This is a genomic window from Enterococcus sp. DA9, assembly GCF_008000875.1.
Taxonomy (GTDB): Bacteria; Bacillota; Bacilli; order Lactobacillales; family Enterococcaceae; genus Enterococcus_B; species Enterococcus_B lactis.
In genome coordinates this window covers 1-57,671 of sequence record NZ_CP042840.1, presented here as the reverse complement: position 1 = coordinate 57,671, position 57,671 = coordinate 1, and the positions used below count along the sequence as shown (strand labels likewise).

57 protein-coding genes and 6 pseudogenes (1 of these 63 running past the window's edge) are annotated in these 57,671 nt (G+C 35.2%); 50 read left to right on the top strand and 13 right to left on the bottom strand.

Features of this window, described 5'->3' with window-relative positions; all coding sequences use genetic code 11:
• The 4 genes from FTX43_RS14210 to FTX43_RS14195 all read right to left on the bottom strand — a co-directional run.
• Positions 1–2,098 carry the 5' portion of a type III restriction-modification system endonuclease gene (locus FTX43_RS14210; protein ID WP_147607146.1) on the bottom strand. The gene continues 806 nt to the left of window position 1, outside the view, so 2,098 of the gene's 2,904 nt are visible here — the first part of the coding sequence; it begins with the start codon at positions 2,096–2,098; its stop codon lies beyond the left edge, outside the window.
• A gap of 12 nt (positions 2,099–2,110) precedes the next feature.
• Positions 2,111–4,072 (bottom strand): site-specific DNA-methyltransferase, encoded by a 1,962-nt coding sequence (locus FTX43_RS14205; RefSeq protein ID WP_187160012.1) that lies wholly within the window; start codon positions 4,070–4,072, stop codon positions 2,111–2,113.
• A gap of 368 nt (positions 4,073–4,440) precedes the next feature.
• Positions 4,441–5,223, bottom strand: coding sequence for a hypothetical protein (locus FTX43_RS14200; RefSeq protein ID WP_142432547.1), 783 nt, complete (start codon positions 5,221–5,223; stop codon positions 4,441–4,443).
• Positions 5,224–5,306: 83 nt separating this feature from the next.
• Positions 5,307–6,212: an AbiJ-NTD4 domain-containing protein gene (locus tag FTX43_RS14195; RefSeq protein ID WP_142432546.1), complete on the bottom strand. Its 906-nt coding sequence runs from the start codon at positions 6,210–6,212 to the stop codon at positions 5,307–5,309.
• Between the two features lie 242 nt (positions 6,213–6,454).
• Here FTX43_RS14195 and FTX43_RS14190 point away from each other — a divergent pair, with 242 nt between their 5' ends.
• Positions 6,455–6,622 (top strand): hypothetical protein, encoded by a 168-nt coding sequence (locus FTX43_RS14190; protein ID WP_021108832.1) that lies wholly within the window; start codon positions 6,455–6,457, stop codon positions 6,620–6,622.
• Between the two features lie 103 nt (positions 6,623–6,725).
• Here FTX43_RS14190 and FTX43_RS14185 read toward each other — a convergent pair whose 3' ends face one another.
• From FTX43_RS14185 to FTX43_RS14175, 3 genes are all read right to left on the bottom strand, one after another.
• Entirely contained in the window at positions 6,726–7,340 is a 615-nt protein-coding gene (locus FTX43_RS14185) for a DUF5710 domain-containing protein (protein WP_147607145.1), read from the bottom strand.
• A 148-nt stretch (positions 7,341–7,488) separates the two neighbouring features.
• Positions 7,489–8,520 carry a hypothetical protein gene (locus FTX43_RS14180; protein WP_147607144.1) on the bottom strand — a complete coding sequence of 344 codons (1,032 nt, stop codon included), beginning with the start codon at positions 8,518–8,520 and terminating at the stop codon, positions 7,489–7,491.
• A 640-nt stretch (positions 8,521–9,160) separates the two neighbouring features.
• A complete protein-coding gene (locus FTX43_RS14175; protein WP_001015311.1) occupies positions 9,161–9,841 on the bottom strand; it encodes an IS6-like element IS1216 family transposase in 681 nt (226 codons plus the stop codon).
• A gap of 273 nt (positions 9,842–10,114) precedes the next feature.
• Between FTX43_RS14175 and FTX43_RS15010 the strand changes: the two genes are divergently transcribed.
• From FTX43_RS15010 to FTX43_RS14170, 3 genes and pseudogenes are all read left to right on the top strand, one after another.
• Positions 10,115–10,273, top strand: a complete 159-nt coding sequence (locus FTX43_RS15010) for a hypothetical protein (RefSeq protein ID WP_002319093.1) — start codon at positions 10,115–10,117, stop codon at positions 10,271–10,273.
• A 15-nt stretch (positions 10,274–10,288) separates the two neighbouring features.
• Entirely contained in the window at positions 10,289–10,432 is a 144-nt protein-coding gene (locus FTX43_RS15005; RefSeq protein ID WP_002319092.1) for a hypothetical protein, read from the top strand.
• Between the two features lie 213 nt (positions 10,433–10,645).
• Positions 10,646–10,795, top strand: a pseudogene (locus FTX43_RS14170) (cysteine peptidase family C39 domain-containing protein); the annotation flags it as partial.
• An 8-nt stretch (positions 10,796–10,803) separates the two neighbouring features.
• On the opposite strand, the gene FTX43_RS14165 reads toward FTX43_RS14170, so the two are convergent.
• Positions 10,804–11,763 (bottom strand): IS30 family transposase, encoded by a 960-nt coding sequence (locus FTX43_RS14165; RefSeq protein ID WP_000222573.1) that lies wholly within the window; start codon positions 11,761–11,763, stop codon positions 10,804–10,806.
• Positions 11,764–12,205: 442 nt separating this feature from the next.
• On the opposite strand from FTX43_RS14165, the gene FTX43_RS14155 reads away from it, so the two are divergent.
• From FTX43_RS14155 to FTX43_RS15545, 3 genes and pseudogenes are all read left to right on the top strand, one after another.
• Positions 12,206–12,421: a leucocin A/sakacin P family class II bacteriocin gene (locus FTX43_RS14155; RefSeq protein ID WP_002313088.1), complete on the top strand. Its 216-nt coding sequence runs from the start codon at positions 12,206–12,208 to the stop codon at positions 12,419–12,421.
• On the top strand, positions 12,422–12,763 hold the full coding sequence (locus FTX43_RS14150) for a bacteriocin immunity protein (RefSeq protein ID WP_002318791.1): 342 nt from the start codon (positions 12,422–12,424) through the stop codon (positions 12,761–12,763).
• Positions 12,764–12,826: 63 nt separating this feature from the next.
• Positions 12,827–12,886: pseudogene (locus FTX43_RS15545) on the top strand (LsbB family leaderless bacteriocin); the annotation flags it as partial.
• A 396-nt stretch (positions 12,887–13,282) separates the two neighbouring features.
• Here FTX43_RS15545 and FTX43_RS14140 read toward each other — a convergent pair.
• From FTX43_RS14140 to FTX43_RS14115, 5 genes and pseudogenes are all read right to left on the bottom strand, one after another.
• A complete protein-coding gene (locus FTX43_RS14140; protein WP_073461083.1) occupies positions 13,283–13,963 on the bottom strand; it encodes an IS6-like element IS1216 family transposase in 681 nt (226 codons plus the stop codon).
• 469 nt (positions 13,964–14,432) lie between these two features.
• Positions 14,433–14,750, bottom strand: coding sequence for a type II toxin-antitoxin system RelE/ParE family toxin (locus tag FTX43_RS14135; RefSeq protein WP_002318298.1), 318 nt, complete (start codon positions 14,748–14,750; stop codon positions 14,433–14,435).
• Complete coding sequence (locus tag FTX43_RS14130) at positions 14,751–15,005, bottom strand: AbrB family transcriptional regulator (RefSeq protein ID WP_002318299.1); 255 nt, start codon at positions 15,003–15,005, stop codon at positions 14,751–14,753. It lies immediately after the preceding gene.
• A gap of 259 nt (positions 15,006–15,264) precedes the next feature.
• Positions 15,265–15,489: pseudogene (locus tag FTX43_RS15540) on the bottom strand (type II toxin-antitoxin system RelE/ParE family toxin).
• Between the two features lie 553 nt (positions 15,490–16,042).
• Positions 16,043–16,129 (bottom strand): annotated as a pseudogene (locus FTX43_RS14115) (single-stranded DNA-binding protein); the annotation flags it as partial.
• Positions 16,130–17,294: 1,165 nt separating this feature from the next.
• Here FTX43_RS14115 and FTX43_RS14110 point away from each other — a divergent pair.
• From FTX43_RS14110 to FTX43_RS13905, 43 genes and pseudogenes are all read left to right on the top strand, one after another.
• Positions 17,295–18,335, top strand: coding sequence for a replication initiator protein A (locus FTX43_RS14110; protein ID WP_010731498.1), 1,041 nt, complete (start codon positions 17,295–17,297; stop codon positions 18,333–18,335).
• 823 nt (positions 18,336–19,158) lie between these two features.
• Positions 19,159–19,491 (top strand): type IV conjugative transfer system protein TraE, encoded by a 333-nt coding sequence (traE, locus tag FTX43_RS14105; protein WP_002322486.1) that lies wholly within the window; start codon positions 19,159–19,161, stop codon positions 19,489–19,491.
• Positions 19,492–20,109: 618 nt separating this feature from the next.
• Positions 20,110–20,451: a DUF5406 family protein gene (locus tag FTX43_RS14100; RefSeq protein WP_002311521.1), complete on the top strand. Its 342-nt coding sequence runs from the start codon at positions 20,110–20,112 to the stop codon at positions 20,449–20,451.
• A gap of 18 nt (positions 20,452–20,469) precedes the next feature.
• Complete coding sequence (locus FTX43_RS14095; protein WP_002311523.1) at positions 20,470–20,760, top strand: hypothetical protein; 291 nt, start codon at positions 20,470–20,472, stop codon at positions 20,758–20,760.
• Between the two features lie 191 nt (positions 20,761–20,951).
• Positions 20,952–21,185: a hypothetical protein gene (locus FTX43_RS14090; RefSeq protein ID WP_002311524.1), complete on the top strand. Its 234-nt coding sequence runs from the start codon at positions 20,952–20,954 to the stop codon at positions 21,183–21,185.
• Positions 21,186–21,251: 66 nt separating this feature from the next.
• Positions 21,252–21,505 (top strand): annotated as a pseudogene (locus FTX43_RS15340) (hypothetical protein).
• An 85-nt stretch (positions 21,506–21,590) separates the two neighbouring features.
• Positions 21,591–22,262, top strand: coding sequence for a class A sortase (locus tag FTX43_RS14085; RefSeq protein WP_002338747.1), 672 nt, complete (start codon positions 21,591–21,593; stop codon positions 22,260–22,262).
• A gap of 52 nt (positions 22,263–22,314) precedes the next feature.
• Positions 22,315–24,290 (top strand): annotated as a pseudogene (locus FTX43_RS14080) (pilin N-terminal domain-containing protein).
• Positions 24,291–24,304: 14 nt separating this feature from the next.
• Positions 24,305–25,057 carry a class C sortase gene (locus tag FTX43_RS14075; protein WP_002293487.1) on the top strand — a complete coding sequence of 251 codons (753 nt, stop codon included), beginning with the start codon at positions 24,305–24,307 and terminating at the stop codon, positions 25,055–25,057.
• A 15-nt stretch (positions 25,058–25,072) separates the two neighbouring features.
• The gene (locus FTX43_RS14070) at positions 25,073–25,834 is read left to right on the top strand and encodes a pilin N-terminal domain-containing protein (protein ID WP_002293488.1); all 762 of its coding nucleotides are present in this window, start codon (positions 25,073–25,075) and stop codon (positions 25,832–25,834) included.
• Between the two features lie 12 nt (positions 25,835–25,846).
• Entirely contained in the window at positions 25,847–26,107 is a 261-nt protein-coding gene (locus FTX43_RS14065) for a hypothetical protein (RefSeq protein WP_002293489.1), read from the top strand.
• Positions 26,104–28,194, top strand: coding sequence for an isopeptide-forming domain-containing fimbrial protein (locus FTX43_RS14060; protein WP_002345834.1), 2,091 nt, complete (start codon positions 26,104–26,106; stop codon positions 28,192–28,194). Before FTX43_RS14065 ends, FTX43_RS14060 begins: the two co-directional genes overlap by 4 nt.
• Positions 28,195–28,220: 26 nt before the next feature.
• A complete protein-coding gene (locus FTX43_RS14055) occupies positions 28,221–28,685 on the top strand; it encodes a hypothetical protein (RefSeq protein ID WP_142966042.1) in 465 nt (154 codons plus the stop codon).
• A complete protein-coding gene (locus FTX43_RS14050) occupies positions 28,682–28,924 on the top strand; it encodes a DUF5415 family protein (protein WP_002305229.1) in 243 nt (80 codons plus the stop codon). The genes FTX43_RS14055 and FTX43_RS14050 overlap by 4 nt, the downstream gene beginning before the upstream one ends.
• 17 nt (positions 28,925–28,941) lie before the next feature.
• Entirely contained in the window at positions 28,942–29,244 is a 303-nt protein-coding gene (locus FTX43_RS14045) for a hypothetical protein (RefSeq protein WP_002295662.1), read from the top strand.
• A gap of 69 nt (positions 29,245–29,313) precedes the next feature.
• Positions 29,314–31,368: a hypothetical protein gene (locus tag FTX43_RS14040; RefSeq protein WP_047929777.1), complete on the top strand. Its 2,055-nt coding sequence runs from the start codon at positions 29,314–29,316 to the stop codon at positions 31,366–31,368.
• Positions 31,368–33,977 carry a VirD4-like conjugal transfer protein, CD1115 family gene (locus tag FTX43_RS14035; RefSeq protein WP_002305162.1) on the top strand — a complete coding sequence of 870 codons (2,610 nt, stop codon included), beginning with the start codon at positions 31,368–31,370 and terminating at the stop codon, positions 33,975–33,977. The genes FTX43_RS14040 and FTX43_RS14035 overlap by 1 nt, the downstream gene beginning before the upstream one ends.
• Positions 33,974–36,346: a pLS20_p028 family conjugation system transmembrane protein gene (locus FTX43_RS14030; RefSeq protein ID WP_147607143.1), complete on the top strand. Its 2,373-nt coding sequence runs from the start codon at positions 33,974–33,976 to the stop codon at positions 36,344–36,346. The genes FTX43_RS14035 and FTX43_RS14030 overlap by 4 nt, the downstream gene beginning before the upstream one ends.
• Before the next feature lie 51 nt (positions 36,347–36,397).
• On the top strand, positions 36,398–36,730 hold the full coding sequence (locus tag FTX43_RS14025) for a hypothetical protein (protein ID WP_002295656.1): 333 nt from the start codon (positions 36,398–36,400) through the stop codon (positions 36,728–36,730).
• Complete coding sequence (locus FTX43_RS14020; RefSeq protein WP_002307538.1) at positions 36,731–37,324, top strand: hypothetical protein; 594 nt, start codon at positions 36,731–36,733, stop codon at positions 37,322–37,324.
• Between the two features lie 162 nt (positions 37,325–37,486).
• Entirely contained in the window at positions 37,487–39,511 is a 2,025-nt protein-coding gene (locus FTX43_RS14015) for a VirB4 family type IV secretion system protein (protein WP_113813401.1), read from the top strand.
• Positions 39,511–40,716, top strand: a complete 1,206-nt coding sequence (locus tag FTX43_RS14010; RefSeq protein WP_002375735.1) for a glucosaminidase domain-containing protein — start codon at positions 39,511–39,513, stop codon at positions 40,714–40,716. Before FTX43_RS14015 ends, FTX43_RS14010 begins: the two co-directional genes overlap by 1 nt.
• 15 nt (positions 40,717–40,731) lie before the next feature.
• Positions 40,732–41,376, top strand: a complete 645-nt coding sequence (locus tag FTX43_RS14005) for a hypothetical protein (protein WP_002339834.1) — start codon at positions 40,732–40,734, stop codon at positions 41,374–41,376.
• 10 nt (positions 41,377–41,386) lie between these two features.
• Positions 41,387–42,193 (top strand): hypothetical protein, encoded by an 807-nt coding sequence (locus FTX43_RS14000; RefSeq protein WP_002293510.1) that lies wholly within the window; start codon positions 41,387–41,389, stop codon positions 42,191–42,193.
• A 22-nt stretch (positions 42,194–42,215) separates the two neighbouring features.
• Positions 42,216–42,446 carry a hypothetical protein gene (locus FTX43_RS13995; protein WP_113813399.1) on the top strand — a complete coding sequence of 77 codons (231 nt, stop codon included), beginning with the start codon at positions 42,216–42,218 and terminating at the stop codon, positions 42,444–42,446.
• 20 nt (positions 42,447–42,466) lie between these two features.
• Entirely contained in the window at positions 42,467–42,718 is a 252-nt protein-coding gene (locus FTX43_RS13990; protein WP_002310985.1) for a hypothetical protein, read from the top strand.
• Positions 42,719–43,187: 469 nt separating this feature from the next.
• Positions 43,188–43,391, top strand: coding sequence for a Blp family class II bacteriocin (locus FTX43_RS13980; RefSeq protein ID WP_002342432.1), 204 nt, complete (start codon positions 43,188–43,190; stop codon positions 43,389–43,391).
• Between the two features lie 906 nt (positions 43,392–44,297).
• On the top strand, positions 44,298–44,594 hold the full coding sequence (locus FTX43_RS13975) for a hypothetical protein (protein ID WP_002318314.1): 297 nt from the start codon (positions 44,298–44,300) through the stop codon (positions 44,592–44,594).
• A gap of 1 nt (position 44,595) precedes the next feature.
• A complete protein-coding gene (locus tag FTX43_RS13970; RefSeq protein ID WP_002318315.1) occupies positions 44,596–45,018 on the top strand; it encodes a hypothetical protein in 423 nt (140 codons plus the stop codon).
• A gap of 18 nt (positions 45,019–45,036) precedes the next feature.
• The gene (gene mobP2 / locus FTX43_RS13965) at positions 45,037–46,629 is read left to right on the top strand and encodes a MobP2 family relaxase (RefSeq protein WP_033607413.1); all 1,593 of its coding nucleotides are present in this window, start codon (positions 45,037–45,039) and stop codon (positions 46,627–46,629) included.
• Positions 46,630–46,640: 11 nt separating this feature from the next.
• Positions 46,641–46,976: a hypothetical protein gene (locus FTX43_RS13960; protein WP_002293516.1), complete on the top strand. Its 336-nt coding sequence runs from the start codon at positions 46,641–46,643 to the stop codon at positions 46,974–46,976.
• Between the two features lie 145 nt (positions 46,977–47,121).
• Positions 47,122–47,316, top strand: a complete 195-nt coding sequence (locus tag FTX43_RS13955; protein ID WP_002293517.1) for a hypothetical protein — start codon at positions 47,122–47,124, stop codon at positions 47,314–47,316.
• Between the two features lie 12 nt (positions 47,317–47,328).
• Positions 47,329–49,701, top strand: a complete 2,373-nt coding sequence (locus FTX43_RS13950; RefSeq protein WP_047929783.1) for an ArdC-like ssDNA-binding domain-containing protein — start codon at positions 47,329–47,331, stop codon at positions 49,699–49,701.
• Positions 49,702–49,761: 60 nt separating this feature from the next.
• A complete protein-coding gene (locus FTX43_RS13945; RefSeq protein ID WP_002318318.1) occupies positions 49,762–51,222 on the top strand; it encodes a toprim domain-containing protein in 1,461 nt (486 codons plus the stop codon).
• Positions 51,223–51,232: 10 nt separating this feature from the next.
• Complete coding sequence (gene topB, locus FTX43_RS13940; RefSeq protein ID WP_025477734.1) at positions 51,233–53,437, top strand: type IA DNA topoisomerase; 2,205 nt, start codon at positions 51,233–51,235, stop codon at positions 53,435–53,437.
• A 15-nt stretch (positions 53,438–53,452) separates the two neighbouring features.
• A complete protein-coding gene (locus FTX43_RS15000) occupies positions 53,453–53,602 on the top strand; it encodes a hypothetical protein (protein ID WP_002293529.1) in 150 nt (49 codons plus the stop codon).
• Between the two features lie 80 nt (positions 53,603–53,682).
• Positions 53,683–54,279, top strand: a complete 597-nt coding sequence (locus FTX43_RS13935) for a type IV toxin-antitoxin system AbiEi family antitoxin domain-containing protein (protein WP_002293530.1) — start codon at positions 53,683–53,685, stop codon at positions 54,277–54,279.
• A 12-nt stretch (positions 54,280–54,291) separates the two neighbouring features.
• The gene (locus FTX43_RS13930; protein WP_002318320.1) at positions 54,292–55,191 is read left to right on the top strand and encodes a nucleotidyl transferase AbiEii/AbiGii toxin family protein; all 900 of its coding nucleotides are present in this window, start codon (positions 54,292–54,294) and stop codon (positions 55,189–55,191) included.
• Positions 55,192–55,193: 2 nt separating this feature from the next.
• A complete protein-coding gene (gene ssb / locus FTX43_RS13925) occupies positions 55,194–55,679 on the top strand; it encodes a single-stranded DNA-binding protein (protein ID WP_002318321.1) in 486 nt (161 codons plus the stop codon).
• 365 nt (positions 55,680–56,044) lie between these two features.
• On the top strand, positions 56,045–56,305 hold the full coding sequence (locus FTX43_RS13920; protein ID WP_002293538.1) for a hypothetical protein: 261 nt from the start codon (positions 56,045–56,047) through the stop codon (positions 56,303–56,305).
• A 447-nt stretch (positions 56,306–56,752) separates the two neighbouring features.
• A complete protein-coding gene (locus tag FTX43_RS13915) occupies positions 56,753–56,959 on the top strand; it encodes a DNA helicase UvrA (protein WP_113813397.1) in 207 nt (68 codons plus the stop codon).
• Positions 56,959–57,210: a hypothetical protein gene (locus FTX43_RS13910; RefSeq protein ID WP_002318324.1), complete on the top strand. Its 252-nt coding sequence runs from the start codon at positions 56,959–56,961 to the stop codon at positions 57,208–57,210. Before FTX43_RS13915 ends, FTX43_RS13910 begins: the two co-directional genes overlap by 1 nt.
• Before the next feature lie 14 nt (positions 57,211–57,224).
• A complete protein-coding gene (locus tag FTX43_RS13905) occupies positions 57,225–57,662 on the top strand; it encodes a hypothetical protein (protein ID WP_002375956.1) in 438 nt (145 codons plus the stop codon).
• The last annotated feature ends 9 nt before the right edge of the window (positions 57,663–57,671 follow it).

The following is a 57,671-nucleotide window of genomic DNA, read 5'->3' as shown; positions in this document are numbered from 1 at the left end:
GAAGTGTAAAGTTATCCTTATCTTGAATCATTTCATCAATGAGCAGCTGCAAAGCCTCGTCATTGACACGGTCAAATTCTAACATATAACGGTTTGAGAATTGCTCCCATAGATGGCGCATTTTATTCCAATTTTCTTTATTGAGCTTGATGCGCTGCTTATTTTTAGGGCCACCTGTGGTAATTTTTCCTTTTTTAACTTGTGTCGCTTCCGTTAAAACAGGATACAATTCAATTAGTTTCTCAAAACCATTCTCTTTAAAATCATTATTGCGCTTAATAATATTGGCAGCATCGAGTTGTTCTAATAAAGTTTCTTCATCTAAATTATCTGTTTTTTCGATAATTAGTTGCATCATAGCGGAGGTTAGTTTACTTTCATTTAACTTAACTACAGCATCATCATTGACTTCTGCAACTAATTTATTGGCAAAGTCTTTCTCATCATAACCAATGAGGAAACGTAATCTGCTCGGAAGCTCATCTTGTAAAAGCCGATGGCCATTCTCATCAACTGGTAATCGTAAACCACGACCGACTTCTTGAATCTTAGAATTCTCACTCCCTGATGTCCGTAGTTTCGCAATCATAAAAACATTGGGATTATCCCAACCTTCGCGGAGAGTCCATTTAGAAAATAAGAAACGACGAGTTTGCCAATTCCCCTTACCATCCTTAAACGACAGTAGTTTTTCTTTGTTTTTTAAGATGTCATCCACCTCTGCTTGAATAGCTTCGTCCCCTGAACCACGGTCTTCGCCAAAGTAGCCTGCGTGAACATTCTCAGTTAAATCAGCCAAGGTCACTTGTAAGAAAGATAAGTATTCTTGCTCTCGAGGTAACTTTTTCAAGCGGAACTCACGAATCAGTGCTTCTAGTTTGCGTCTAAGATGCTTCTCAAATAGTTCTTTCAACCATCCTTTTTCATCACGATATGACTTGATCGAATCAATAAAGAAGAGTGACAAAGTTTTGACCTTCGGTTGATACTCATTTTCACGCATAAAATTTGGTATTTCTGCCTCAAAATGCTTCTCAATCGCATCACGAATAATGAGTTCTTGGTAGGAGCTTGTCATCGTAGCAGGTAAGAAAGCCATCCCCTTCTCCAATTCAAGTCCATTTGATAGTCTCTTGGCACCCTCATAATAAATATCCCCATCAAAACCAATGTCATCACCTTTACCATAAGTATAGAGAGTTGAATTGTGCCTAAGAACGAGTTGTTGGTTAGTTACTGATTCGACCACATACCGCTCTTTAGACTCCGTTTCAGTTACATTGGGATAATAAACATCAATCCCTTTAACTAGACCATTATTAAATGAAGAGACCGCATTCAGGTTGAACTGAGGTTGTTTGCGGTAATAGTCTTTCACGATGGTTGCTTGACGTCCTTTCCCAGCCTTTACGTCAGGAAAGGTGGCCCCCAAACGGATAATCATTTGCGGTTCGACTGCCGTAATCGATTTATAGTTCGCCTTATCTCTTGGAAAACGATGAGGCTCATCAATCATCACAATCGGTCGAGTGGCTTTAAGCCCTTCTAAGGGTGATGTCCAACCAGATAAGAGCGTTTGAGCGTAATCTTTCTTCATTGATGCAGAATTAAGCATCCCGGCATTAATCAATAAGACCTGAATAGTTGAAGAATTCAACCGATCGCCTTCAATAAACTCTACCAAGTGTGCTGGCAACAAGCCTTTTTTACTATTAAAGTCGCCGGCATTGATCACGTTGAGGTTGATTTGTGTATTTTCATAATATTGCGAAAAGTGCTGCTTGGCATAATCCGCAACAATAAAGTTTTTCCAACCTTCTTTAATCGCCGGACTTGGCACCACGACAATAAATTTGAATAAGCCGTATTTTTGATGCAACTCATACATGGCACGCACGCCGACATAGGTCTTGCCTGTTCCTGTCTCCATCTTGATATCGATATTGGTATTCTCATTGCCACGGCCTTTAACAATCGGATTGGCGTATACATAATCTTTATCTGGGTCTTTCGTGCGTTCATCTAGACCATAAAATGCTTCATCTAATGCTTGGAGAGCTTCCAGCTGATGGGGTAATTCTTCTAATAGAATCTTCATGCTTTCTGCCTCCTAATATCTCACTTGTAGATTGACTTTATTTTCAAGTTGATTCAGTGCAATTTCAAGTTCCCGTAAGCTTTCCATCTCTATGGTATAGCCATACACCACAATCGTCTGTACGACCCGTTCATTTTTACCAATTGCATTCACTAAGGCCTTGGTATTTTCTGCTTTCCAATCCTTCGTGATGATATAAATGCGTTGATTGTTTACATAAGGGAGTGAAATACCCGCAACATCGATTCGTTCGATGGAAACATCAAACGGATAATTATCTTTAGCAAGGTAAGTCTGTAAAATTGTATCCATTCCAGCCGCGTTCCCTGCCACACCTAATTTTTCACTAGAGAAGGCATCAATCATATCATCAAGTAGGTCGAGTTGTAGTTGGTTATCATAATCGATTTTCTCCAATGTATCTTGGGTTGGTGGTATCACACGATAATGCTTAAAGCCAAAATCTTGTGCTTCTGTCAATAACGGATTTTCTTCTTTGATTTTATTGGCTGCTCGGATGATACGCTCACGAGAGATTTCATCAATGGACTTATAGCCGGCTTTATAGGCTGTCTCACCACCTTTAGTAGGAACCTCTTTACCATCAGAGTTCACCGTAAAGGTTGGCTCAGGTAAGGTACACATAATATATTGGCGATTACCTCCATCTTCAGCGTTTAATTGCATGACTGCATCAGCAGTTGTTGAGGATCCGGCAAAGAAATCCAATATAACCGAGCTTTTATTTGCCCCAATAAGAAGCAGTTCCCGAATCAATTCAGTGGGTTTAGGAGTTGAGAAAATTTTAAGACCTGAAAATAATGCCATAACTTCCCTAGTAGCATTTGTCGCTGTGCCTAGATGAGTCCAAATAGTAAATGGGTTTACTCCTTTACTATTTGCTTCAGATAAAAAACGTTTCATTTGTGGTCGACCTTTTCCATTCTTTCCAAAAACAATCCGATTGTCTTCCAAGGCACTGGCGAACTTTTCTTGAGTAGTTCGCCAGTGCCTCCCCCTAGGAGGGAGGTGCTGCTCCCCTGTAGTTGGGTTAGTAATAACATATGTCAAATTTGGACGAACATTCGGGGCATCAAACGGATCTGCCACCCAAGGCCCCCTCAAATCATTATCTGGATTAGTAAATTTAGATACATCGATTGGTAAAGTATTTAATTTATAGTTCAATCTATTTTTAGCAAAAGCCAGCGTATAATTATGAGATAAAGATACATCCGTATCATTTTGGCTGGACTTCCTATGCTGCCAAATAAAATCAGCAATAAAGCTACTTTGTCCAAACACTTCATCCATCAACAACTTCAAGTTCGCCTGCTCATTATCATCAATGGATACAAAAATCACGCCGGAATCTTTCAGGACTTTCTTAGCCAAGTATAGCCTTGGATACATAAACGTTAGCCATGCACTATGCGTGGCTTTGCCTTGAATCGACTTTAAACGTTTGAGTTCATCCTCATTTAAAGCAAACATATCTTTGAGTTGATCATCTGAATACTCAAAGTTATCTGGGTAGACAAAGCCATCCGAACCGGTATTATAAGGTGGGTCAATATAGATAAAATCTACACTGTTCGCATAATTTTGTTGCAGGTGGCGTAATACTTCTAAGTTATCCCCAGTAAAGAACAGATTTTTACTATTTTTGTTTTCCTCTTTTTGGTTGTGATCATTATCTGGCACAATAACGGTCGTTGGCCGTTCACCGGCTTGCTTCTTGGCATAGTTTTTGCCAATAAAATCTAAACGGTAGCCACTAGAAAGTTCATCGATATTATGCTCTTTTAAAGCTTGTTGAAATTTTTCATTATCAAAGGTTGAGGTTTCAACAACATTGCCTTCTTCATCATATTTGGTAGCAGTAAAAAATTCTGGCATCTTTTGACGTAGTTCGTCCAAAAACGCAGAATTTGATTTGATTGATTCATTAAACTGTTGATTATCTCGTAACATCTTGACACTTCCTCTTAATACATATTTTGTCTTTTACTTTAAATTACTGAATACTGTTAAATAGTAAAATGACTATTAGTGCTATTATACCATAAAACCGCTGCTTTCAACGGTTTTATGGATAGGCCATACTCAGGTATTCTTTAGTATTTATATACATCTCGTATTGCAGTCAAGCTTCAAACCATGTAAACTTTTTACCAATTTAATCAACTCAATGTCGTATTGTATTTAGAGACAACTACCTAACTAGGATACCAAAATATATTCTTGGTTATAGGAATACATCAGTTCTTTTTTGAGTTCACATAAATACTTTTGATAATTTTTGATTCTGTTTTATACAGAAATATTCAACTGTACTGTTTTTATTGCAACAGAGAATGTATCACCTTAATAATAGTCAATCCAAAATCAACAAAAAAACTTTTTTGTTCTTCCGAATAGTTTTTTCTTTCCGCAATCGCTTCATCAGTCGCATGTCTAAAACAATGCATTTTCTTTCTATAGCTTGTTACTACATCATTAGAAATATAATTGAAACAAATCGTAGAATAATCAGGAATAAGAAATCTACCATTCTTTTTTAATAGACTTTCTATTAAGTTTGCTATCTCTGCAAGTTTTTCATCTATACTCATATTATTGAACGATGCTTGTCGATTTGATATTTCGACAAACTTTTGATTGATTGAGGCATCTACATCAACATAGGTTGATTTCTGCTCAAATGTCAACCCTGCGACAAATGTTCTTCTAACGGCATATCTAACAGTACCGTTATCGTCATTTCCCTCTGCAATAATTTTGTTCCTGATTTCCCCATAAGTAAAATCACTAGGTTCAACAGGTGGTCGTACCAACAATCTAGGAAATTCTTTTATCTCATATCCTACTTTAAACAAGTAATACGATATAAGATAAAACCAACATTTATTCTCATTACCAGAAAAATTTCCCTCTGGTTGGCATAATTCTCTAAATTTTGTTATTGCTTCTTCTACATCATACACTTCGAATTCATAATCTTCCGTTTCCTCATAACCGTCAAATATATTGTATACTTTATTAACATTTTTAATCGAATTAAAAAATCGATAATGATATTCATTTTTTTGTATATTCTGAAAATAAAAATCTTTTAAATCCATACTGTTACTCCAATTCTTTTAAGGAAATCTATAAATTATCTTTGGATAGTCATCGCCACCAATCTCAATCTAATACGTTATTTTTATTCTAGATACTGTATTGCTAAAGCAATCAGCGATAAACATCGATTAAAAAGGTAATCATAATAACGTGTATCCGTGATATCAATTTTATCAGTTTCATGATGACGTATGCGATATTCATTACCGATATTTGTTAATGCTTTAAATTCATCATCAAATAAATCTCCAAATTTTTTATTCCCATTTGACATATCATTTATAATTTTTCCTGATGAATGTTTCTTGTCCAGTGCTGTATAATATGTTTTTAAGCGTTCTAATGCATCCCATATCTTTTCGACTGAATCTTGCCGTGCTGCCGGGTTTGGTGTTTTATACAATGCAACTGCATCTTTCAACAACTCTCTTGTACCTTGCTCCTGTACTGATAAAAAAGAGTTTTCTATTTCCGCTGTAATTGGACTATTCTCAACAATTCTTTCAATAATCTTTTTGTCCGTAAGTTCATATAACAGCCCAGACTCAGAGAATATTTCATTTATTTCCTCTTGGAAATTTGCAAATACATTTGAAGAGTTAAAACAGTCTATTGTTTGGTAGTTTCGGTATTTGTTATTGTTCCACCGCTCTGAGATATCTCTAATATTTTGCGCAAAGAATTCAATAAGGTCTAAAAGCGAATATTGATTATATTCGTCTTCAGATTGTGGCGTGCTAATTCTGTCATGCTCATCCCGAAAGAGAGACGGTATTTTTATCTTAATTCTCGTCGTAAATCCATTTTCATCAAATGCTATATAATCACTATCTGTAAAATCGTGATGACAATTTAATATAAAAATATATGTTAAATTCTTTTGATATCTTTTACAACAATTTAAAAGTAATGAATACATATCTCTGTTAATTAAATATGTCTTCTCCTGCGGTGCTCTTATACCGTGCCTTTCAGAATATAATTTCATAAAACATCTCCTTAAAGTTGTCTTTTAATAACTGTATCTTCTATATAAACGATACTTATTTCATCAACTTCCTTGATATAAAATCACATCGTAAATATAAGCTGAATTCATACTTGTAATTATATCACGAAGAAGATTATCTCCTAGTGATTTTAATAAGTCTATCTAAGAAACATTGGATTTTCTACTATCTCTATTACCATATATAAGTACCAAACTAATAAATATATGGAGGCATTCAAATGGAACAAAGTAGTATGAATAGTAAGTTTAAGAAATTGGAGAGATTAGATAGCGTTAAGATAGGCTATGCTCGCACATCCACTATCGAACAAAATCTAGGATTAAAGGTCCAAACAGAAGCATTGGTGGATTGTTCAATCATCTTCTCGGAGCACTTCAACATCTGACATTTTTTTAATGCCATTAAGTTATTCTAGTTTTGAAAAGAACAGCTTTTTTATACTCATTTACAAAGCAAACTCAAAAAATAATTTGACATTAACCGAAAAATCATGTCACATTAGCAGATTTACACCGTCTTAAATAAAAATAATCTGGTGAAATGCTCCTGTCCAGCACCAACCAAGAGCCCACATCTTCCTTCAAGTCATACTTATATAATGTCAATTCGCTGTCATTCATATATCCAAACGGACTATCTGGTTCATTATACAAAAAGAAATTTCCCTGTAAGCTGTCACAATGAGAACAAACATTAGCAAAATAGCTTCTCTTTTCTATGTAGGAGTATTTAAATTTACATCCAAACTTTGTCGAAAGTTCTTCTTTTATTTTTTTAGGAATTTCATCATTTAATGCCCATAACTGGAGATCATAACCAGTATCTTTTTGAACTGAGACTGTTGGTCTGTCTAAATCAATAATATTATGTGATAAAGCTCCTACAGCATAAACCTTCGTATTTTTATGACACTTCCAACACGACTGCTGACCTTCAACAATTAAAAAGTTGTCTTTGACTATAATACATCCATCAACCCACTCTTTGAACTTTACATAGTCATTTTGATTTTCAACATACCACTTTTTTTCTTTTGGATCCCACTTCGCACCTAATTGTTTAGCCAACTCTTTTTGTTCAAATGGAACAGTTAAATAAAGCATAATACAACCTCCTTAGTGAGCGTTTTCACTTATAGTATCATATTTATACAAGCATATAAATCTTTGGAACAAAATGAACTAAAAATACTGCTAAAAAAGCTTATACCATTCTTTTTTGAAGGATAAAAGCTTTTTTACTTATATTGAATTATTGATACACAACCCGAAAGTTTTTCAAATTTCGCAACACTTCACCAGTACGTTGATTATTTTTGAGAACAGCTTCGTCTAAATAGCCAATGTTTTGCTCAAGTTCTGTTAATTGTTGACTAAGAGACAAATAACAATTAGTCATCATGTTTAAATTTTCTTGATGCCGTTCCTCTTCTCTTAAAATTTGGAAAGCTTTTTCCCAATTACTTGCTCGTTGATCCTCAAGAATTTGATAGATATAAGTTAATCTTTTTAGCGTGTCATAATCATCGTTCTGCATAGACGGCGGAAGTATCGGACTTAGTTGATTGTACCAATCGATAGACTGCTCGATTGGTTGATTTGTTATAACTTCTAAATCAGTTAATAATGTGTCTCTTTGATTGCATATCACTTGATGCTTCTCTTCTTTATGAAATTCCTTGGAGAAATCTCTAATAGCATTTTTTTCTTGATCAGCAGTCAGCGCTTCTTTTTCTAGTGTCTCAATGGTTTGATTCAGTTTATTTTTTTTGGCTTCTTCTCTCAATTTGATAAACAAATAAACGCCAATCACCAATAAGAAAAAGAGAAATACATTGTAGTCTCTCCACATGCCTACAACGGTATACACGACATCCATTCTAAATCGAGCGCCTGCTGTTTCGGAACTTCGATCAAATAATGGCACTTTTGCTGCGAATTGCTTTGATTCATACCGCTCCCAAATCTGCATAAGATGATTGATTCCTATGAAAATAATTCCTGTAACAAGACTTGAGATAAGTACTATTTTTTTTGATGAAATCGGTTTGATGTTTTTCTTTTCTTCTCGCAAAGATTCCAGTTCAGGCTGGATTTTAAGTTGATCCTGATTGGCTTCTATATACTCGAACCTCTTGTATTCTTCGTTTACAATGTTAATCCTTTGATTAGCATCATCTTGAATTTGTTTTTGTTTAGCATCTTTTGTTGAGAATATTTTTTTGTAATTGAATTCAATGTTTAAATAGACTGACAAAAAAGCTAACAGCTCTTTTCGATTCATATCACTAACTTCTTTCGAAGGAATCGAGACTAGATATTCACCCATCTTGTCAAACCTCCTCTCACTGGGTACTTTTTTTTACGAAGCTTCTATTTGCAATCATTGAGATGATAAAGAATATACTGAAAAGCACTGGCGAAAAATAAAATATAACCAAGCGGACTGGGAACAAAATCACAGTTAAACCAGAGAATTTAGCAAGCTTAATTAAACTTTGGTAATTGTCTTTTTCATAGTACGTTTCATTTGCGACTCGATGATTTTCAACCGGAATATCGAATTGTATATCATGGTACGTATCCCCGATTCTCACATTTTTTCTTATAGATTTTGTTTCTTGATACCTTTTTAACACTTGCTTTTGATTTCTTGTATAAGAGAAAATCTCTTTTTCATTTGACTCTCTGTATTCGCTAAAAGATTGACCAATTAGAGATAAACTAGTGATACACAATAAGTGAAAAAAAGATGCTATTCGACTACATAACCCCAAAACGTATGGATAAAATAAAAGAGATAAAAATGTAACAAATAGTAAATTCGTTCCTGTAAAAAAAACCTGTGCATCATTGCCTATGATAAATCCGGTTCTGTTGCAAAGTTTTAAATAAAGAATAAAATCCCTTACGGTATCTATGATTTAAGCTGGGATTCCCAATAATACCTTGATTTCAGTACAGACCGAAAACCCGAAGAGAGTGCCTTCTTTTCGGGTTTTCTTATATAATCCTCGAATGGCTTCCATACCTTTAATCGTGGTAGAGGCAGTGCGTAAACTTCGATAGAATTTATTGCGTCTCTTTACTGGACGATGGTCTTGTTCAATCAAATTATTCAGGTATTTAATGGTACGATGTTCTGTCCCTTGATAAAAGCCGTATTCTTTTAGTTTCTTAAAGGCACTTGTAATAGAGGGGGCTTTATCTGTGACTACAACCTTCGGTTCATCAAACTGCTTCACTAACCGCTTAAGAAAAGCATAGGCTGCTTGTGTGTCCCGTTTTTTACGTAACCAAATATCCAAGGTTAAACCATCTGCATCGATGGCTCGATACAAATAATGCCATTTTCCTTTAATTTTGATGTACGTTTCATCCATTTTCCATGAATAAAAGGATTTTTTATTTTTCTTTTTCCAAATTTGATAGAGTAGTTTGCCATATTCTTGCACCCAACGATAAATCGTCGTATGAGAAACGTTAATGCCACGATCATATAAGATTTCTTGAACTTCACGATAGCTAAGGTTATAACGAAGATAGTAGCCCACGGCTACAATAATCACATCCTGCTGAAATTGCTTTCCTTTAAAATGATTCATCGTCATTCCTTCTGCTATCTTTTTCTATTATTCTACCTTATTTGATAGTAGATTTAAAACTTTGCAACAGAACCCTGTACATTATGTCAACAAGAATTTAATATAACATATTTTCCTAATTAATTCTAACTATACCACATTATCAAAAATATAAATTATCTTTACTAAATAAAATATTGACAAGCCTATACCTTTTGTTTTTTTATAAAGAATACGCTTTCTTTATTATTATCTAATCTATTTGTATTTCTTTGCTCAAGGAGGAGAGCTATTATGAAAAAAACATATAACGAACTATCTGTTAGTGACACACAAAAAATTACGGGTGGTGGAACTTTTTTAAATAACTTTTCTGCTATCAAAACAACTTATGATTTTGGTAAATGGTGTGCTGATAGAGTATTTGGAGCCATGGGTTTTAAGAAAAGATAATAGGAGGTAGCTCTAATGAATTTATCAAATAAATACAAAGAATTATCCACTACGGATTCTAGAAAAGTAACTGGGGGAGTTATCCCACTCGGTGTTTGGCTAGTAGGTAGTTTCATGGCAGGTTATACAGTCCAATCTTGTTATTGGAAACGTAAATAAACAAGAAAAAATAGCCAAAAGAGTATATATATCTTTTGGCTATTTTCTTATCTATGCTGTAAAAATAAAGAAAATATCACTTTAGCAACAAAAAATCCTACAATAAAAAAAATTACTACTAAAATAGATTTTCCTAGTTTTAACCAAATGTTATTTTTTTTCATATTATTTCCCCTTCTGCTTTTTCAATAATTATATATTAAAGGAGAATTTATGAAAAATATTATTTTACAACAAGATGAAAAAGATTGTGGAGTTGCTTGTCTTGCAATGATATTAAAGCACTACAAGACAGAAATTCCCTTACATAAGTTAAGAGAATTATCAGGTACTGATTTAGACGGTACTTCAGTTTTTGGACTTCTTAATTGTCAAATTAAGTTAGACAAATCATCAATACTTACGTAACTCAAAAATACTTCCAAAGGTGTTCGATAATTCAGTGATTTTCTAGGAATATTATTTCGTTTCGATGCGACAGATTGAATAAAAGATTCATCTACTGAATTGAAATCCATAGATTTCAATAAACCATCTCTACGTAACAATCCGTTAGAATTCTCGTTTAGGCCTCTTTGAGACGGCGTTCCTGGATCAGCGAAATAAATGGCAATATCATTGGCATTACTGATCTGTTTCCAATTTGAAAATTCCTTTCCACAATCAAAAGTGATGGATTTGAATAGATTTTTCGGTACAGATTCAAACCAATGATTTAATTTGTTTTCAATATCAATCGCTTGTCTACCACACGGTTTCAATGTGATGATAACTTTTGATAATCGTTCAACTAAGGTAATTACAGCACTTTTATGTTTCAAACCTACGATAGTGTCACCTTCAAGGTGACCAAACTCATTTGAGAATTGGCTATAATCTTTTTCACGTTCATGAATAGAGCGACGGAAAGCTTGTTTTCCACGTCTTTCTTGATGTCCATTTGGTTTACGCTTGCCTTTCATCGGTAAGTCAGAAGGATTAAATAGCCCCTTTTTGAACATACGATAAATGGTACGAGCAGAACAACGAATAGGAAACGCTGCACGACCAACAATCACATCGGGTGTCCATCCTTGAACAACCTTTCTTTGAATATATTCTGATTGTTCCTCAGGTAAAACAAGCGGGCGTCTACCACAGTTTGATTTGTTTTTCTTATACTGTTGATAGTACTCTAAGGCTGATTTTCCTTGCTTGAAGAACAGGTATACTTTATGGATCGTTTGTCTTGAACGATTCAAGCAATGCGCAGTTTTCGCAACAGATTGATTTATTTTGAAATAAGACTCTATCATTACAAGTTCATCCGTTGTAAGATGGGTATAGGTCATTTGTACTCACTCCTTATAATTCTTTGGACGGAACTATTTTGAGTGTAGCACAAATGACTTTTTTAGTTGTCTAGCTTAATTTTACAATCGGCGACTTAAAAAAGCTCTAGAAAATTTAAATTTTAACTTTGTATAGCCACTTAAGGTTTTACCAATAAAATCCACACCGGCTTGATAAGCATCCGTTTCATTTCTCCTTGTTGATTTGAAAATTTTTATATATACATCAAGGCTATTTTATAAAAAGAAGGTATTGATGGCAATATTTGTTTTGAATGAAATGGTACAATAATCAGGTTAAAAATAATTGGAATTGATGGATACCAACTTACAAAAGTGTTAGAGAAATTCTTTTTTTTTAACGTTTACAAAGCTATACCAATAGCTATATAATTTCTACATAGAAGACGTTTTCTAATTTTTATTTTCAAGGTGAATATTAATGAAAAAGAAATTAGTTAAAGGCTCAGTTATTTGTAGCATGATTGGGATTGGTTTTATAGTAATAGGAACAAATGTAGAAGCTGCCACGTATTACGGAAATGGTGTGTATTGTAATAAGCAAAAATGTTGGGTAAATTGGGGACAAGCTTGGTCAAAAGGGGTTAAACGTTGGGGAGATAATTTGTTTGGTAGTTTTAGTGGAGGAAGGATTTAAATGATTGATATTAGGGAAATAAAAAAAATAATTCATGAATTGTATAATAGTTTAATGAAGCGTGATAAGACCAAAGCTATATTAGATATTACAGATGTTTTGTTGCAAGTCTATAAAAAAATAGATAGCGAAAAATATCCAGAAATATTAATAAACAAATTGGTGAATTATATCTATATTGTTGGATTTGACAATAAAATTCATTTTTTAGGAAATGATGAAAAGTTATTAATAGAATTGGGAGATATATCTAAAAAGGCTGGAATTAACAGTAAATATAAAGCTAATTTTACAGATAAATCTCAATTCTATAGTTATTCTGAAAAAGTACCTATTAGATAATTATATTTCCCTATTCAATTGAATAGTTGAAAAATTCAATGAAGCAATATAATATGATTTAATGAAATAGCATGGTTCAAAAATAAACATGGATACTATCCATGGGAAATTCCTAGATGCTAATCATTGGCAGTATATTTTTAATAGTCTTTTTGATAGTATTTATTTTTATAATAAAAATGATGAAAGAAAACTCCCAAAAAGTAATATTAGCTATATATTTAATCGTTGTATTAAGTATTATATTATTTTTAGTGGAAATGCTAGCAATTATAAAATATATTATGGTCCTACTACTATTTAGTATCTAAAAATAATCGTTAGGAGATAAATAAAATGAAGCTATCTACAACAGTAAAAAAAACAATTGATGGTGTTTTAGAAATACTATCACAAATTCTACTTTATATTTTTTGTCATTAATTATCACTAGGTTGCTATGCAATATTTCACCGAAGGTGAAACGGTTCTGTTGCAAAGTTTTAAATAAAGAATAAAATCCCTTACGGTATCTATGATTTAAGCTGGGATTCCCAATAATACCTTGATTTCAGTACAGATCGAAAACCCGAAGAGAGTGCCTTCTTTTCGGGTTTTCTTATATAATCCTCGAATGGCTTTCATGCCTTTAATCGTGGTAGAGGCAGTGCGTAAACTTCGATAGAATTTATTGCGTCTCTTTACTGGACGATGGTCTTGTTCAATCAAATTATTCAGGTATTTAATGGTACGATGTTCTGTCCCTTGATAAAAGCCGTATTCTTTTAGTTTCTTAAAGGCACTTGTAATAGAGGGGGCTTTATCTGTGACTACAACCTTCGGTTCATCAAACTGCTTCACTAACCGCTTAAGAAAAGCATAGGCTGCTTGTGTGTCCCGTTTTTTACGTAACCAAATATCCAAGGTTAAACCATCTGCATCGATGGCTCGATACAAATAATGCCATTTTCCTTTAATTTTGATGTACGTTTCATCCATTTTCCATGAATAAAAGGATTTTTTATTTTTCTTTTTCCAAATTTGATAGAGTAGTTTGCCATATTCTTGCACCCAACGATAAATCGTCGTATGAGAAACGTTAATGCCACGATCATATAAGATTTCTTGAACTTCACGATAGCTAAGGTTATAACGAAGATAGTAGCCCACGGCTACAATAATCACATCCTGCTGAAATTGCTTTCCTTTAAAATGATTCATCGTCATTCCTCCTGCTATCTTTTTCTATTATTCTACCTTATTTGATAGTAGATTTAAAACTTTGCAACAGAACCGATATATTGGACTTCCTCTTTTAAAACACAAAAATAAATACTACCTTATTTAGGTAGTATTTATTAAAAGTTACGTCAATTTTGATTAAAAATATACTACTTGAACCTCTCATGAGTAAAGTCACGAAATTTTTGGGAATAGAGCGTACTTGATATCTTATTTTTTCACTAATAGCAGTGTCTCTTATTCACCAAGCGATCCCCGTAGTTCCTACGGTTCTTAATTTTTCTCTAGACCAATGATTGTATCTTTAGACCTTCGGCCATAACATGGAGCAAAATAAAAAGGTACTAAGTCTTATATATCAATCTTCGAGTAACCGACGGTTAACAACCATATCGAGCGGCATTAATCACCCACCTGTAGAGGATGAGCGACTTTTGCCTAATTATTGTTAAAAGCCTAGTTTCATTTGTTTAGATTGGAAAATACGTCCTACAAGTATCTCTTTTTTTTCATGGTCGATCCGATAAAATAAGGCATAGCTTTTGCCGATCACGATCCGATATGTTGGGATATCCATTCCATAGATTTCGGAAACTTCCTCATGTATAGTTGGAAAATTTTTGGTTAGTTCTAAAGCCTTCTGGATCGCACCTACAAATCTTTTTATGCTGGCTGGAGAAAGAGCAAGCTCATTTTCCCATTCTTCTATTATCGTTTCAAGGCTGGTCTGGAAACTTTTAGAATAAACTAGCGTGTACTCTTTCATCTATTCACTCCAGCCGTATTTTCCGAAAGCTTTTACCATTTCAATTTCTGAAACTGTTAAACCTTTCTCAAAGTCTTGGAAACTTTCTTCAATCAATTTGCGATCGTGTTCTTTTGCTATTTGAGTAGTATCTAATATGAATAAGTTGCCTTCTTGTTTGGCTTGGACAGTGTCTCCGCTTTTTAATCCAAGAGAGCTTGGAAGGATCACTCCCACACTATTGCCGATCTTTCTAACCTTTAGTTCTTTTCCCATGTTATCACACTCCTTTTAGTTTTTGATGAATAAATTATAACATGTTATAACAACAATCGCCAACGGTGTTTCTTAAGGGATTCCACTCCATATTATTATTGGACAAAATAAGCCACTTAGAACGCTGAAAACATATACAAACGATATCAAAATACGAGTGAACTACTCACCATACACTTCCGTTAACATCCATTTAAGTAGGTATTTTTATTGTATATAGATTTAACATATGTCGGTCGGTTGATTGATATAGCTAAAGTTATAACTCAACCGAAGCCGATTCATCTACACGAATAAAGTTGCGAGTGTTCTCGGCTAATTCATAATAATTGTTATGTGTTCCATATAGCAATACTGGAATAACTTTATTTTCTTGAATCTCATAAGCAACTCTATACACGGTGACCGCATACTTAAATCCATTAGACCAATTACCTGATAAACCTCCAGTTTTTTGCTCTTACTTAAATGGATCAATAGCAATTTCATCACAAACCTATAGAGGATGAGTGACTTCTGCCTAATTACGTTAAAAAATATTGAAAGTAACTCTATGTAGCAAAAAATATCTAGAATTTCATTTCCTCAAAACTGATCGATATTGTATCTAAAAATATATACTACCTAAAATAGGTAGTATATATTAAAATATGTGCTTTTGTTAGAAAAATCAATACATAAATTATCATATCTGTATATGTCATTTTGGTATTTCAGTTATGTTATAATAGTTTTGCTGTCTGCTACCCCGGCCTAATCTGGCAAGGGGAGGAGGAGATATAATGAAATACCTTTTTGATTTTGTTTTTGCAATCAAGCCACTTGCAGATGTAGTGTGCAGTTACCTCTGCAAATGGCTTGATTGCAAAATTGCCAAAAAAGACAGTAAGCCTACCCGTTAATTCTATAATATAGAAACGTAAAAAAAACCCCATCAGCCTGCACGCTGATGGGGTTTGGTGATATAATGAAATACCTCTTTGTTACTCATAATTATACCATAATTAGTCACGAATGCAACCAATAGAAAAAACTACTTAGAACGGTAGATCATCGCTAATAACAATGCATTGTCCACCAAATGGATTTTGTGAAGCATTAAATACATTGTTATTAATTGTCGCTGCTTTTAACTAGGCCTCTCCCCTTCTATTATAAAAGAAGATATATATCATTTCTTAATTACCTACTACCTTAAACCAAAATTTAAGTACTACCTAATTTAAGTAGTACTTAAACAATCTAAAAAATAGTTATCCCAATTGTTATGCTTTTATAATACGATTATTTGTAACAAAATGAATATTATATAATTAAACACTACCATATTTAGGTAGTGTTTAATTATTAGCAAAACAAAAAATATTTATTCTATTCTCTTAACTTCAACTAAGTTATGCTGCACACCTTTATATAAATCATATGCAACTCATTAGCTAGACAAACTACAAGCATGTAGTTTTATCTGTTAATTATGTACTACCTAAATAAAGTAGTTTATAATTAACAAGTATATATATTTAAAAATTTAAGATTAATTTTTTTATGACTTGTACAAATTTATCTGATATTCTCTTATTAAGAACTACCTAATTTGGGTAGTTCTTATTTTTTACATTTTAAGTAGTATTTAATTGCAATTTGGTAGTATTTTTTTATTATCTTATTCTTAGAACGGTAGTACTTAATATAAATATAGGTAGTATCTAATTTAAGTATTAATGGTAGTATCTAAATTAACAGGTAGTATGTAACTACTTTAAAGTAATTTTTTTCAGATTAACACAGTAGTATCTTATTAAATAAGTTAATTTTAATGGTAGTACATAATTATTATATATATCTGACATTGGTAGTACTTATTGTATTTTTTAGTAGTATATAATCTATTGTTTTCTAGCCTAAAGCCTTGTCTTATAAGAATAATATAATATATACTACTGAAATAAGGTAGTATATATTGCTAGTAATGGTAGTATGTTTTATATGCATAAGGTAGTTCTTAATTTATTTTTTGTTTTGACACTGGTAGTACTTAATTATCTTTAATTTTAAAACTAAATTTTATTCATACGTTCTTCTGGTAGTATTTAATTATAAATAATATTTATTTAAAGTAGTTCTTAATGACTTTAAAGGTAGTACATAATTCATTTTATTTCTGATTTTAGGTAGTATTTAATTAAAAAACAGTTTTAATGCGTTTGCATTTTTTATTTATCTTTGCTATTTTCGAAAAGAGTAGGTAATTTTACATAAATAAAACAACGTGAAAGTAGAGGATCTACAATGACTGATTTTAAATTTTTTAAGGCGGATAGAGTTTACAACGAATTATTTTATCAATTTCCAAAAGTCTTTATTGTTTCTGACGAATACAAAAAAATGAAAGATTCAACTAAGATTGCCTATATGCTTTTAAAAGCAAGATTAGAGATCGCAATCAGCAAACGGCAAATCGATGAAGAAGGTAATGTTTATTTTACTTATACGACAAATGAACTATGTAGCGTATTAAACTGCCAAAAACAAAAAGCGATAGCAATCAAAAAAGAGTTGGAATCCTTTGGTTTATTATTACAAAAGCAGATGGGATTTAACAAACAGTTAGGGAAAAATAATCCTAATAGACTATATCTAGCAGAATTAAAAGTCTCAGAAAATGATATCTACTTACTCGAAAAATTTGATAGAGAGAATAGGGAAAACGTTGATAAATCAGAGGGTATGAAAATCATACCCACCCTCGACGAAAAATCAGACGCTGAATCCCTTGGGGCTCAAGAGGGTATGAAAATCATACCGTGCCAAAACGTTGATAAATCAGAGGGTATGAAAATCATACCAGAACTTAATAATAATATATTAGACACTAATAGACACAATATAGACACTGAAAAAGACCGCCTACAAGATCAATTGTTGTTAGACAATTTTGAGACAATTATGACAAACGACAGCATTGCTACGTTTGTCCCTGAACGAGTATTAAATTTGATAAAAACATTTTCTTCAAGTTACAGTGAAGCTCAAAAAACCGTCCAGACTATTCATAATGCAAAGAAAAAAGCTGAAATAGAAAGTGGTATTTCGATAGTTTTTGAAGAACTCGATAGTTATTATGTCAATGCAGAACAAGAATTATACACGACACTGTTAAAAGCCTATCAAAAATTAAAAACCGAAAAAGTCGAAAATATCCAGAACCTGATTTTTGTCTATGTAAAAAATTGGTTTATCGAAAAACCAATAGCTGCTAAAGTATCAAGTGAAAAACGTTTGAATTATGAAAGCTCCCCAAGCACTATTACGAAAGACTGGTTAGAGTGAAACTTTACTGACAAAGTGATTGTTGCTTCATGAAGTAACATTAAAATTAAAAATTTTTTATTATTCTAATTATATTACGAATATTACAAAATAATAGCTATTTTAATAGAATTTATAAGTTAAAATATTATGATAAAAATCACAAACGTAGCCTTTTACGTCATAAGTGTTAAAAGAAATAATTAATTTCAAATATAGAAAAGGGAACGTATGTTTGCATACTCCTTTTTTTTGAGTTATAATAATACGCGAAGAGAGATAATTTCATTATTTAAACAAGCTAAAAATCTTGATATTACTTCTTTTCAGGCAATACGAATATTATTCGCTTACATTTTTTGTATAAATTTAATTGTCTGCTATGCTTGTGATGAATTGATTTTCGTTCTGCACTTTTGGATGATAAATTTGGACAATTGAAAATACAAAAAAAAGAAAGGCGGTATGAACTCGGAAGGCTGGTAACCTTCGTCAGCGTTCATACACGGCATTAAGATTTGGCCCTTAATGCGTTAACCTTTCAGTGTTACGGTATTACCCGCAATGGATTTAGTATAACAGATATTCAAAAGTGATACCACTTTTTTTGGCTGTGTTAAGGTTAAAAATACGTGATATTACGATGAATCTATGCCTAAGCATAATGTTATAAAAATGTCCGTGTGGCTCTTTGCCGTATGACGAACGCTGAAATTAGAGGGAACGCATGTTTGGATGCGTTCCCTCTTTTTTGTTTGTCATGAACGAAAATCAATTCTCTATTTTTGAAAAATAACAAGAAAAACTTGTTAAAAATATTTAAAGAAATTGGGTGGTTTATTTTATGTCATATACAGGAATTTTGAGTCTCAAAGATATTTGTCACTACGGTAAACGGTGTACCGCTACAGAGAAAATCACGAAGAAACTATCAACTGGCCAAAGTAAAACCGTTGTGCAGTGTAAGAAATATATAATCCAGAAAGACAAAGTCTCAGAGGAAATGATTTATTACATTGGGAAACAAAAGCAAATAATTTTAAAAGATCCTATCCCCTTAAAAGAGCTATATCCAACAATCAAACATGTTTATGACCAAAACGGTGTACTGATTGGTCGAAGAAAAAATGGAGTCTTGCGTTGTACCGCAAAAGGGATGGGGCGTTTAATCAGCTGAATTGATCATTCTCATAACTTGTATTTTATCGTTTTTCGCTTGCTTGAAAATATTGTCGAGACTTCTAAAAGAACTTAGAATCATTAGAAAAATAAGGAGTAGACTTGATCTATCAACAATTTCCTTCGGGGAGTGACGGGGTAGATTTTTACGATTGGTAACGTAAAAAATTGGTCAATCGAGTAAATGCGCTTGTTTGGATAGTGGTGAAATGAATTTGTGTAAATAATATACACAGAGTAAACAAGAGGGAATTTAGAGGTTAGACAAGTTAGAATAGCGCCTAGATTAATCATGAGCAGCTACTAAGGGATCTAGGCTTTGACGCAAACTCATGGAATAAGGAGTAGGTCTTCTCGTAATGGGGAGGACGCACAAGAAATTGTGTCGTGTGCTGCAGTACATGTAGATACTTGCGAGGACGTTGGTCATTGGATCAATCGAGCATTTACCGCTGTCTACTAGGGTTTCTCGTTTCGGACGCCATAAACGAGTCGATATTTTTTATGTATTTTTAAGTAAACGAAAAACGATAAAATATGAACGAGTCCTGAATAAAGTGAAAAAATTGATATAAAACATAGAGAAAATGAAATTTACGTAATGGAGGAATGACAAATGAAAAATTATGATCCGAATATACGATTGGGCACACATACTATTAAGGTTTCTTTCCAACGTTGGGATTACAAAGGTTTTGTGACGTTTAGAAGAGGCGGAAATTGTAAAGGATTAGATGTTTTAGCATTAAACGAGGATGATTTATACGATCAAACATTGACTGATAATCCAATTGGATTCGGCTTGCTACCTGAAGATGATGAAGGTAATGAATGGTTTAAAATGACGCTTATGAATGATAATGGAGACGAATTATCTGTTGAAGATACTTGGTCATATTTGAGTGATTATATTGTCAGCGTTGAAATCATTGAATTTGTAGCGGATAAAGAAGAATAAAAACTGGAGGAATAAATTATGAAATTTTTCGAAGTAAAATCACCATACTATTATGCGTTAATCGCAGCAAAGAATGAAGAAGAATGTGCAGAATTGTATGAACAAGTAGTAACAGATATCGAAAATCGTGAAGAATTTATTCGATGTTTGCATGAGTTAAATCGAAATGAAGCAATTCAAGAGGATGCGAAAAAAATTAGTGAAGAAACGTTACAACCAATCGGTATGGAGGAAGCTACAAAAGACATTTTTACAATTATTGATGAACAAAAATCTTGTGTATTAAGCATTGATTCTACATTGGTTTAATAGATCCAAGATTCTATAATTTTTTTCAAAGTAAAAAGAAATTAGGTAATGATTCTCAGACCAATTACTTAGGAAAATAACCATACAAATTAGATTTTACAGATAAAGGATTAGAAGGAATCACGGCGATTAATAAAAAGGTAGTATTACCTTAGGCATTGAGTAAGGAATTTATTTAGGAGGAAAATTAGATGGCGCGACCAGTTTTAGATGCGATGGATATGGATACTTTGACAAAAGGAAGGTATGTACAGCTGTTAGCTCGTGGTTATTCACCTAAAGATGTATTCAAAGCCCTATCTAAAGGAACAGATATGGAAAAAGAAAGATTACGAAAAGAATTCGACTATTGGAGAGAGCATAACGGAATAAAAGATTTAAAACCAGCACGTCCAGTTATTAGACGAAAAAAATTGAAGAAGTAAGACCAAAGCGTATGGCGTACATAGGCTTTTTTATTTTGATAAAAATAATGAAAGGAAGGAAAACTCATGAATTGTAAAGAAATCGAAAATAGAAAAAAAGTGTCGAAAGAAATGGAAGAAAAGTTACTAAAAACAATGAAACAAAAACAATGAAACAAAAACACCTTAAAAGATTATCTGTCGCGCAATATATCAATGATATGCAGTTAACAGGAAAAGAGAAAGCTTGTTTGTTAGGTTCAATGAAAAACTTTGAACAGTTGAGACGAACTTATGTGAAAAAAAGTTCTAATTGTCAACTATTGTTAGAAGTCTCATGACATTCATTAATAGAATTCATTTTTAAAACTTTTTCTATGGAAATGAGAAAAAGTTTTTTTGTTTTGTCTGAAAGGAGGCAGATGGATGAAAAAATGGTTATTTGGTTTTTTAGGAGTCGCTTTAATCGTCTTTTGCAGTGTGTTTGGCTATGTTAGCTACCAAAAACATGAAGGAGAGGTATTTAAGCAAAATATAGAAAAAAAGATGCCCGTAGATCAAATCAATGCACATGCAAAGAGTTATAAGGAGGATGCAACGAACGTCAATAATGATATGTCTTTGGGGCAAATGTTGTCCATACAAAAAGAAGCAATCGAAATGGGCGTCAATAAACAAGTATTTGCACAAATTCAGATTCCTGCACTTGGTTTAGCATTGCCAATTTTTAAAGGGGCAAATCAATACACTTTGAGTCTTGGAGCGGCTACTTATTTTTATGAAGATGCCGAAATGGGCAAAGGAAACTATGTCCTAGCAGGTCATAACATGGAAATGCCAGGTGTTTTATTTTCTGATATTCAGAAGTTGTCATTAGGGGAGGTGATGGACTTAGTTAGTAACGATGGCGTCTATCGTTACAAGGTAACGCGTAAATTTATCGTACCTGAGTACTTTAAATTAATCGATGGCGTTCCTGAAGAGAACTCTTTCTTGTCTTTGCCAAAGAAAGGAGAGAAACCCTTATTAACGTTGTTTACTTGTGTCTATACGTCACAAGGAAAAGAAAGATACGTGGTACAGGGAGAGCTACAATAACAAGGTTTTAATCAACGCGAGTCGTTGAAATATGAAATGAGGAGAGTAAAAAATGGCAATAAATCGGTATGTAAAAAAAGCTGGAATGCTTATTGGAATGTTAGGAATCATTGCAGGCTGCTTTCAGGGATATCGAGCATATGCAGAAGATATCACGCAAAAAACGCCACCAGAGAAGGTCAATATCACGGTTCATAAATTAATGTACGATCAAGGAACGCAATTGAATGTTGATATTGACGGGATCAAAAACGATGGTTATACGCACGATCAATATCCTACAGGTGTAACGAAATACAACAAGGCAGATTATGGTGATGTTGAGTTTACGTTAGGAAATATTACGGATCAAGTATTACCGACTGAAGATTCTGATCTAACCAACGCGAAAGTGGACGAAATCGTTAAAGATGTAGAAGACAAGGGATCTAACAGTGAGTACGTCAAGAATGCAACCAATAAAATTACTTCAGCTGTAGATGAAAATGGTGAGATCACTTTTGCTGATCAACCAGCCTATGTCAATTCCAAAGGGAATGTATATGTGGTTTATGAAAGTAAATCCGCTGCTGGATTAGTCACACAAAAAGCAAAACCAATGGTTGTGATTGCGCCAATGACTGATAATACAGGTTCAGGTTTTTTAAAAGACATTCACTTATATCCTAAAAATATTGTTTCTAAGTTGAGTTTTGAATTAACGAAATTTGGTGACGATGGCACAGCTCAAAGCAAACAAACACCTTTAAAAGGGGCAAAATTTGAGTTATACAAGGGCGAACCTGGAAAAGGAACAAAATTAGGAGATCTTGTATCGGATGATCAAGGAAAGCTGACTGCTACTGATTTGACGTTAGGAAAATACTATTTTGTGGAAGTTCCTTCAGAAGTTGTAGTGGGATCAGATAAAGAACCAACAGCAGATCAATATTTATTAGGCGCAGACGCTCGCAACGATGCGCACAATAAATTAACCTTTGAAATTACGAATGATGGCGTGACAAGTGACTTAAAAGCTTCATACGTAAACTATAAAGCACCAGTGATCGATAAAACAGTAACAAATGGAACAGGACAAGAACATTCTTTCCAAATTGGTGACGCAGTAAATTATCAAGGAACGATTCATATCCCAACAGACATTGCAGGAGGAGCAGACGGTATCACAGTAAACGGAGTGAAAAGCGAAACTTCTCCTTACAGTGTATTTAAATGGGGGATACAGCAGGACAAGGACTTTCTTATGTCGCTGCTAAAGCAAATATCAAAGTAACAAATAAAGATGGATCTGTGGTATTAAAAGAAAATACAGATTATAAAATCCAAAATTCAGAAAATGGCTTTGTGATCGATTTTATCGTGAATAATGGCCAAGTAAGTGATACTGTAGCAAGTTTACACGGACAAGATCTTCAAATGACTTATAACATGTATGTAAATGATAGCGCAGCTGTTGCCAATCCATTAACAAATAGCGTGGATTTCGTTTATAACAACAATCCATTTAATCAGGAAGAACACCACGAAAAAACGAAAGCTGACGTTGTGACTTATGGTGCAAAATTCTTAAAAGTCGATAGCGGACTATTTGGAACAGGAATCAAAGCAACACCGCTTGAAGGCGCAGAATTTGCTGCTAAAAACGCAGAAGGAAAATATTATGGTGGATTAGTTGATACGGATAAAGACGGTGTCAAAGAAGCAGTATGGGTAGACGATGTAGCAAATGCAGCGATCCTAAAATCAGATAAAGAAGGTCACTTTGAAATCACTCGTTTAACTGAAGGTGAATATTCATTGGAAGAAACAAAAGCGCCTGAAAACTATCAAAAATTAACGAAAGAGATCTCTTTCAAAGTAGACAAAGATTCATACAAAGAAGAAAACCGAATCACGATCAAAAACAATCAAAAAGTTTCCGTACCAATGACTGGTAGCAACGGTTTTCAAACGTATGTATTAATCTCTTGCTTGTTGCTAGGAGCAGGGGCACTTTCTGCAGTTGTTTACTTTAAGAAGAAAGCCTAGAAGGATCAAAACCAATGATTATCAGGAAGCCTAAGAAAAAGCGAATCATGGGTAAATGGATCATTGCTTTCTGGTTACTTTCAGCTGTAGGTGTCTTACTTTTGATGCCTGCTGAAGCGAGCGTGGCGAAATACCAACAAAATCAGCAGATTGCCGCAATCGATCGAACAGGAACGGCAGCAGAAACGGATTCTTCTTTGGATGTTGCTAAGATTGAGTTAGGCGATCCTGTTGGTATTCTTACAATTCCAAGTATTTCTTTAAAACTACCAATTTATGACGGAACGTCCGACAAAATTTTAGAAAATGGTGTAGGTATTACGGAAGGAACTGGTGATATTACAGGAGGAAACGGTAAAAATCCTTTAATCGCAGGTCATAGTGGACTTTATAAAGATAATCTTTTTGATGATTTACCTTCAGTAAAAAAGGGAGAAAAGTTTTATATCAAAGTTGATGGTGAGCAGCACGCTTATCAAATCGATCGGATTGAGGAAGTGCAAAAAGACGAACTACAAAGAAACTTTGTCACTTACTTAGAACCAAATCCCAATGAAGATCGAGTAACGCTAATGACATGTACGCCTAAGGGGATCAACACACACCGTTTTCTAGTGTATGGGAAGCGAGTAACCTTTACAAAATCAGAATTAAAAGATGAAGAAAATAAGAAACAAAAATTATCATGGAAATGGCTTTTAGGAAGTACTGTTTTTCTTTCAGTCATGATCATTGGTTCGCTATTTGTTTATAAAAAGAAAAAATAAAGGAGGGTAACCAACATGAGAAATAGAAAATGGCTATTTGTTTGTGCAGCCGCTCTTTTTACTTTCACTGCCTACACACAGTTGACGGTTGCAGACAGTCAAGAAAGCACGGATAGCACAGAACAAACAATCCAAACGTCAGATAGCAGCGCGATTCAAAGCAGCGATGAAACCGTCGATTCGTCAACAGTTGATTCTTCAGAAGAACCTAAAATTGCTGAAGACGATCAAATAGTCAAACAGACCATTCACGTTCAAAAAATTATTTCTTCCGAACAATTAGACAACCAGGGGCAAAAGCTTGAAAAACAAGAAGGAGTAAATGGCGCGAAGTTTTCTGTTTATGATGTATCGGACATTTTACAAAAGATGGATGTTAAGGATCTCACTACTGACCAAATTGAATCCCAATTAAAAGATCGAGTGAAAAAACTATCCAGTGATCAACTGAAGCTAATTTCTAATGGAGAAACAAAGACAATTGATCAACAAACAGGTGTCTTTGAATTCTCGGTAGAAGTACAGGCAAATCAGAAACAAGCTTATTATATTGTCAATGAATCAAGTCCTGAAAACATTTCTAATAGCGAGGATATTTTGCTATTAACACCTGTTTCTGATAAAAATGGTGAATTCTTAAAGGATGTGTGGATTTATCCTAAATCAGAAGCTTCGCAACCTAAAGAAGAAGTAAAAAAAATCGTATCTACTGGCGTAAAGAAAAACTTCTTTGAGAATTGTTGGGATTTTGTTACTCACTTGTTTTCTAGAGATTAAGGAAGAAATAAGATGAAACTGATCAAATTATTATTATTCAATCTTTCTTGTTTAACCGCAGTCTTTTTGTACTGCGGTTTATTATTTTCTCAACTATCTATTTTGCCAAGCTACCAACTATACCTAATGAGGATTTTAAACATACCAGCTGCTTCCATGCCGCTAGATATTATGGAAAAGCTCATTAGGAATCCATTATTTACTACGATCAATTTGATCGTTATTGTCGGAATTTCACTAGTCATTTATAAAAAAGAGGGGATGAAGGGATGAATTTTAAACACTCGTGGACAAGACGGTTAAAATATGTTTTTCCCATAATGATGATGTTAGGTACATTGTTTGGGTTAAAAACAGCCAATGTCTTTGCTGAAAAAGTTATTGTCGATCCGTCAAATCCAATCCAGAACGTAAAGAATAATTTTATTATTCCAAAAGATGTTCCTAATGCAAAAACAAATATTACTGTAAACGGAGCGTCAAAAGTTTACAAATATCATGTTGATGCCAACAAAGGTGGTTTTACAGACGACTACGTAGGATTAGTGGAGGGAAACAAAAATATACGCTATCCTTCTTTCCAAAAGGAATACGGTGAAACAAACCTTGTTTTAGAAGGCGTAACAACAAACACCAAAGTCAATATTGACTATGGAAAAATCGGTACGTATAACGGGAAAAAAGTCAATATCAAGCTAGTTTTATCTAATATTCACTTATACTCGGATACGTTGCCGTGGAATCTACTAGATAATAACTATACAAAAACTCATTTTCGAGACGATGGCTATAAAAATACGAATGGTGCAATGAGTAAATCTAAAAAAAGAACAGTACTTTGGATCTCAGACAATCTTTTCTCAGGAATTGTTTACCATTCAACACAAATGAATGTGCAGCTAGTAGCCACATATGAGGACGGTAGCCCCGTTCAATTTTCAGGAGATACATTTATCAGTTTTAACTCTTTGAACCCTGCAGGAGGAAAAAGCACGGATCTTAAAGGAGAATATACCCACTATGACAAAATGAATACAACAGATTGGTATGTCAGAAAAGATACGGTTCTTTCAGAATTTAAATCTTTCTACAACAATCTGAACGTGGTAGGTGGCCACCCAGGAGGAAGCTCTAAGCTGACACAAGCGGATAATGATTTCAATAATTTGCATGATAAATTAGGAGATCCGAAGTTTGGTCAAGGTACTGTGTCCTTTAAAATATCTGAAGCAAATCCGACGTTTGTGATTGGTTCTTCTAATGTTCAAACCTGGTTTACTTTATCTTCTGCGACAATCTTTAGTGTTGTTCCTGATCAACCTGAAAAAACAGGGGTTGATAAAAATGGAAATAACGTGAACGATAACATGTTGCAAGTAGGAGACACGATTCAATATCGAATCAAACAGAAGGTGAATCGATTGGGAGTGGATTTACTAGCGGTTTACGATCGATTTGAGTTAATCGATAATTTACCAAAAGAAGTAGATTACGTCGATGCACACGTTGAAAGTGGTACAAATAAAAAATTCGATGTATCTGGTGAAGTGACCTATGACAAAACAAAACACCAGGTAAAATATGCAGCGAAAGCTGATACATTAAAAAATCGAATGAAGTATAACGGCGAAACTTACGAATTAGTGATCAATGTAAAAGTCAATGAATTGGCCAATCAAAATAGTGTAGCCAAAAATCAGGGAACGTCGATCATTAATAAAGTAGAAAAGGATACAAATATCATTACCGTTTATTTCCCTAAAATTCCAGTGAAAGAAGTACAACAAAATGGAAAAGATGTAAACGGACGAAATGACGGTAAGAAGGGTACGCCGACAGCTCCTTTAAACGCAGGATCTGAAGTACAATATCTAGTCACACAAAAATGGCACACAAAAGGCGTAGACGCTGCGTCAGATCACTACAAACAATTTAGTATTCAAGATCCAATTGAAGCTCGTTTGACATATAAAGAAGTTTCTGCGCAAGTAATAGATAAGAGTAAAGGAAAAGATATTACTTCTGAAGGCACACTAACCTATGATAGCAATTTAAGAACGCTGAAGTGGGAAGCTTCCGCTGACTTCTTAAGTAACAATCTTTTAGATGGACGAGAAATTCAGCTGATATTTACAGCTAAAACTCCATTACAATCAGAAAAAAATATTGATAACCAAGCCGTAGTAGCAGTAGATAATGTTTCTAATAAAACAAATGTTGTGACAATTGGGGTTGATCCTAACTTGCCACAGGTCATTGTTCCTAAAACAGGTTCTACACATTTAGTAACGATTTCAGCGGTCAGCTTACTATTACTTGTGTTAGCAACTTTTAGTTATGCGGTTCTGAGATACATTTAAAATAAAAAAACGAAAGAATGAATAAAATGAAAAAGTTAATAATAGTAGTTACTTCCTTGATTGCCATGATTGTTATTTTAGTCGGATGTAGTAATGAAAAAAATAGACAAACTAATCAAGATAATGGCGTATTGAAATCAGGAACTATGTGGAAAGAAGAAGTAGGTGGTCTTGTTTATAATTTGAAAATTATAGACGAGACTACCTGGGAATACTCTGAGAGTGTATGGCATCCAGATCCTGTACAAATAACAGTCAAGAGGCAAAAAGACTATAAAGGTTTAGAAAGATACAAAATAGTAGATTCAGCTGGTGTTAGGGAATTTATAAACAAATCTGATTCTTTATTTATTGTTGTTCCCTATGAGAAGAATGGCGTAAAAAAAATAATTTTTCTTGGATCTAGCAAGGATGAAAAGCGAACGAAAGAGAAATTGATTCACGATGGATCACAATCCAATAAATATAAGTTACAAAAGACTAGCGAGTGATTGCTAGTCTTTTTATTTGTCCTGAAGGAGGAATCACAGTGGCAAAAGCTAAAACGCCATTTGAAAAAGCCGCGTCTAAAATCTTAGAACGCCGCGGTGTATCTGAAACACAGTGGAAACAAGAAGTCCTTGAAAAAGCACAATTTGACCTATTACGGGGAAAAGACAAGGACTTAGAAGGATATATCTATCAACGTGAACGTGAAAAGCTTGTTTTCGATGAAATTATTAAACACTAAAAGGAGCGAACAATTTTATGTTTGAATCAATTACAATGAATTTTTTAACACAACCGAAAGTAGTAGCTGCGGTTGATATTTTTAGAGCATTACAAACTGCCGCAACTAGTTTAAAAAACAATCTGATGATTTTTGCTGCTGCTGCGGCCGTTGCTTCCATTGTTATTGGGGGTCTTTTCTTCCTATTTGGACGAAGAGGAGCTGAAAATGGGAAGATGCACGTAGGCTATGTATTGATGGGGGTAGGAGTTATTTTAGCAGCAGCTTCTATTGTGGTTTCGTTATTTGGATTGTTTGGACAAACACCTCAAGGATTATAAGAAAGTAAAAAAGTAGGAGTAAGAAGTAGTCGATACTTTTTACTCCTTTTTTATGAAAGGAGAATACTCATGTACTTTACGATTGCAGGCAATACCAAAACAGATAAAGAGTTAATAAAAAAAGCAACGAAGGAAGTAGGAAAGCGTACTTCTTTTTTACCGAAAACAATTAAATATTCTGTCATTGAAACGGAAGAACAGCTACATGTGTTAGGGAAAGTACTGGAACACGAAAGTCGATCTTCTGTTAAGTTGACTCTCACGTTACATGACACAGAAGGAAAAATAGAGAAAGCTGGTACAGAATACGTTTTTGGCCCACTGGATTATCAAATTTCAGAAGGTTTCTATCCTACATTGATGGATTTAATCCGCCTTGATGTGTTTAAAGAAACGGATGAAACTATGAGTGTGGAAGAGTCTTATCGAAACGAAAAACTTTTACAAGTTTTAGAAGAAGAGTTAGAGAGCGACCAAAGAAAAGTGAATCAAGGGAGTGAAGTCGAAGTAAATGAAGAAGTACCATGGGAACGACCAATATTTCCAAAGAAGGAGTCAAAAGAAAAAGAGACAGTCTATGTTGACGAACAAGCTGATATTCCGACTCAGAAATCGATATTTGAGGAAGAGAACGATGTGATGGGTCAATTGGAGGTAGATCCCTTTGAAGAAACAATGGAGGATGAAGAGACGGCCGAAGTAGAAGTTGATCCAGTTGAAGCTAATGAAGAGTCAATATGGACTGAAGGGGATTCTCAGGAATATATTGAACCACTTATCAGTGAAGAAGTAGAGAAAAACGAAACAGAGATACAAAAGGCAACTGTATTTGATTATATTTTGGATCAATATCCGCCAGAGCATGAATGGATGAAAGAAAAAAACAAATTATTTTTAAATGGGCTTTATTCGAAATATCAATTACCCCAAACCTATCAAGCATTTTTAGAGAGTAAAGAAGAATTAATCTCACAGGGTAAAGGCACACTTTTAGAACAGTTAGAGTCTGTCCAATCAACAAATTGGCATGAGCTTGCACAAGAAGATTTATTAGCCACCTTTGAAGAACGTCAACAAGAAACAGATCAAGAAATTAATGAGTATGCGACGGAACAGTCGTCTAATTGGGAGAAAGCAAAAGAGGAACTAAATAAAGAAGAACAGCGAGTGATTGAAGAAGAAGTACAAAAAATTAAAGAGCGATACGAAAAGAAACGCGACAATGCGTATTCCTTGTGTGTAGAAAAGATCAATAATTTTACTCAGACGAATCAAGAAGCGTTATCGAAAGAAAAAGAAAACTTGTTAAAAGAACGTATAAGAGAACGAAAAGAAGAATTTTATCAAGGTTTGCGTACAGATAAGCTAAAGATTAGCAAAGAATTAAATGAGCAACTGAATAAGCTATATCAAACAACGACTGAAGTTCTTATGGAAAAACACGAGCAGATCCAGCAAGAATTACAAGTACAAATTTCAAAATGGAAAAAAGAGTATGAAATTCAACAACGAGAATTGAAAGAACAAGAAGAAAAACAACGGCAAAAAGAAAAAGAGCGCGAACAATTAGAATTAAAAAAACGTGAACAGGATCTTGCGGAACAAAAAATGGCGATAGAAAAACAACGGTTAGAGCAAGAAAAGGAAAAAGAAGCAGCTGCTCGTAAGGAACGTCAAGAACAAATGGATACATTGCGACAAGCACAGTTAAATTATCTAGCACAACCTCAACCAGTAGCTGCTGTTCAAACGCCAGTGAACAACCAAGCAAATTTAACTCCTTCACCACAGCGTTCCTTTAACGGATGGATGGTGGGATGTATTGCAAGTTTAAGCTTGCTTCTAGGTGGAGGAACAGTATTTGCTTTTAATCATATCAATCAATCTTCACAGGCTGATTCTGTGGCCACAACGACGTCAATCAAGGAAGAAGCCCAAGAACAAGCAAGAAAAGAGTATGAACAACAATTAGAAGAATTATTGAATCGTACCAATCAGTCAACAACAGAGTCAAGTATGGAAAATAGCAAAGAGAGTGATCCTAGTAAGGCTAAAGAAGGATCAAGCGATTCAACTGTACAATCAAACACTTCCGAAAGTTCAGAATCAAATGAGGTGAAATAATGCGTGTTAGAGAAACAACGAGACGAAAAGACAAACGATTCAATTTAGAAAAGAATAGGTATCTTTCTCATTTCTATCGCTATACTCCTTCAGGAGAAGAGCTACCAGAAAAACATGACAAACGTATTTCTCAAAAGATTTTTTATAGTGGCTTAGCTTATCTTCCTTTAAACTATGTTGTTACAAGAATACCAGAAGCATTTCATCGATTTGAGATTATTCCAGGAAGTTTACAAGGAGTGAATATTTTTCAGTTACAAGAAATGCCGCAGTTATTCCATTTTGATTCAACTGGTTTTTGGAATCCTTTGACCCCAACAACAAGTTTAGGCACACGTTTAGTTGTTTCTACGATTTGTGTTGTTCCAGCTGTACTTATGGGATTGAAAATGGACATGTGGTTTCGTCCTCTAGCAGATGGGCAAAAAGGAGATAACCGATTAAAAACGTTAAAGGAAATCCAACAAATTTATCCGCAAATACCAGAATCAAAGGGAGGTTTTCCTGGTTATGGCGGAATACCAATTACTCATTATAAAAAGTACTGGTATATTCAGACGGATACAGTAAATACTTGTATTGTTGGTACTTCCCGTTCAGGGAAAGGACAGATAGAAGTTTTAGCAACCATTGACAATTTGTCTCGTGCAGAAAGACAAAGTTCAATGGTTGTTAATGATCCAAAAACAGAATTATATGTTGCTAGTAAAGATGAACTAGAAGCTAGAGGGTATGATGTGTATGCATTTAATATCACCGATCCACTGCAATCAATGAGTGATAATCCATTGGCACTCATCGTGAAATACTGGAAGCGAGGAGACATAGACACAGCGACACAGTTAACCAATACTTTCACGAATACGATTTATTATGATGCCAACGCTTCAGACAATAAATACTTTAACGAAAATGCGCAAAAAGCTGTCAATGCGCTTATTTTTGCGTTATTGGAACAAGCGGATCAGACAGGGGATTACTCCAAATTAACACCGAATAATCTCGTCGAACTTCTTTCTGAGATTGGTGGTTTTAATTACCAAGATCCTGATAATGAATTCAAGCAGCTCAATGCTTTAGATGAATTTATGAATCAGTTACCACCTGGAAACATAGCAAAAAAACAATATGGGGCAACAAAAATTGGTTCTGATAAAGCGAAAGGCAACATTCTATCGACAGCGATCACAGGACTAAATCCATTTACACTGACGAAAATTGCGAAAATGACTTCTCAATCAACCATTGATTATAAGTCCATTGGTTTTCCGAAGTATTTGGATCTCAAACTACACGAGAGTCTGTTAAACCAGCGAATTGTTGTAGAGTTTTATCACCAAGGAAAAAAATTTCATGAGGAACGTGTCAAAGTAGGCTATAGAGGTTTTTGTGAAATTAACTTTGATTGTCATTTAGAACAGGGAGATCATGTTTGCTTAAAATATGATCATCGAGGAAAAGAATATGTTGCTTGGTATGAGTTTTCTCAAAGAGTATTGAAAGACGAAGAGGGAAATATCGTTTATCGAAAAAAACGAGGAGAAACCCATTTGCCAGAATTAGAAAAAGAAGCCGTTCTAACATTAGATGAGGATAAAAGTAACTTATTAGTAGAGTCTATTCGGATGCACTATACCGATAAACCAATGGCTATTTTTATGCTCACACCTGATTATGATCCATCTAACCATATCATTGTTAGTATTTTTCTTAGTCAGTTGTATAAAGAATTATCTACGCAATGTGTTAAGACTAAAGGAGATAAATGTCACCGTAGGATTCATTTTATTTTAGATGAATTTGGGAATATGCCACCAATGGATAATATGGAAGGAATCATGACAGTCACAGCTGGTAGAAACATGTTGTGGGATTTGTTTATCCAATCCTATCAGCAACTTTATGCGAAGTATGGGGAACAAAACGCAGCGATTATCAAAGAAAATTGTCAGACACATATTTATATTATGTCGACAGATGATAATACCATCGAAGAATTTTCTAAAAAAGTGGGGAATAAGACGGTTGAACAAGAGAACAGTACCATCAATTCATTAGGTATGAATACTCATATCAATCGCAATGTTGATTCAGATCGTATCTTAACTCCTGAAAGAATTTCTACTTTTTTAGAAGGTGAAACGATTGTACTCGCTCCTTTAAAACGACAAGATTTGAAAGGTCATAAAATACGGCCGTATCCTATTTTTAATCATGGGGAAACGAATCTTCCTTATGCTTATCAATATATTGAAGATTTCAATCCATCGTGGGATATCAATGATATAGACATACATTGTACACATGCGGACTTGGATCTTAAGGCTTTACAAATTGATTACGATTATTTTCTACCTGATATCTATGCACGTCGACTTTATCACAATATGCACGATCAAATAGAAGAGGAAGCTAAAGAAAACATTTTTATTAAAATCGTTCAATCTTTAGACAACTCAACGGCACAAAAGTTACTTATTCAATTTTATGAAGAGAAGCAAATAGATCGTTTGCAAGAATACCTTGAAAAATTGCGTCAAAATGAAGAAATTACAGAGGTTATAAGGAAACGACTTTTGCTAGAAGCTGAAAAGGCGGTGAAAGAATGATCATTGGAGGAATATTTTCCGGCATTGCCGACTGGTGGTCAGGCTTATTTGGAGATGGGGATGCAGATCCCAAAACCGTAACGAAAGTCTTACAAGATTATGGTAATTATCTGCAGTATCAAGATGTATTCAGTTGGATTTGTAATACTTTTTTATGGGGTTTGATTAAAGGGTTATATAATCTCAATACTTTACTAGAAAAAACAATTTATCAAAGCTTTGATTTAAAAGACTTATTGAACGCCGCTGGTGTTAATGAACTGTTTCAAAGTTTGATTAGTAAGGTATTGGCTCTTTTTTGTGTCGTCACATTAATTTATTTAGGCTTAAAATTTTTTATGAGTAAACATCCACCAAAAATCAAAAATATCTTGGTTAATCTATTTATGGCCATGATTTTGATTTTTGGTGGTAGTTCTTTAATCGATGAAGGGCTAAATATTAGTAAAAACTTTTACGGAGACGTGACTGCAGCAAATAAAGCAGATAAAACTGGTTCACCTGCTTTTCAAATTATTCAAAATAATGTGATTGATGTGAGTACGTTACTAGAAAATGATCCGAACAAAGTAGAACACATACCAACAGACAAAAGAAATGCTCTCACGGCGAAAAATTTTAAAACAGCGAATATCAATGGGATTATTACACCTGATCAAGCTAAGAAAATGTCTGAATCAAGTGATATTAGTACAGTACAAAAAGATCGGTTAAAGGCATTACAGTATCGACTAGAGTTAGACGATAATGGGAAAGAAATTCCTGTGCAAATCAGTGATGAAGGCTTAGCCAAATATGTTTATACTTCAGGGTATCGTCGATACATTAGTAGTCCAGGGATTATTTTAGCTGGTGAATCTTCTTTGGCGGTGGCCTATTTATTTATCTTGTTTACGATTGTTACTTGTATTATTGAGCTGGTATTTAAAAAATTCTATTTAGTGATTGCCGCGTCAACGGACTTTGAGACAGGACAACGGATGAAAAGTGCTATAGAAGATATTTCTCAATCCTTCTTGTTATTGGCATTTACAATTTTAGAATTACGAATCTATACATTAATGCTTTCAGGTATTGGTGATTTGCATGCGGCAGGAAAGATCAATGGATTCTTGTATGTTGTCGCTTTGATTGTACTAACCATTGCGCTATTCAAAGGCTCTCAATCAGTTACGAAAATTTTCGGCGTTGATACGAGTCTGAAAAACGGCAGCAATTCTCTTCTTAGCATGTTTGCCTTAGGAAATATTGCGAAAAATGTGGGTAGTGGAGCTAAAAACCTTGCAAGTGCTGGTAAGAGTGGTTTAAGCAATTTAAATGATATTCGTAAAAATGGATTTGGCAATCGAAAAGATGTTACCCCTGATAACGGGGAAGAACAATCAGACGATAAAGCTACAACTGTACCTAATAGTAAGAAAACAGTTTCCGAAATGTTCGGGAAAGCGAAAAATGGTGTTTCTAAAGCCGCAGAAGGTCTTGGTTACGTCAATGAACGTGGGTTAAAAGGAACAGCTGAAGATCTTACAGAAAAAGCCAAAGACACCTTAGAAGAGAAATTAGACAGCACGAGAGCCAAAGAATTGGCTGAAGCTGTGAAGAATCCATCCGAAGCACTAGAAAAACAAAAAGAAAAAGCTTCAGAAGTCAAAGAAGGACTAAAAGATGCGTATGGTGAAGGACAAGTCAATGCAGCAGTGAAGGCAAATACAACAAGTGAAAAAGAAAATCAAGAAGGTGCAGCGATTCCTTCAGCCAAAGATCACCAAGATGAGTTGCATTCTAACGAAAATTCAGAAGAAGGACAAAATGGTCAATTACCAAAAACAGATCCAGAACAATATCGTTATAAATCTAACATTAATTCTGAAAATGAAAAGCACATTTCAGATTTACCAAAACGAAATCAAGAAGTACAAACGGATGAGGATTCCATCGATCTGCCAAATGATAATGGAGTCGAAGTTGGAACTGAAAAATCAACGAAAATTGGTTTACCTAAGGCACAAAATTTACCAATGAAAGATAGTCGTTTGAATCAATTCAAGGAGAATGATCAAAGCTTTGTTCACCAATCAACTGCAGGTACTGTTCAAATGAAATCAAGTCGTTTGCCTGAAAATGGGAATTTGACAACTATTTCTTACAATTTATCTGAAAGTGGTGAGACAGAGAATGCGTCCGTTCAAAATATTGTGACAAGAGAAGCTGCACCAAAACCTATTCAAAACGTTCATACAGGTTACAAGCCAGCAAATGTGGCATTTACTGCACCAACAAAAATAAATGTAACAAGAGAAACTAAAAACAGGAACAATGAATTGAAAGAACAACTATTGCGGGATATCAAACAGGATATCAAACCATAAAAGGCCTACAAGTTAGGCCTTTTTTCTATGTATGAAAAGGAGAAATCATTTATGGATAAATATATTAACATGAAAAATCCTCCAAGATTTAGTGGGGAATGGAAGTTTTTCGCCTTTTTCTTTTTAGATCTATTAACGCTTGGTGGTTGCTTTTTTTGGGCGAAAATAGTCAATAATCTTGTCCACTTACCACTCTTTTTTGCACTCTTGAATTATGGCTTATGGATTGCGATAGCTCTAGTGATTGTTTGGCGACCCTATAATAACCCAGGTCAACGCCAGATTTTTGCGATTATCGAATCTATTTTTTTTACGGACAAGAACCATTACCATGCCCTAGATCCTAACCGAAATTATCATGGTACGTATAAGGAGGATGAATAAATGCGAGTCAAAGGACAAAACTCTGTTGATAAGAAATCCATTTTTCAGTTTGGAAAACCAGAAGAACGATCGATCTTGGATTTATTTCCTTATAAATCCTGTACAGAAGAGGGGGTCTTAGTTACTAAAGAAGATCATTTTCAACGTTATTATCGTGTAGTTTCCACTGACGTGGAGGGATTAAATGAACAAGAGAAACTGGAACGAATGAATCAGTTGACCACCGTCATGCGTACGTATGTGCCAACAATTAAGTTAGTTAGTTTGACCACAGAAACGGATCTAACGGAGCAAATCGTACAAAAGCGGCAGTTATTAGATAAGAATCGTATGGAACAATCCTTAGGAAGAAATCTACAGCGATTAAGAAAATATGAAAAGAAATTAGTAGAGGAAATCCAAGAATTGAAACGAGCAGAACAAGAACGTCCTGACTTAAGCTTCTTTTTCATCATTGAAGGAAAGACAATCAAGGATTTACAAACCAGAAACCGTCAGTTAATGCGATCTAGTGGCATTTTAGGGTTAAAACCACTCTACAAAAAAGAATTGATCAAGATTCTTTATCGAATGAATAATATGAATGATGAGTAGGAATGGAGAAGAGAGAATGAAATATCTGTTGATATGGTTAGAAAAAGATGTTCCGAAGGAAGAGACCACTAGAAAATTTCCTCACACTTTAAGCCTGGGTAAGTTGGGAAAAGGGCAATCTTTTAACCAAGTAAAGAATCAAACAAGAAGAGGTGACTGTACATGTTAGAAGCGATTAAAACAGCTTTTTCACCACAAAATGATCAAAAAGTACTTGATCCATTAAAGCAACTAGGAAATCGGGAAATCGAAATTTTAAAATCCAAAGGGTATGATTTAGATTTTTTAAAACAAGTGATGCCACAAGGTGGATTAAATTTCGATGAAGAGTATGTGACCTATGGAAATGGTTATTCACGGTGTGTGACAGTTTATCACTACACAAAAAATCCAACGCTTTTTTGGTTGGCCAATCTCATGAACAATCCTCATACAGTGGCCACACTCGATGTTAGCACAGATGAAAAGCAAAAAGTGATTGATCAAATCAATCGTGCCTTAGATGAATTAAATGATCGATCAGATAACGAACGAAAAGCGACTGACCGAAATAAAAGCGCAGAAGAATACCTGGAACTAGCGGAATATGCCCGAAAATTGACTTCTAATGGTGAAATTTCTAAACAAGTCAAAGTGAGAGTACATGTTTACGGAAACACGATTCAAGAAGTAGATGAACGAGCGCAGGAACTGATTGAAAATCTCAAAGGGATGGATTATCGTGCGGTGACCTATCTGCATAAAACCAAACGAGATTGGCAATCGATGTTTACCATGTTCGATGAACAAGCTGAATGGTTCGGAAATATCAAAGGGCAATCACTACCATCGTTAAACATTGGCGGAGGTTTCCCGTTCCACCACCAAACGCTAAAAGATCCAGGAGGGACACAATATGGGGAAACCATGACAGGCGGCCCATTTGTCTGGAATGCGACGTATAAAAATAGTGTACGGTTGTCTACTAATACCTTGCTTCTAGGAATGATGGGAGCTGGTAAATCGACCGTTCTTAAAATGATCGCGGAAGCCCATTTAGTTGCAGGAGACTTTATTTGGGGCTTTGAAAAGGGAAAAGACTTTATTCCTTTCTTAAAGGAATATAACGGTATTATGGTGCGCTTAGACGGATCTGACGGGATGATCAATCCTTTAGAAATATTTGCCACACGGACGTATGATGAAGCATCCAGTTTATATGACGATGGATCAGTCAAAGATTTGAAGATCAATGAAGCAGCGTCCTATCAAACACACTTAGACAAAGTGGTCTATCAGGTACAGTTAGTGAGTCCTCAGCTAAAAGGAACGATGAAAGCAGAATTTAAGACCTATTTAAATCGTTTTTATGAAGAGTATGGAACAGTACCACGCGGCTTTACTTCCTCAAACTCGCGTTCAAATACTGATACGCAAGTCACAGGGAAAGATCCAGAAGCTTATCCGACATTCAAAGAATTTTTAGACTTCTTAGGACAACTGGAATTACCAGTTGCTTCCCAAGAGAAAAAGAATCGAAAAGAAGAAATGGAATCCATCGTAGAATCCTTATGTGAGACGTATGGCATGATTTTTGATGGGCATAGTACAATTCGACACCTTGACCAACAACAGTTGGTCTTTTTTGATATTGATTCAATCACTGGATTGGATCGTGGGGTGCAACAATGTCAAATGTACATGGCGATGACGTTGATTTGGAATCAGGCATTGATTCAAGGAAGAAGACAACGACGTTTAATTAAAGAAAAACAAATGGTAGAACAAGATTTCAAACGCTTCTTGGCGATGATTGATGAGTGCCATAATGCGATTAATCCAGATTTCATTGAAACGGTAAATTATGTCACAAACTTCCAACGAGAAATGCGTAAAGTAGAAGCAATGACTGTTTTAGCGACACAATCCCCACAAGAAATGGTGCCAGAAAATATGTCTTCTGATAACTTCTCGAAACTGAAGAAAGTTTTTGAATTTTCTTCTACGAAGATCTTTATGCGTATGGATGAATCTATTTTACGTCATATAGAAGGATTAGTTGGTAAATCAATGACGAACTCAGAATTAGAATCCATTCCTCAACAAAATCAAGGAGACGCTGTGATCAATTTTGGCTCAAAAGAAACCATTCGTGTTCATTTTAGTCCGAACAAACGTCAATTAAAATTGTTTGATGGAGGAAAATAATGGAAAACCAAAATGAAAGTTTAATCAAGCAGTATGTTAAGCGTCGTGCAAAGCGACGCTTATTTTTGTGGTTGTTTGGTACTTCTGCAGGTTTGATTACCATTTTGATCACTGTATTCGTGACCCTATTTTTAATACTTGCGGCTGGTTCGATTGATAATTCGGATTCAGATTCAAGCAGTGGTGGCGAAACTTTTACAGGAGAGTATTCGGAAGGATTGCCCATTTATAAAGAAATCAAAGGAAGAGGCCCTTTTTCTGATGAGATTGCGCAATATGCCGTAGGTGCAGCAGTGAAATATAAATTATTACCAAGTGTAATCCTTTCTCAATACGGTTACGAATCAGCGTTTGGTACGTCGGCGTCCGCAAGAAATGATCTCAACTATTTTGGAATTACGTGGTTTGATGGGTGTCTGTTTCCTAAAGGAACTGCGCGAGGAATCGGTGGTATTGAAGGTGGCTGGTACATGAAGTTTCCCAACTCAAAAGCAGCCTTCTCCTATTACGGCTTTATGGTAGCCACACAATCCAATTTTAATGCTTGTGTCGGAAATAAAAGCCCTGGCGCAAGCTTATTGATCTTAGGACGAGGCGGTTATGCCGCTGCAGGAATTACGGAAGATAGTCCGTATTATACAGGTTGTATGTCAATTATCACTTCTAATAAATTAACCGAATATGATGAATTCGCCATCAAACATTGGGGTGAAGGTGGCAATAACAACGGCACGATTACTGGTGAATGGACGAATCCATTCCCTGGCAGCAGTTTAGATAAAAGTTCCTTTAGCGGTGGGCAATTATTTGGAACGAATCCAGGGGGAGAGTTCCGACCAAATGGTTTCCATGACGGATTAGATTTTGGTTCAGTTGATCATCCAGGAAGTGAGATTCATGCGGTTCATGTCGGAAAAGTCGTGTACGTTGGCAATCCTGGTATTTCAGGTTTGGGCGCGTGTGTGATCGTGATTAATTACGATGGCTTGAATATGGTGTATCAAGAATTTGCGAATAGTACAGGAAATTCTTGTGTGAAAGTAGGCGATCAAGTGAAAGTTGGTCAAGTAATCGGGATACGAGATACAGCACACTTGCATTTAGGCTTCACTCGCATGGATTGGCGTCAAGCACAAGGACACGCATTCACAGGTGATGGTACATGGATCGATCCATTACCATTTTTGAATAGCAGCAAAAAATAGATCAGGAGAAAAAATATGGAAAATAAAACTTTAAAAATCGTCTTAACAGCTGCAATTAGCGTTAGTTTAATCGGCAATATCGCGTTATTTTGGCAGCTGAAAGAGGAACAAGCGACAAATACCTATAAAATTGAAGAAGTGGCTAAAAACGCGTCTGAGAAGCTCAAAAAAAATTCCTCTGAGGCACAGGCGAAGATCGACAAGTTAAATCAAACCATCAATGAGAAAAACCAAGAAATCCATCAGCTGAAGCAACAAGATGGCACAAAAGCAAAAGAGGAAGTAAATGAAGCACAAAGAAAGACGGCAGAAGAGTTCGGTCAATTGGCCATTGATAAATCATTAAGCAGAAATGAATTAACGGAAAAACTAAAAGATGTCGCAACCCAAGAAGTGATCGACAAATTAAGTCCTGCAGACGATAATCACCAACATGATGATTACGGAAGTTACTCTTTTACATTAGGTGACGTGCAAACTTACGCTCAAACAAGCAGTGTAAAAGAGGAACAAAATTTTGTTGTATTTGTTGATTATACAATCGGCAATCCTCAATTCAAAGATGTCAAACCGCAAAAAATAAAAGGTGGATTAACTGTCACTGAAAAACAAGTAGATGGTCAATGGAAAGTCACAGACTTTAGTTATTTTACTCGTTAGGAGGAAGAAAATGAGTAAGAAAAAAGGAGCAAGAGAACGTTTCAAAAAACGAAAAAGTTATCTTAGATGGCTGGGAATCTTTATGATTCTCGGCTTTTTAATTCTTGCTAGTCCGATTTATACGCATAAGAAGGTAGACATACCAGATGAGGTAAGCACGAACGCATTTTTAAACACGAAGGAACTGACGATGGTTTCAAAAGAAAAAGGAGCGAACCAGCAATTAGTTTTTGAATTTGCGATCGACGATGAAGATCAAAGCTTATTAAAAGAACTGGCTAATCTTAATTATCGCGTAGAAGTAAAGACAGCTAAAGGGGATTATCAAGCAATAAAAGCCAAAGTGATTAAGGTGTCTGATGATTATTTTGCAGTGAAGCTATCGCATGTACCAGAAGAATATATTGCTATGCGATTAACCATTATTCCTGAAAAAATTGATCCAAAGGTGGATATGCAAGAACCGCAAGATCTGATTTTTTACATTCACGAAGATAAGGTCAAAGATCACGTGAAAGACGAAGATTATGAACAACATGCGATCAATTACAAAGTGAAAGGATACAAGAAAGAACAAAAAGCAGCACAAAAACAAATTGAATCTTTCCAAGCAACCATAGATTTGAATGAAGAATTAGTGAAGAAACTAAAAGATCAGTTGCCTTATCAAGTCGCAGATGATCAGGAAAATACTGAAAATAAGATTAATGGTTACCAGCAAGAAATTGAAACATCGAAAACGCAAATGAAAGATCAAGAAGAGATCATTCAGAAACTTCAAGAAAAAATTGATCGTATTACAAAAGAAAATATTTAGTAGAACAGGTGGAGTGAAAGAAATGAAGCGAGCGAACTTGGTCGGCAAAGATATTTTCGCTGAGCAGAAAGTATTGTTTAAAGCCTATCTCAAAGTTGTAAAAGTCAAAGATGTATGTCAAGAAGTGAATTTATCTAACACGACAATATCTGAACTGAAAAATGGTAGAAAGAATTTAGATACATTAAAATTGAGATCTTTTGAATCTCTATATATAGCTGCTAAAAAATATTTTACAGCTGATAATAAATAAAAAATTAAGGTGGGTTCTATGTGAAAAAAACGTATCAAAAGTTTTTATGGATCAGCTATATCGCCCTATTTATCGTTGGGTTTCTCGTCAGTGTGTCCGTGATCGTCGGAACGCTTTTTCTTTTGTTCTCTGACGAAGATCTGTTACTTAAGGGGTTAATGAGTACGTTATCGTGTGTTATGTTACTTTACCTATGCATACAGATCAACGAAATTATGTCCCCTCATTGGCAAGAAAAGAAGAAAGAATTTAAGATGGAAAAACCTTTTTAAAAGTATTTGATTTACTTGCCATAAGTGTAATTCTCACATCGCTAATAAAATGAATAGAATTGTCAGAAAGAACAGTAGTGGGATTGAAGGACTTCTTGACAATATTCTTTCTGCACATATGTATTTATTTGTATCTGGCTTTATTCTCGTATTGATCGGGTATGTATTTACGAAACTAATTAAACGTTCAATTGGTATAGAAATAGAGATTGGCCTAATTCTGACACTTTCTGGTTAGGGTTACCTATATCAGAAGTACAGGACAAATGATCAATTAGTTCATAAGAATTGCTTACCTAATTGTTTCCGACATACAAAGTGGAGCTTTTTTTTATAGAGAAAAAGTATGGATTCCAATTTTTATCTTCTTTGAGGAATAGTTTACCTATGGTTCAGGAATAGATTTAATTCTTAAGATTATTGTATGATACAGTAAATTTGTATCATAATTAAGAAGGAAGTGTTAGATATGTCAAATGTAAAAGAGTCAAATGTACAAGAGATGAAACAAATTATCGGAGGGAAAAATATTTTTAATACTCATTTGTCCAATAAAACAAAAACATGTATCAATGGACAAGTTGGTGGGATGCTAGCTGGCTCTCCAGGAGGTATTGGAGGTATTATTATTGGTGGTATCGGTGGCACCATAGCAGGAGGATGTTTCAATTAATGAAATGGTACTGGGTAACCGCAATTCAAGGGGGCTTTACGCAATACTATTGTGGTTTTTTCTTCATAAATGATTTCGATTTTTCAGTGCACAGACTAGTTGTAGGTAGCTTATTTTATCTTTGTATGATAGGGGTTATTAATTACACAATTGACAAAAGAAACACACGCCCGTAATGAGAACTCTGGTCGTATTTAGGTTTCATCAAGGCTTTTAATTGGATAAAGCACTTACCCGTGTCTTTAGTTGTAGGAGGTTTAATAAAGTACTAAAGAAATGTATTCTTCTATGATGGTCTTTCAGTGAAGGTCGTGAATAGTGGCCCATAACTAGCAGAAACATTCAAGGTGGTATTGCGTTCATTTAGCCATTCCCAAACTTCTTTTCAATTAGAAATTTTAAAGCAAGTTTCATGAAATAGAATTTCCTTTGGAAAAAGCTCGCTTGTCTTTATCGACAGCGGCTTTTTTTATTCATTGAGAATAGCTTATAAAATGATTATTTATTTTAGTATAGCACCTCACAATAACCTGCCGTTACAATTGCTAACGAATAAAATTTATGAAAAAGTGTTGCATTAAAATGATCTAAAAAAGCTTACTATGTAGATGATGAGGTTTAATGAATTTGATAATTTAAATAATTTATTTGAAGGTATAACTAATAATGTTCAAGGTTTTATAATTTGAAGTAAACTTTTAAAGAGCATAAGGAAACGTGGGAACACTTTTTAAAAAAAGTGTTTCAATAGGCTGTGCCTATTACGTTTCTCAAAAATAATTGTGAGAACAAAATATTTAAAAATAGGATAGTGAAAGGATAGCGAAGGATAGTAAAAGGATAGAAGTAGGATAGCGAAAAGGATAGGCTCCTTTTCGCTATCCTTTTTAAATTGGAGGAATTAATATGGAAGTAAGAATAAGAAATGTAGATGAGAAAATCGTAAGAGAAATTGATCGAAGATGTGACGAACTAAGTAACCGTACAGGAAATAAATGGAGTCGTAATGATTATTTAAAATTACTAATAGAAAATGATTTTGATCGTCCTTTGATGGAATATAAAAAAGAAAAGTTTGATCAGTTATTAGAAAAGTTTTCAGAAATTCAAAGCTATAACACAAAGATATTAGAAGAATATGTTAGCCAAAATAATCGTATTTTAGAAATCTTGATCGACCAAAATAGAGGAAGTGAACTTTGATATGACAAAGGTTATAGACAAACACATTTACTTTCACCAAACACATATCGATGTGTTGGATGAAATTATTTCTACTCATGCAGAGGTTAAAAACTATAGTGAAGCTGTTCGCTTTTTATGTATGAACTATGATCCAGAAGTGGAGAAAAAAGTAAATTCCAATCAAGCAAAGTTGAATGGAATGAGTAAAGAAATTTCTATTTTAACCGAAATGGTTTCAGAGTTTGCAGATCTTCATTTGAAAGATACAGGAATACTAATTGGTACAAATTCAACGGTTTACCAAGAAGCAAAAGAACGTGTGGAAGGAAAAATTAAATCCAATCAAACCAAAAAATATTCCCCTCAGTTGAAGAAACCTGTGAATGAATCTGTTCATGCCAGAGTAGATACATTTGATCCAACGAAGATTCTAAAAAGATAAAAGTAGAAGGGGAACATGATGAATAAATCGCCTGCAGTTATTCTCACTTGTCAATTTACTTTGCCCAATAAAAAATCTTTTTCAACATACATTGATTATATGACAAGAGAAAAAGCGCTGGAAGAAAAGGAACGACGTACGCCCGAGGAAGAAAAGGAACTGCGTCTAATCAAGAATGCTTTAGAGGATTTTTATATTCCTGAAGGAGAAACTTTTTCGGAGAGTAAGACGGATAAAGAATTCAGTGAAACGTCGAATGAAGCTCAATCGTTGATGGAATATGGAATCAATTTTGACAAGTTAGAGGAACAAGATTTTACCAAATATCTTTCTTATATGACTCGTCACTATGCGTTAGAACAAAAGAAAGAACTGACGAAAAGTGAACAAAAAGAATATCAACGCTTGAACCAAGCAATGAAAAAATATCAAGCAGAGCCACACAAAAAAGCTTCAGGAAATCTTCCTGGAGTTTTTTCTATGGCTTCAGACGAAGTAAAAGGAAGTGATCTGAAAGAGATCAAGAAGATCTTTCAGAGAGGACAACAAAAAGGATCAATCATTTATCAAGATGTTGTCTCTCACGATAATTTGTATCTTGAAAAAATAGGATTGTACGATCCCAAAACAGATACTTTAGATGAAGAAGGGTTAAAAGCAGCTGGAAGAAAAATGATGGAGACATTGTTCGAGAAAGAGCAACTGAACGAAACAGGCTACTGGATGGCAACGATTCACCGTAATACCAAACATATCCATATTCATTTTGCAGTTGTTGAAAAAGAAAATACGCGTAAACCTTACACGGAGGTTGAAAATGGTGTGAGTTATATTGTACCGAAAGGTAAGAGAAGACAAGCAACATTAGACGCAATGAAGACCAATTATGTACATGAGTTAGAACGTTTTTCTTATGAAAAGGATCGAATGATTGATATGGAGAAACGAAATTTATTGACGCGGAAAAGTGATTTGCGTAACACCTTAACAAAAGTGGTAAAAGAGCCAGCGCGTAACGATCGACACGCAATGAACTTATTAAATGAAGTATATAAAACCCTACCTGACAAACGTTCGGAATGGAATTACGGGGATGAAAAACGAACCAAACTTTCACCATACACAAGAGAGAAACTCGATGAGTTAACCAAATATGTTTTAACAAAAGAACCTGAATATCAAGAATATATACAGATTTCAAAAGCATTGAAAGAAGAAGCAAAAAGTCTTTATGGGGAAAGCAAAAGAGAATCAAAGGATGCAGAAAAAAACGCCCTCTTTGATTTAAAAAAGCGCACAGGAAATGCCATCCTAACAGAACTGAAGAGACAAGATAGTCAAATAAAACCATTAATAGAAGGTGTCGATCAGATGCAATCTATTTACAATGAACGATCCTTCCGAACACTTAAACAGCTGCCAACAAATGAATACAAGTATAGTTACGAAGAATTCATGAAGCGAAGGAAACAATTCCAACAAAGAGTTGTCACGCAACGGAGTTTGCGTCAATTAAATCGAACGATTAATGCCCATGAAGAAAAATACCACGCAAGTAAAGCATACGAAGAGCAACAACGAAGAATTCAAATGGAACAAGAAAGACAGTAGGAGGAATAGCAATGAAACAATATTTAGATCAATGGAAAGTTATAGAAGGATCATTAAGAGAAGAACTAATCGAACAACTTCCCGATTGTTTAGAAAAAGAGCATTTGTTTCAGATAAGAGAAATGTTGAGAAACGAACAGTTTGATCCAAATCAATTTTTAGTCGTTGAGTACCCAGCTACTGGTGTGTACTGTTGTAATCATGTGAAGGGTGAAAAATATTTTATCATTCAAGAATATGAGGGCAAGTTAGCGCCTTATTATACTACTTGGGAAATGAATGAAGAGGGGATCAATAACTTCCCGTGTAAAAGCATTGAAGAGTCTATTTCACTCACAGAATGTTAGTTGTTAAGTGAATAAAAGAAGTAAAAGAGTCCTGAACGTAATTGTCCAGGACTCTTTTTTTCAATGAATTGTTTTCCGCCAATTCAATGAGTGGTGCGATTTCCGACTACATTATATCAAAAGAAAGAGAAGGGAGGAAGAAGAAATGGCTTATTCAACTATTGGAGTTGTTGTTGAAAAAAGCAGAGACAATCTCGTTTTTGTGACAGAAATTCAAACAGGTAGATCTTTTGTCGTCACAGACAAAGCGGCAAAAGCTTATCGAAGTGGCGATATTTTAGCGTTAAATCTGATTACAAAAACGTTCGTTGATGCAGTAGAAAATTATCCATTTGTTTAGGAGGAAACGGACATGGCAGAAGAAAAAGAACCACTAGACAATAGTCGTTTGGGAAAATCCAAAAGAAAATTAGCACGATTGCAAAATGAATTAAATGATCAAATCGAAAAGATGTTTGAACACCAAAGAAAGACCAACGGTCAACCAATGAAAGATAAGAGAAACGGGCATTCTTGGTTTAGGCAACAAGAACGAATCGAAAATAAAGTCCAAAGTCTGAGAGAAGAGATCAAGCAACAAGAAAAACAGGTAGAAAAACTTGAAAGACAAGAAGAGCTAAAGGAAATGGGTTATAACAAGTACGGTGGCCTGGATATGACGATCGAAAATATTCCAAGAATCAAAGAAGAAATCGAACGCTTTGAAAAAGGTGAATCGACTTTTTCAGCTGCCACGATCCGAAAATACCAACGAAAATTGGAAACATTAGAACAGCTGAAAGAAAAATCAGAGAAAGGAAAAGAAAATATTCTTCCTGAAGTACAAGCGATCATTGACAGCGGACGAGTGACGCAATGGAAAAAGAATCCAATTATCTATTTTCTGAAAGGCTATCGAAAAGTCGCTTTAGAACTCAATGAAAACGGGGGATTTGAGGAATCTAAAAAATACCAAGCCACGTCGGAAGAAGAAAAGGCAGCTGTTCGTGAATTACTTGAAGAAGCTACACCTACTGATTCTGTGAAGGAGAAAGAAACCGATCATTTCTATCGAGTAGAATTCAACGAAAATGATCCAGCAAAAGGGTTGAAAAGTTATGGTGGGGAGATCGTAACACTAGAATTGATCGATCAACTCAAAACACTGGATAACCAATACGCCGCAGAAGCAGGCTATTATAAATTCTATTTTGAAGAAGTGAAGAATGGAGAAGTAGTAGATCAGATACGAATGGATCTAGGGGATGGCGTCAATAGTAATCACCCCATCTATTTAGAGTTAGCTAGATTGTGCGAACAAGTACCTGAGAAGGAACAAAAACAAACAGTCAAAAATGAACCTATTTCAAGAGTACAAAATGAGATTAAAGAGACAAAAACAAAACAAAAGGGTTATCAAAAACGAACGGCAGAAGAGATTAAGCAAGAAGTCAAATCACTTTCCCAACAGGCGATTGATGCGGTGAAAAAGCATACTCATTCACCTGAAGACGTCAAAGAACTTTTGAATTTTATGTCTCGTTTTCCAGAACGATCCTTTAGAAATCAATTATTGATCGAGGAACAATTTCCAGGCGCAACGGCTTGTTTAGGTCGTGCCGCGTTGAAAAAAGAAGGAATCTATATCAAAAAAGGGGAACAAGGGAACAAGATCTTTGTCAGAAAAACGGTCAAAGGATTTTATGAGAAAGGACGTGGCTTTGTTCGAGAAACAGAGGCTACACCAGAAGATAAAAAACGAATCGAAAGTGGTCAAATCGAAGTGATCAAAAAACCTTACTACACGATTGAAAAAGTGTTTGATATCACACAAACACAATTGAAGCCTGAAGACTATCCGAAAATCTTCCCGAACCGCGTCTTTGATTTTCAATTAGATCAAACAGGGCATACAGAACTTCAAGTTGGGATTCAAGCGGTAGCCAAAAATATTGGAATTCAAATTCGAGATATGACAGAAAGTGAAGTCTATCAAAGAGAATTAGGACAAGCACGTGGGGCGTACGTTCGTAACGAATTTACTGGCGAAGAAGAAATCGTCATGAATACTCGAAATACTCCTACGCAGCATTTAGCCACAAGTATTCACGAATTAGCCCATGCTAGAATGCACAAATTTTCAGAATTAGATACTGCAACAAAAGAACTACAGGCAGAAATGACCTCCTATATTGTGTGCAAGCATTTTGGGATGGACACCTCGGAGAAAGCTATTCCTTATATTGCGACATGGACGAAGAATGGTCAGACGTTGGATGATAAGGAAGCTGCGGAACGTGGGAAAATCATGAATGATGTCAGTCGTGTCGCAAATGAATTCATTCAAATCATTTCTAATGAAATCAATCAATACAGAGAAAGAGAACCAGAGATCCAGCCAGCAGAAGTGAAGCAGGATGAGAAAAATGTTGTAGAAACAGCAGAACAAAAGAATATTGTGCCCGTTGGCTCACTTTGGATCGACAAGAAAGACGGGAAAGTCCTGGAAGAAGACACGGGCCGAACGTTACATTTGAAGGATGCGGCGTTTATTGAAGATCCGCAGCATAATCAAGTGATTTTAAAAGGAAAAAGTTATGGAAAAGAGATTCAAACGGCGTTACCTTCAGAAGAATTTGCGCTAGGAAATCCATTCCGATTTTCACTTGAAACAGTGTCAGAAGTGGCCAAACGAAAAAATGAAATCTATTATGAACAACAATTGTCACAAAAAGAACGCGTATAAAACAAGTAAAAAAGACTATCTGAAAAACGGATAGTCTTTTTTATTTTGGGAGGTTTGAAAATGACCGAGAAAAAAATGAGTCTTATTGATCGATGTAAACAGATCGATATAGTGGATTTTGCTCGAAACAATGGAATGGCTGTAGTCAATAAAGGACGAGACTATCGCTTAGAAGACCATGATTCATTTGTTTTTGATCGAAGAAAACAACGTTTTTATTGGAACAGTCAAAATATTAGTGGCGACATTATTGAATTAGCTAAACTTTTTTTCATAGATAAAGAGATTCAAGACTCTAAGCAACAATTTAAAGCAGCCACAGATTTTATTCTAAAGAATGAAGACAAAACAGAACGAGTAGAAAATCTTCATTTTGAGACAGAAAAGTACAAAGATCACCCCGTTGATTATCAACCACTCACAGAAAAAGGAAGGAATTATTTGAAGGAAGAACGAAAACTGCCCGATTGGTTGATTGATTATGCAGAAAAAGAAGGATTGATCGCCGAACTAAAGCCAAAACATGAACGGCAAAATTTCTTAGTTCGAGACGATCGTTTGGATCATGCGGTCGCCTTTTTATGGAAAGATCCACAGACAAAAGAGACAGTAGGGGCGAGTTATCAAGGAACATTCATTGATTATGAACGTTTTGGTGAGAGAGGCACATATAAGCATATAGATAAAAATTCGACAGCGAATCATGGATTTAACCTAAAGATCGGTGACCCTAAACAGTTAAAATTTTTTGAGAGTAGTATTGATTTACTTAGCTATGCTGCACTGAATCGTGATCAGTTAAACGATACGTGGTTAGTCTCTATGGAAGGGTTAAAACACCATGTGATCAGTCATTATTTTGGTGAGGCAGTATCTGAATTGAGAAAGAAACAAGCCTTTCCTCAATCCATTGAGATTTGTGTGGATAATGACCGTGCAGGACATATTTTCTACGAAAAAGAACAATTAATGGGCGCAGTTGATCCATTTACGAATCAGAAAGTACGTTGTGAACGAGGAATCGCTAATGATTGGCAAGTGCCAAAAGAATACAAAGTCATTTATGAAGAAGTTGCAAAAGAAATGAAAGTTGAACCTGAAGCAATTATGGCCATACACAAGACAGAAAACAATCTGCAATTAACGAACCAACTGGTTTCCGCTCACAAAGTAAATGCGTCTTTTGGTCAGCAGCTTTCTGTTAACGATTCAATAGAAGCTATTAATTTGAAAGATATTTGTAGAGAAGTCGCAAAAGAATTAAAAGGTTGTGAACGCGTGGATGGTACGTACGATTTTGATCGTTTTTATCAAGAAAAAGGGGATATTAATGCTCAGATTCTTTTCTCTTATAAAGCAGAACAATACTACAAAGGCTATAAAAATCATGAACATGAATTTGTACCTGAAGTAAAAAAGGATTGGAATGATCAATTGAAGCATGAAATCCACCAACAAGAGATCAGAAAGCAAAAACGTGCGATGTTGTTTCAACAAGGCAAACAACAAGAAAGGGAGTGAAATCGTCATGATGAAAACCGTTATTTTAGCAGAAAAGCCGTCACAAGCGAAAGCTTATGCCGATAGCTTCTCTAAAGCCACCCGAAAAGACGGGTATTTTGAAATCCAAGATAGATTGTTTCCTGGTGAAACTGTGATCACGTATGGTTTTGGTCATTTAGTCGAGTTAGATTCGCCCGATATGTACGATGAAAATTGGAAACAATGGTCATTAGAGCATTTGCCTATTTTCCCTACACATTATCACTATCATGTTCCTAAAGATAAGAAAAAGCAATTCAAGGTGGTGAAACAGCAACTTCAATCGGCCGACACCATTATTATTGCGACAGATAGCGATCGTGAAGGGGAACTGATAGCTTGGACGATCATTCAACAAGCAGGCGCCGATCATGGAAAGATATTTAAAAGACTTTGGATCAACTCCTTAGAAAAAGAAGCCATTTATCAGGGATTCCAGCAATTACGAGACGCAGAAGAGACCTATCCCAAATTTGAAGAAGCACAAGCACGCCAGATCGCTGATTGGTTGATCGGCATGAACGGCAGCCCACTGTATAGTTTACTCTTGCAGCAAAAAGGCATACCAGGAAGTTTTTCCTTAGGCAGAGTCCAAACCCCAACGCTTTACATGATTTATCAGCTGCAGGAAAAGATTAGAAACTTCCAAAAAGAGCCTTATTTTGAAGGAAAAGCCCAAGTAATCGCTCAAAATGGCGCATTTGATGCGAAGCTTGATCCGAATGAAACCCAAGCGACGCAAGAAGCATTTGAAGATTATTTAAAAGAAAAGGGGGTTCAATTGGGAAAACAGCCAGGTACGATCCACCAAGTTGAAACCGAGAAAAAAAGTGCGGCAAGTCCACGTCTTTTTTCTCTATCCAGCCTTCAGTCTAAAATGAATCAGCTCATGAAAGCTAGTGCCAAAGATACTTTGGAATCCATGCAAGGGTTGTATGAAGGGAAATATCTAAGCTACCCACGAACAGATACCCCTTATATTACAGAAGGGGAGTATGCGTATCTGTTGGATCACTTAGACGAATACAAACACTTTTTAAAGGCCGAAGCCATTCCTACTCCTATTCATACACCGAATAGTCGATATGTGAATAATAAGAAAGTCCAGGAACATTACGCGATCATTCCTACAAAAACGGTCATGACGGCAGCGGCTTTTGAACAATTAAGTCCACTGCAGCAGGCCATTTATGAACAAGTGTTAAAAACAACGGTGGCCATGTTTGCGGAAAAATATACCTATGAAGAAACAACGATCTTGACGCAAGTTCAGCAGCTTCAGTTAAAAGCAATCGGAAAAGTGCCGGTAGATCTAGGTTGGAAGAAGTTATTTGGAAAAGAGAGCGACGGAAAAGAGAAGGAAGAAGAGACACTACTTCCTAAAGTGACAAAAGGAGAAATGGTGACGGTAGATCTACAAGTCCTTGAAAAAGAAACCAAGCCACCACAACCTTATACCGAAGGTACGTTGATCACTGCGATGAAAACAGCTGGGAAAACCGTGGATAGTGAAGAAGCGCAATCCATATTGAAAGAAGTAGAAGGAATCGGTACAGAAGCGACACGGGCAAATATTATTGAAATCTTGAAACAAAAGGAATATATCAAGGTAGAGAAAAATAAGCTCGTGGTGACGAATAAAGGGATTTTGCTTTGCCAAGCCGTGGAAAAAGAGCCGCTGCTTACGAGCGCCGAAATGACCGCCAAATGGGAAAGCTACTTATTAAAGATTGGAGAACGAAAAGGAACACAAACCACTTTTCTAGCTAATATCCAAAAATTTGTCTCTCACTTATTGGAAGTCGTACCAGGGCAAATCCAATCCACTGATTTTGGATCGACGTTACAAGAAGTGAAAGCAGCCAGTGAAAAGCAAGAAGCCGCGCGTCATTTAGGAATTTGTCCAAAATGCCAGGAACAAGAAGTCATACTTTATCAAAAGGTGGCAGCATGTACGTCTGAAGTCTGTGATTTTAAATTATGGACAACGATTGCCAAAAAGAAACTCACAGCGACACAGCTGAAGGAGATTATTCAAAATAGCCGAACAAGCCAACCAGTGAAAGGGTTAAAAGGTCAGAAGGGTTCGTTTGAAGCAACGATTGTTTTAAAAGAAGACTTCACTACAGGCTTTGAATTTTCTGAAAAGAAAAAAACGAACTTCAAGAAAAAAACACGACGCACTACAAAATAATGGAGGGTTAATCTTATGCGTAATACAACACACAAACAACAAGAAATCGAAAATCAAAAAACCAAAATTCGTTCAGAACAGGAAAAAATGCGTGCCAGCAAACGAAGACTGCAGCAATTAAAGAACCAGCAACGGATTCAAAAAGAAATCGAATTAGATCGATAAAATCTTCCTGATTGTTGTATACGTATAAACTTATGTTATACTATATTTATAAGTTTATACGTATACAAAGGAGGGAGAAAATGACAAAAGCAATGGTATATAAGCTACTAGAAGAATTTAATGGAACTTTGGCTTTGAAGGATGCTAAAAAAGCGGGCATTTCTCCTGTTACGATCAAACGTATGGTAGATCGAGGGGAGCTGGATCGAGAGTATCCAGGCTTTTTCACCTTACCTGGTCAATTTCCTGATGAATTGTTTATGGCGCAAAAAAAATATGAACGCGGCATTATTTCGCATATCACCGCGTTGGATTTATATGATTTAACGGATATGATCCCTAGACAGATCGATCTAACCGTACCTTACGGTTATCACGTTTCTGAAAAGGGGTTGAAGGAATTCGCGGTTGAGTTACACTATTCAAAAGCGGAATGGTATGAATTAGGCAAGATCGAAATAAAGAGTCGCTATGGGAATCCTGTTATAGCTTATGATCCAGAAAGAACCTTGTGTGACATTTGGAATCCCTGGTATAACGTTGAGGATGAAATCAAAGTAAAAGCAATCAAAAACTACATGGAGTCGGACAGAAAAAATCTTAGAAAATTGAATGAGTATCGACGAATTTTGCCTACAGATAAAACGATGCGCTCTTATATTATGGCTTTAAATTAAAGGAGAAGACACATGACACCTACGCAATTAAAAGCAAAAGTGAAGAATATTTCTAGAGAAAAAGAAGTTGATCCGCAGCTTGTTTTAAGACATTTTATGATGGAAAAATTCTTGGAAAAAATCTCAGAGTCTCCTTATCGTGAAAATTTTGTGTTAAAAGGCGGCTTCTTAATTGGCTCAAAGTATGGCATTGAAAATCGTACAACCAAAGACATTGATACGACTTTACGGGAAATGAAAGTAACCAAAGAAACATTAACAACGGTTCTAAACGATATTTTTTCAACGCCGACGAAAGAAGGCATTCAATTTGAGATTCAAGGAATGAAAGAAACGAGAGAAGCCGATTACTATCCAGGATTTAGCTTACGTGTGCTGGCACATTTGGAAAATATGCGGCCAGATTTTAAGGTAGATGTGACTACAGGTGACTCGATCTATCCTGCAACGATCACTCACAGTCATAAATTGATGTTTGAAGATCGAACGATTCCTTTGGAATCTTATCCTACAGAACAAATTATTGCCGAAAAATTAAGTGCAACCTTTGATTTTTTAACAGATAATTCGAGAGGAAAAGATTTTTATGATCTCTATACTATTCCTAAAATGGAAAAGATCGATGAGAAGACCTTGAAAGATAGTGTGAGAAATACATTTACACGTCGAGGAAAAACTGATCCGTTAAAGATTTATTACGAAAAGGATATGGATGTACTGAAAAATAGTCATGAGCTAAAAAATACCTGGAAGAAATATCAAAAAAGCAATCCTTATGCTGCGTCGATCACGTACGAAGAGACAATGGATTCGATTAGTAATTTGATGGAAAAAGTGATTCACGTCGAAGAAAAAGAGCGAAAAATAGCTTATCAAAGACACCAACAGATGAACAGAGAAATGGAGAGATAAAAATGATCAATAATGTAACTTTAGTAGGACGGTTAACCAAAGATCCCGATTTACGTTATACCGCAAGTGGCACAGCAGTGGCTACTTTTACCTTAGCCGTTAATCGTAATTTCACGAATCAAAACGGCAATCGAGAAGCTGATTTTATCAATTGCGTGATTTGGCGCAAACCAGCAGAAACGATGGCGACATTAGCTAAAAAAGGCAGCTTGATCGGCGTTGTCGGACGGATTCAAACACGGACTTATGACAACCAGCAAGGACAAAGTGTGTATGTGACAGAAGTTGTAGCTGATAACTTCCAACTATTAGAAAGCAAAGCAGCGACAGAGAGCCGTGCGCACGCTGATCAATCGTCCACGAGTCCAAGCACCACCACTTTTGAACAACGGGATACAGCGACGCCTAACAACAATGGATTGAACGCTTCACAGAATCCATTTGGTGGACAATCAATCGATATTAGCGATGATGATCTACCGTTTTAAGTAGCATTTTCTATTGGTTGCATTTGCTACGGTTTATGTTATAATTTAGTCAACAAAAAGAATTTTCAATCTATAACCAAAAACCACTAGCTGGCGGGCTAGTGGTTTTCTTTTACGTTTCTATTATAAGAATTAACGGGTAGGCTTACTGTCTTTCTTGGCAAATTTACAATCAAGCCATTTGCAGATATAGTGCGCGGCTACTTCTGCCATGATTGCAAAAACAAAATCAAAAAGAATTTTCAAACCTATAACCTCCTCCCCTTGCCAGATTAGGCCGGGGTAGCAGACAGCAAGACTATTATAGCATAATTGAAATATCCAAATGATTGGATTTTTGCTATAATTTTAGCGAGGTGATTGTGATGAACAAATATGTTGGTTTGCTTGATAAAATCCGAGTAATAAAAACGCAACCGTTATTGGTTCGCTTTACTTTACAAACGATTCATGAATCGATTAATTGTGTAGTTGCAGATATTGAAATTATCGATAAATTGCTAATTATGGATGATGGAAAATACAATATTGCCGTCACAGGTCACTTCAATAAACGAAATCAGCTAGTTATTGCTAGCATGTATATTAGAAATCCCGATCATTTTACGCGATCGATGGGCATATAAAAAAAGAAGAGTTGCAATCCTAATGTAGGACTGCAGCTCTTTTTGTTTTACATAGAAACAGGAAGAAAGGGAAAGGCCTGTTTAGGAAGGTACAAGCGCCTTCTCAATTGAAAAACCTTTCTCTCACTCCAACCGCCACCGCCGTTCGAGAAGAAAGGAAGTGAACGTTGCACGTTCACTAAGATAAGGGGTCTTGCTTTGTAAGACAAAATAGGAAAAGCTTCCTCTCACCAAAAGGTTCGTTCCTGTTCGCTATCTCTTTATTGATTTGCCAGACCGGCAACAAGTTGCCTTTTATCACCAAAAAGCGACAAGGACAAGGGTAAATGGCACGCTGCGCGCCCTTGTCCTTGTCGCTTTTCGTTGATTCATTCTGGCCAACAAATCAATAAAGAAAGAACTAACGAAAGGAAGTAAAACCTTTCCTAAGAGGAGGCAGAATCAATCATGCGAAAGAAATTTGATTATTGGGGTGTTCCCTTCAGCGAATTATTCCCAAACTATCATGCACCACATACTGTCGAATGCGATTGTGAAGAAAGAGCGAAATGTATCAAAAGCTATCGTTTGTATCAATGTCCAACATGCGGGAAAAAATATACCTTGTCTTATGGCGATTATATTTTGATTGAGGAGAAAGGAAAGAAACGCTGATGAAAACACAACACAAATTATTGACTGTAAAAGAAGTCATTCAAATTTTGGTGGACAAAGAAGTCATTTCTGAAAAAGTAGCAGAAGCTTTACTTATTCCGCGGTACTGGACGATAGAAACCCCTTTAGTAGAGGATGCACCGACTATGCTATTTGAAGACCTAGTGAAGATTGCAGGATATGAACTGCATTATCAAGAAAACTTGGAAACTTATGAAAACGAATATTGGTTAACCAAATTAGAGAACTAAAAAGGAGAAAAAATATGGCTCAAAATTACTATGACGAATTTGTCAAATTACCTTTGGATAACATGGCACAAAAAATGGAGGATATGACGTTCCTATACAACGAAACACGTGTTCCAAAAAAACATTATAAAGAAAAATTGTCGGTAGCTGTGGAAGAAATGATTGAATCAGGTGTCGAAATGAATCTCATTGCGACGTACTATCGAACACTGGAAGAACTGAAAAAGCAGAATGCAAAATGGTTTTTCCAAGCCTTACTATGCTTGGAAGTAGGTGTCAAACCAAGCACTATTAAACCTTCTGAATATCAAGCTTTAGAACTAACGTATGGGAAATTTGTCGAAACGAAAAAAGCCAAGACTGTTTCAAGTGAATGGTTAGATTATTTTGAAAATATCAATAAGTATGGCGCCTATTACACCATGAAAAAGGAGGACAACGAAAATGAATAAGGTGATTTA

Excerpts from the sequence above, each read along its gene's own strand:
- FTX43_RS15005 (WP_002319092.1), top strand. The coding sequence starts at position 10,289 with ATGAATTTATCAAATAAATACAAAGAATTATCCACTACGGATTCTAGA.
- FTX43_RS13955 (WP_002293517.1), top strand. The coding sequence starts at position 47,122 with ATGGCTTATTCAACTATTGGAGTTGTTGTTGAAAAAAGCAGAGACAAT.
- FTX43_RS13950 (WP_047929783.1), top strand. The coding sequence starts at position 47,329 with ATGGCAGAAGAAAAAGAACCACTAGACAATAGTCGTTTGGGAAAATCC.
- FTX43_RS13945 (WP_002318318.1), top strand. The coding sequence starts at position 49,762 with ATGACCGAGAAAAAAATGAGTCTTATTGATCGATGTAAACAGATCGAT.
- FTX43_RS14010 (WP_002375735.1), top strand. The coding sequence starts at position 39,511 with ATGGAAAACCAAAATGAAAGTTTAATCAAGCAGTATGTTAAGCGTCGT.
- FTX43_RS14060 (WP_002345834.1), top strand. The coding sequence starts at position 26,104 with ATGAATTTTAAACACTCGTGGACAAGACGGTTAAAATATGTTTTTCCC.
- FTX43_RS14100 (WP_002311521.1), top strand. The coding sequence starts at position 20,110 with ATGAAAAATTATGATCCGAATATACGATTGGGCACACATACTATTAAG.
- FTX43_RS14110 (WP_010731498.1), top strand. The coding sequence starts at position 17,295 with ATGACTGATTTTAAATTTTTTAAGGCGGATAGAGTTTACAACGAATTA.
- FTX43_RS13975 (WP_002318314.1), top strand. The coding sequence starts at position 44,298 with ATGGAAGTAAGAATAAGAAATGTAGATGAGAAAATCGTAAGAGAAATT.
- FTX43_RS13980 (WP_002342432.1), top strand. The coding sequence starts at position 43,188 with ATGTCAAATGTAAAAGAGTCAAATGTACAAGAGATGAAACAAATTATC.
- FTX43_RS13910 (WP_002318324.1), top strand. The coding sequence starts at position 56,959 with ATGAAAACACAACACAAATTATTGACTGTAAAAGAAGTCATTCAAATT.
- FTX43_RS15010 (WP_002319093.1), top strand. The coding sequence starts at position 10,115 with ATGAAAAAAACATATAACGAACTATCTGTTAGTGACACACAAAAAATT.
- FTX43_RS14140 (WP_073461083.1), bottom strand. The coding sequence starts at position 13,963 with ATGAATCATTTTAAAGGAAAGCAATTTCAGCAGGATGTGATTATTGTA.
- FTX43_RS14065 (WP_002293489.1), top strand. The coding sequence starts at position 25,847 with ATGAAACTGATCAAATTATTATTATTCAATCTTTCTTGTTTAACCGCA.
- FTX43_RS13905 (WP_002375956.1), top strand. The coding sequence starts at position 57,225 with ATGGCTCAAAATTACTATGACGAATTTGTCAAATTACCTTTGGATAAC.
- FTX43_RS14075 (WP_002293487.1), top strand. The coding sequence starts at position 24,305 with ATGATTATCAGGAAGCCTAAGAAAAAGCGAATCATGGGTAAATGGATC.
- FTX43_RS14030 (WP_147607143.1), top strand. The coding sequence starts at position 33,974 with ATGATCATTGGAGGAATATTTTCCGGCATTGCCGACTGGTGGTCAGGC.
- FTX43_RS13970 (WP_002318315.1), top strand. The coding sequence starts at position 44,596 with ATGACAAAGGTTATAGACAAACACATTTACTTTCACCAAACACATATC.
- FTX43_RS13920 (WP_002293538.1), top strand. The coding sequence starts at position 56,045 with ATGAACAAATATGTTGGTTTGCTTGATAAAATCCGAGTAATAAAAACG.
- FTX43_RS14000 (WP_002293510.1), top strand. The coding sequence starts at position 41,387 with ATGAGTAAGAAAAAAGGAGCAAGAGAACGTTTCAAAAAACGAAAAAGT.
- FTX43_RS14045 (WP_002295662.1), top strand. The coding sequence starts at position 28,942 with ATGTTTGAATCAATTACAATGAATTTTTTAACACAACCGAAAGTAGTA.
- FTX43_RS14070 (WP_002293488.1), top strand. The coding sequence starts at position 25,073 with ATGAGAAATAGAAAATGGCTATTTGTTTGTGCAGCCGCTCTTTTTACT.
- ssb (WP_002318321.1), top strand. The coding sequence starts at position 55,194 with ATGATCAATAATGTAACTTTAGTAGGACGGTTAACCAAAGATCCCGAT.
- FTX43_RS14025 (WP_002295656.1), top strand. The coding sequence starts at position 36,398 with ATGGATAAATATATTAACATGAAAAATCCTCCAAGATTTAGTGGGGAA.
- FTX43_RS14155 (WP_002313088.1), top strand. The coding sequence starts at position 12,206 with ATGAAAAAGAAATTAGTTAAAGGCTCAGTTATTTGTAGCATGATTGGG.
- FTX43_RS14055 (WP_142966042.1), top strand. The coding sequence starts at position 28,221 with ATGAAAAAGTTAATAATAGTAGTTACTTCCTTGATTGCCATGATTGTT.
- FTX43_RS14040 (WP_047929777.1), top strand. The coding sequence starts at position 29,314 with ATGTACTTTACGATTGCAGGCAATACCAAAACAGATAAAGAGTTAATA.
- FTX43_RS14180 (WP_147607144.1), bottom strand. The coding sequence starts at position 8,520 with ATGAATCGAAAAGAGCTGTTAGCTTTTTTGTCAGTCTATTTAAACATT.
- FTX43_RS14175 (WP_001015311.1), bottom strand. The coding sequence starts at position 9,841 with ATGAATCATTTTAAAGGAAAGCAATTTCAGCAGGATGTGATTATTGTA.
- FTX43_RS14130 (WP_002318299.1), bottom strand. The coding sequence starts at position 15,005 with ATGGGAAAAGAACTAAAGGTTAGAAAGATCGGCAATAGTGTGGGAGTG.
- FTX43_RS14085 (WP_002338747.1), top strand. The coding sequence starts at position 21,591 with ATGAAAAAATGGTTATTTGGTTTTTTAGGAGTCGCTTTAATCGTCTTT.
- FTX43_RS14205 (WP_187160012.1), bottom strand. The coding sequence starts at position 4,072 with ATGTTACGAGATAATCAACAGTTTAATGAATCAATCAAATCAAATTCT.
- FTX43_RS13935 (WP_002293530.1), top strand. The coding sequence starts at position 53,683 with ATGACAAAAGCAATGGTATATAAGCTACTAGAAGAATTTAATGGAACT.
- FTX43_RS13930 (WP_002318320.1), top strand. The coding sequence starts at position 54,292 with ATGACACCTACGCAATTAAAAGCAAAAGTGAAGAATATTTCTAGAGAA.
- FTX43_RS14015 (WP_113813401.1), top strand. The coding sequence starts at position 37,487 with ATGTTAGAAGCGATTAAAACAGCTTTTTCACCACAAAATGATCAAAAA.
- FTX43_RS14020 (WP_002307538.1), top strand. The coding sequence starts at position 36,731 with ATGCGAGTCAAAGGACAAAACTCTGTTGATAAGAAATCCATTTTTCAG.
- FTX43_RS14005 (WP_002339834.1), top strand. The coding sequence starts at position 40,732 with ATGGAAAATAAAACTTTAAAAATCGTCTTAACAGCTGCAATTAGCGTT.
- topB (WP_025477734.1), top strand. The coding sequence starts at position 51,233 with ATGAAAACCGTTATTTTAGCAGAAAAGCCGTCACAAGCGAAAGCTTAT.
- FTX43_RS14090 (WP_002311524.1), top strand. The coding sequence starts at position 20,952 with ATGGCGCGACCAGTTTTAGATGCGATGGATATGGATACTTTGACAAAA.
- FTX43_RS14190 (WP_021108832.1), top strand. The coding sequence starts at position 6,455 with ATGGAACAAAGTAGTATGAATAGTAAGTTTAAGAAATTGGAGAGATTA.
- FTX43_RS13995 (WP_113813399.1), top strand. The coding sequence starts at position 42,216 with ATGAAGCGAGCGAACTTGGTCGGCAAAGATATTTTCGCTGAGCAGAAA.
- FTX43_RS13960 (WP_002293516.1), top strand. The coding sequence starts at position 46,641 with ATGAAACAATATTTAGATCAATGGAAAGTTATAGAAGGATCATTAAGA.
- FTX43_RS14195 (WP_142432546.1), bottom strand. The coding sequence starts at position 6,212 with ATGAAATTATATTCTGAAAGGCACGGTATAAGAGCACCGCAGGAGAAG.
- FTX43_RS14200 (WP_142432547.1), bottom strand. The coding sequence starts at position 5,223 with ATGGATTTAAAAGATTTTTATTTTCAGAATATACAAAAAAATGAATAT.
- FTX43_RS14185 (WP_147607145.1), bottom strand. The coding sequence starts at position 7,340 with ATGCTTTATTTAACTGTTCCATTTGAACAAAAAGAGTTGGCTAAACAA.
- mobP2 (WP_033607413.1), top strand. The coding sequence starts at position 45,037 with ATGAATAAATCGCCTGCAGTTATTCTCACTTGTCAATTTACTTTGCCC.
- FTX43_RS14035 (WP_002305162.1), top strand. The coding sequence starts at position 31,368 with ATGCGTGTTAGAGAAACAACGAGACGAAAAGACAAACGATTCAATTTA.
- FTX43_RS14095 (WP_002311523.1), top strand. The coding sequence starts at position 20,470 with ATGAAATTTTTCGAAGTAAAATCACCATACTATTATGCGTTAATCGCA.
- FTX43_RS15000 (WP_002293529.1), top strand. The coding sequence starts at position 53,453 with ATGCGTAATACAACACACAAACAACAAGAAATCGAAAATCAAAAAACC.
- FTX43_RS14150 (WP_002318791.1), top strand. The coding sequence starts at position 12,422 with ATGATTGATATTAGGGAAATAAAAAAAATAATTCATGAATTGTATAAT.
- traE (WP_002322486.1), top strand. The coding sequence starts at position 19,159 with ATGTCATATACAGGAATTTTGAGTCTCAAAGATATTTGTCACTACGGT.
- FTX43_RS14135 (WP_002318298.1), bottom strand. The coding sequence starts at position 14,750 with ATGAAAGAGTACACGCTAGTTTATTCTAAAAGTTTCCAGACCAGCCTT.
- FTX43_RS14165 (WP_000222573.1), bottom strand. The coding sequence starts at position 11,763 with ATGACCTATACCCATCTTACAACGGATGAACTTGTAATGATAGAGTCT.
- FTX43_RS13915 (WP_113813397.1), top strand. The coding sequence starts at position 56,753 with ATGCGAAAGAAATTTGATTATTGGGGTGTTCCCTTCAGCGAATTATTC.